This window comes from Rhodococcus sp. 05-339-2, assembly GCF_002258965.1.
Taxonomy (GTDB): domain Bacteria; phylum Actinomycetota; class Actinomycetes; order Mycobacteriales; family Mycobacteriaceae; genus Rhodococcoides.
This window is the reverse complement of sequence record NZ_NOYW01000019.1, coordinates 57,672-115,342: the sequence shown is the minus strand read 5'-3', so window position 1 is coordinate 115,342 and position 57,671 is coordinate 57,672. Positions and strand designations below refer to the sequence as shown.

Sequence of the window (57,671 nt, the reverse complement as noted above, 5' to 3'; positions counted from 1 at the left end):
ACAACGCAGTGCCGGAGCCAGCGGCACCGATCGGCACTGCCCCTGTAGGGACTAGCGGTTCGGTCATCGAAACGTAGACGGTGCACTCGGTCGGGCCATAAGCATTGATCACGGCTCGCTCAGGCGTCACCCATCGCTCGATTAGCTGGGCTGGGCACGTCTCTCCCCCGAGTAGAAGTAGCGCGATCGACGGTAGCCCCTCGGGAGACAGCCGTGCCAACGCCGACGGTGTCTGGGTCAGCACCGTTACTTCTTCGTTTACGAGCAGGTTATGGAAATCGGAAGGAGAGTAGGCAACCTCTTCGGGAACCACGACCAGCCGTCCCCCGTGCAGAAGCGCGCCGCACATCTCCCAGACCGCGAAGTCGAATGCGTATGAATGGAACAGCGTCCATACGTGGTGGTGGGGTTCCAGAGTGCCGGTGGTCGGGTCCTCGACATTGGCGAGGCGCGCGATGTGGGTAGCGATGAGGTCATTGACGCCGCGGTGGGTGACCGAGACGCCTTTGGGTGTGCCTGTCGTTCCTGAGGTGTAGATGATGTACGCGAGGAGGTCAGCATTCGGCACCGGCAACGTCGTCGTCGGCTGTTCAGCGACCTTGGGATCCTCGACATCTATCAGTGGGACCCCGGACTTACTGACGCGACCAGCGAGGCTCACCGTGGTCAAAATCGCGGCCGGCGCAGCGTCTTGTAGAACGAATGCCAGGCGCTCGTCAGGGGTGTTGATGTCGATCGGCAAGTAAGCAGAACCCAGCTTCAGCACCGAAAGTATGGCTATCACAGTGTGTTCCGAACGTGGCAGCAACAGTGCAACAACGTCCTCTACTCCCACCCCACGCCCAGCCAACAAATGAGCCAACTGCGTCGATGTGTCGTCCAACTCCTGATACGTCCACGACCGACCCTCGAACACCACCGCTATGACGTCCGGCCGCACCCTCACCTGCTCGGCGAACAACTCCGGAATCGACACGCCAGCAACGGACTCCGTCACAGCCGACCTGTTACCCAGTACGTCCAGCTGCGTCAGCTCATCCTCACCCAGGATGTCGAACGAAGCCAAAGGACGATCCGGGCCCGCCGCCATCGCAATCAATAGCTGCTGCCACCGAGCCGCCATGCGCTTTACGGTCTCGGCGTTGAAGATGTCGGTGCGGTACTCGACGATTCCGCTGATCCCATCGGGCTGACCGTCCGCAGTGAACCGCTCGCGCAGGCTGAATGCCAGGTCCATTCGAGCGGCTCCGATGTCGACTGACGCCGTCTCCACGTCGAGACCCGGCACCGAGATGTCGGGGACCGGGTCGTTCTGCCAGGCGAACAGGATTTGGATCAACGGATGGTGAGCCTGCGTACGGACCGGATTGAGGCGCTCGACAAGCGCATCGAACGGCACATCTTGGTTCGCGAACGCGTCCAGGCTCCGCTCCCGTACCTCCTCCAACAAATCACCGAAGTTCATCTCGGCTGAAACCCGCGTACGCAACACCAGCGTGTTGACGAAAAACCCGACCATGCCGTCAAACTCGGTTCGCCCCCGCCCCGCCGTCGGCACCCCGAACGCCACATCCGCGCTCCCGCTCAAACGCGCCAACAGCACCGAAAGCGCCGCCGACATCACCATGAACGTCGTCGCATTGCGTTCCCGCGCGATCCGCTGCGCCAATTCATGGAAATCCGCGGGCAGGTCGACGACGACTCGACCCCCATTCGTGTCGGTCTCCGCCGGGTACGACCGGTCCGTGGGAAGCTCCAACCTGCTGGGTAGATCTTTCAGGGCGTGTTCCCAGAATTTCAACTGCCCGGCGAGCACGCTTTGCGAATCCGCTTCGTCACCCAGCAGAGCGTGTTGCCAAAGCGTGTAGTCGGCGTACTGGACGGGAAGTGGCGACCAGGAAGGCGACTCGCCCGCAGCGCGGACTCCGTAGGCGCTCCATAGGTCACGCAGGAGCGGAGGAAGTGACCCCCCGTCGACTGCAATGTGGTGCATGACCACGACCAGACGATGGTCAGTGGCAGACACGACAAACAGCGCCGCGCGGAAAGGAAGGTCTTCGGCTAGGTCGAAAGCATGCTGACCCCGAACACGCGCTGCGTCGGATATTTGAAGTTCCGTCCAGGTGGTGGCGTCAATGATGTCCCAGTCGAAGTCAGTCTCAGCTGCAAGGACACGCTGCTCCGGCACACCAGCCACCGCTGGAAACACTGTCCGCAGACTCTCGTGCCGCTCCACAACATCAGCGATCGCCGCGCGCAGCGCACAGACATCCAAAGAACCGGTAATCTGAATCAGTAGCGGTATGTTGTACGTCGCCGACTGCCCTTCCATCTGGTGGATGAACCACAGCCGACGCTGAGCGAACGACAACGGCAATCGCTTGGGACGAGCTACTGGGACCCATGCCACGCCGCCACCCGGCGATCCACCCACCAACCGTGCGAACCCCGATACCGTTGAGGCTTCCCAGAGCGCCTTCACGCCGATCGATGAATCAAACGACTCCTGCACGGCCGCGATCACTCGCATCGCCGATAGCGAATTTCCGCCGAGGTCGAAGAACGAGTCGTCCACCCCTACCCGCGGTAGGTCCAGCACACGCGCAAAGATTTCAGCCAAAATTCCCTCAACCAAGGTCGACGGATTTCGGTAGGATCCGCCTGCGAACTCTGGATTCGGCAATGCCTGCTTGTCTAACTTGCCGTTGACCGTAAGCGGTAGGTCATCGACGATCATCACCACTGTGGGGACCATGTACTCCGGTAGGTGCGCGGCCACATCACCACGCACCACAGCACCATTTACTTTTGGACCGGTCTCCGCAGGTACGACGTAGCCGATCAGCTGCTTGCCCGAACTCGAAGACCTCACCACGACCGCGGCGCGCTCCACCCCCGCGACACGGGAAAGAGCAGCCTCGACCTCACCCGGTTCAACACGAAAACCACGGATCTTCACCTGGTCGTCCGAGCGGCCCACATACTCCAGCTCGCCCTCGCGGTTCCACCGCACTACGTCACCCGTCCGGTACATCCGCGAGCCCGGCGGGCCGAGCGGAGAAGCAACAAACCGCGACGCCGTCAGCCCCATGCGTTTCAAGTAGCCCAGGCCGACACCATGACCTGCCACATACAACTCTCCGACTACTCCTACCGGCACGCGGCGGAGACCGGTATTCAATACGAAGAAGGCAAGGTCAGCAAGCGGACCGCCCACGGGACTGACATGGCTGTCGAGGTCAGAAGAAACGATCCTCCGGAACGATGCGTGGACGGTGGTCTCTGTGGTGCCGTACATGTTGATCAGGTGCGGCCAGGAATCCAGCTGATCTAGCCAAGGTCGCAACTTCGACGGTTCGAGAGCTTCGCCTGCGAAGACAATCGCTTCTAGACCGCTCAGCCGAGACTCGCCCGGCCGGCGCATGTCGACTGCCTGCAGAGCATAAAATGCTGACGGTGTCTGACTCAGAACGGATACGTTCTGGTCTCGCAGTAGTTGATGAAAGTCGTTGGCGGACTGGGCAATTTCTCCAGGTACGACAACCAGTCGGCCACCGTGTAGCAGCGCGCCCCACATCTCCCATACCGACACATCGAACGCGTAGGAGTGGAAGAGTGACCACACCTGGTTTGAGGACGGCACGAACCCCGGAGCCGTCGAGCTGAACAATCGCGTGACGCTCGCCTGGGTAACGGCAACCCCTTTGGGGACACCGGTGGTACCGGAGGTGTAGATGATGTACGCGACTTGGCCGGCCTCTGGCGCAGGCAGAGCCGTAACCGGCTGCACGGCAATCGCGTCGTCGTCGACATCCACAACTTCGATACCAAAACAGTCTACCCGGCAAGTCAGTTCGGCAGTGGTCACGAGGGCAGCTGGAGCGGCATCGCCCAAGATGAACGCCACCCGCTCATCGGGGTGCTTGATGTCAATGGGTACATAGGTTGCGCCCAGTTTCAACACTGCCAGGATCGCGATTACTGTCTTGTTGGAACGCGGGAGCATGAGAGCAACAACTTCTCCTCCGCGTACCCCACGAACGGCTAGTAGATGTGCCAGTTGCGTGGAGGCCTCGTCAACTTCCCTGTAAGTCCATACCTGATCCTCGAAAACCATGGCGTGCGCTTCCGGCGCTCGATTCGCCTGTGCTGCAAACAGTTCGGCTATGGATATACTGGCGGCAGTCTGAGAGTGCGCAGAACGATTGCCCAGGCGGTCAAGATGAGTGTGTTCGTTTCTGTCTAGTACGTCGATCGAGATGACTGGCTGGTCGATCACGGCGATCATCTCGGCGATGATTCGCCCAAGCCTGACGATCATGGTCTCGACCGATGCAGCGTCGTAGACATCAGAGCGGTACTCGACCACTCCGTCGATTCCCTGCGGCTCGCCGAACTCGGAGTACCGCTCCCGGAGACTGAAGGTCAAGTCCATCCGGGCCTGTCGAGAAATGGTGGGTACCGCCTCTGCCAGCACCCCCGGCAAGTCCAACTCCGTGGAGATCTGGTTCTGCCATCCGAGCATGACCTGGACCAGTGGGTGATGCGATTGTGACCGAGCAGGTTTGACGAGATCCACCAGCGCGTCGAACGGGACATCCTGGTGGGCCAATGCGTCCAAAACCGCGTCCCGTACTTTTTGCAAGAGGCGACGGAACGTCGAACTGGCAGACACATCAACGCGGAGCACTACTGTGTTGGCGAAGAAACCGACCATCTCCGCAAGATCAGCGTCACGTCGGCCCGTAGTTGGAACACCGAAAGCGACATCGGAGGTGCCGCTTAGTTCGGACAACAGCACCGCCAGCGCCGTCGAAATCACCATGAAGCCGGTAGAACGATGCTCCCGGGCCAACTGTCGCACCTGCTCTTGCATCGACACGGGCCATTCGATGGGGATTCGATTGCCTCGATAGTCGGCCACGACCGGATAAGGGCGGTCGGTTGGGAGCTCAAGCCGCCCCTCGTATCCGGCTAGCGTGTTCTTCCAGTAAAGGAGGTGCCGGCTCAGCGCACTGTCGGGGTCGGACTCGTCGCCGAGCGACTCACGCTGACGGAGCGTGTAATCCCGATATCGCAATGGCAACGGCACCCAGGCAGGCACCTCTACGCCCACATGGGCCCTGTACGCCAGCCCGACGTCGCGTACGAGGGGCGTGAGGGACTGGCCGTCTGACGCGATGTGATGCATCAGGAGCACCAATACATGCTGATCGGCCGATAGTCTGAAGAGCTGCGCTCGGAACGGAATCTCAAAGCTGAGGTCGAATTTGTATCCCACTGCCTGTGCGACTGCATCGTTCAACGCGTCTGTCGACCACCCTGACGCTTCGACTACGTCCCAGCCGAAGTCTGCGTCGGCCGAGCCAAGAACACGCTGCTCCGGCACACCCTCATGGGAGGGGAAAACAGTCCGCAAACTTTCGTGTCGACTCACGACATCGCCGATTGCCCTGCCCAGCGAATGAACACTGAGCTCACCAGTCAGGCGTAAGACCAGAGGAATATTGTAAGTTGACGACAATCCCTCCAACTGGTGGATAAACCACAGCCTACGCTGCGCAAAAGACAACGGGATCAATGCTCAACCCTTTCAGCGCCCAGCAAAACACTTCCTTGCGAACCACTCGGGTGACCACCCTCAGCGTTAGATTCAGACCCGAAATATTTCATCAGCAAGCTACAACAAGTCGACGAGCTCGGCCGACATAAATTCGCGCATCCCGATGGCCCCCGAAACCAAACCGAAGTACCGAGATGTAAGTTCGGGCGAATTGGCAATGGCATGCAGCATGCGCAACCGGGACTTCGTCGGTTGAAGCTTCGCCAGGGCGAGAGTACTCATGTACGGCTCCTCTAGAACAGCTCCTGTCGACAGTGCAAAGTGCACCATCGCCTCATCTACTGCGACCGAGTTCCCGACATCCACCCCGGAAATAGAATCGGTGAGCAGGTCGGCTTGAATCAGCGCATTGGTGATGCCGCGGGCGCTGATCGAGTCAAGGTGGTGAGCCGCATCCCCCGTCAATGCCCAGCCCGGACCGTGCGATTTACGGAAATAGTTGCGTTGGTCCCCCGTACCCCACCACCGATCCACTCGGTCGAGTGCCATAATTTGTTCGTATAAATCCGGCGCTGTCGATTCGATCGCGGACAAGTACGCCCTCTGCGGGTCCCGCCGAACGACCGAGAATTCGCTCTGCGGCAGGTAAGCTGCCACAATTGTCAGGTCGTCATGTGTTGGAATACGGGCTATCCAGCGGCCGACTCGCTCATGGAATCCGAATCCTGTTCGCAAGCCTTGCCAGAAGGTGTAGTACACGCAGCTTGCTATGGGTGCCGATCGGAGGATCGGTGCCTGAACAAGTTCCGCGACCTTTGATCGCATACCGTCGGCCCCAATAACCAATCGAGCAGACACCGATGTGGTCGAATTTCCACTCCGGAGGCGAACTCCGGCGACGCGTTCGTCGTGCCAAATCAATTCTAGGACCGACGTCCGATCCGAGAACTCCGCGCCCGCTGACACGGCAGCTCGAATGAGTAGATCGTCGAGTATGTACCGCCGTGGTGCGTAAGCGGCATTAACACCGTCCTTCGCCGGGGTAGCAGCGATCAGACTCAGTCCATCCACATCGTGACTAATAGTGCCCAAAGGCGGACAACCGGAGGCCACAACATCATCGAGCATCCCCCACTGTGCGAGTCTCACGACCCCAGGGTGCTGGATATACAACGTGGACATGGTGTCCGCCGGAAAGGAGGCCCTATCGACCAGCAGAACACTTCGCCCCTGTCTGGCTAACAGCAGTGCCACCGAAGCGCCGGCACATCGCGCCCCAACAACAACAACGTCGTAATCCATTACCAACCTTCTGGCTTTCTCTGGCGATGACACCGACTTGGTCACGTTCGCCGGTCGGCTCTTTTGCCGGATTTTGGTCCGGAAGCAATCCCCCGGAATCCCAACTTCATTCCGAAGGTAGAACGATTGACCTGCTCGACGAGTCGGAATGGCGGCGGACAAGGTGCGTGAGAGCAGTAGCACAATTTATAAACTCCGCTTGCATCCGTAAACCGATGAACAGACCAGGCCGAAATGGCTGAGCCGGTGCGAAATTGAAGGTTTACAAATGGCGGGCACGGAATGCTCTTTTGGCGCAAAAGGCTCCCGGGCCGTGGGTTCCGTCGGTGCGTCCGACATGTCCCCATCAGAAGTTGTTGTAGTCACCATGGCTGTACTCCCGCATGAACGAAGCTAGTTCTTTGCCTCGCCCGGCGTGGTTCGCGCTGAAGTGGTCCGCCACCCGTCGCCTGGTCTCGAGGTTCTGCTCCTGGCTGAGCTTGAACATGCCATCCGCCGATTCCACCTCAAAACTGAATGCACCCACAGCCGGACCGATCCTTCGGTAGTGGTCCAGCGAACTGTCCATCTCCCACCCGCTGCCGAATTTCTGCTCGTACGTACTGACTGTCAATTGAACGACCTTGAGCGTCTCCTCGAAATCGGCAACAGGTTGCAGCTTTCCTCGGAGATGTACCGAGACGTAGTTCCAGGTCGGTGCTACAGAATCGCGTTGGTAGACACTTGGGGTGACATACCCATGAGGCCCGGTGAAAATAAGTTGGGCATCCGCACCGTCGACGAGCGAGTCCCAGTGGGGATTGGCCCGGTTCATGTGCCCAAACAGTGTCGATCCTTCTAAGTCCTCGCTCTCTGAAGGGGCGCAGGGAGCACAGATGACTGGCAAATGGGTGGCGTACGGGGCCTTGGGGCCGTTTGAGATCAGAGCCGCAAAAGGGTACTGCGCAACCACGCGGCGCAGCCATGTCCGATCACTTGCCTTGTAGATCCGGGGGACGTACATGGTCATCTCCTGAGAATGGATTGGGCGATTTCACCGGATCTGACTGCAGTGTTGGACAGGAGACCAGCAGAAAGTCCATGGCTGTGTTCGGTACTGGCACCGTGCACATAGATACCGGCGCGCACCGCATCCGACGTCGTCACTCGGTAGTCGCGTCCCACGCTGAGCCGTCCCTGCTCGTCGTGCTTACATTCGCGCATCAGGCCCTGGAGTAGCGGTGCCGGGTCACTTGGCCGGTAGCCGGTGGCGTAGACGATCACGTCTGCTTCGATGGTATGGGTCAGACCGGTGGCCGAGGATGTGACCTCGACCCGTACGCCGTCTGTGTCCTCGTCGACGGATGTGACGCGCGAGGTGTTGATCATCCGTAACCGCTGTTTGCCCAGGACCTTCTCCTGGTAGCTCTTGAGATACAGCGACTGTGAAATATCGAGATCGACCACTGAGTAATTGGTGTTGGCGTGGTATTCGAGGAGCCTCTGCTTCTCGTCGGTCGGAGCGGAGAAGAACCGGTCAACTCCCTCCGGATCGAAAATTCCATTCGCATACGGGCTGTCATCGGCGACGCTGTAGCCGTAGCGGGACAGGACGGTGTGCACATTGGCGCGAGGGAAAGTCCGATGAAGGTAGTCAGCAACTTCGGCGGCACTTTGGCCAGAGCCCACGACGACAAAATTTTGAGGGACGTATGTAACTGCGGCTGCTCTGCCCAGCAGTTGGGAGCTGTGCCAGATCCGCTCAGATCTGTTGACACCATCGGGAAGTCGAGGCGTCAAACCCATTCCGATCACGATGTTCCGCGCCCGCTGAACAACGTCATCTGGGCCGACTACATCGACGTACTCCACCACGCCATTCTCGACTACTGGTCGGATGTCTTTGATCTCGGACCCGTACGAGACGTTTGACTGAAATTGGCTAGCTGCCCACTCCAGGTAGTCATGAAACTCCACCCGCAGTGGGTAGAGAGTTTTGCTGTTGATGAACTCAGCAATTCTCTCTTTCTCTCGGAGGTAGGACACAAACGTATACCGACTCATCGGATTGCGCATGGTGGCAAGGTCTTTGAGAAAAGAGACCTGCATGGTCGCATCCTCCATGAGCATCCCACGGTGCCAGCCGAAACGAGGCTGGAGCTCGTAGAACTTCATGCTGAACTTTGCCGGCACCGGTCCGGGCTGGATGGACTCTTGAAGAGCTATCGCGAGAGCGAGGTTGGAGGGTCCAAAACCGACCCCAACAACGTCCGCGACGGACGAGCCTGACTGTGCTCCCATCGAGCTACGACCTAATTTCGTTGTGGTAGGCATCGGCTGGGATGCCCTCAACCGAATTGGTCGTTCCCGGCCGCATAGTTGGTCCGACATTAGTTGTCTGGCTGCGGTTTTCGGCCTGAGCAATGGCGAGTGACTTGGGGCGCAAATCGGTCCAGTGGGTGTCGACGTACTCCAGACAAGCAGTCCGCTTGGCCTCGCCGAACACTCTTGACCAACCGGCCGGGACGTCGATAAAGACCGGCCAGAGAGAGTGCTGCCCCTCCTCGTTGGTGAGAACGAAATAGCTGCCGTCTTCATCGTCGAACGGATTGCTCATGGTCCTCGCTTACTCGGAGAGTTGCAGTACGCCTGCTGTGCATTTCGGTACCAGTCGAGTCTGCCTAGCAGCGAATACGTTGGTCCCCTTTGTGGCACGAAGGGAGTAGGTAATACCTCAGAAAACTACAACTTTGGATGTAGTTTTAGCGAAGACAAGTCCGGGCAGAAACCTTCGTGCACTGCGACAGCTAGGCTCCGGCTGTGTCAGATGGGTGGTCGTATCGGTGTGAGTCGGTCAAGCACGGCACACAGGTAGGTCGTCCTGGGGGCGCGTCGAGTCCCGCAAGAAATGCATGGTTGTGCTTCGTGGAGGCCAGACCGCAGGTCCAAGGTGTCTATCTGCTTCGATTCGCGGTTGGAATTGCCGGCGTATCAGCGACTGCAGGGCCTGTCGGTGTCGGACAATTAGCGGCCGGCGCGTTGACCTGGTGGGCCGTCGTGATATCGACGTACTTGTTCAATGGTGTGACTGACGTCCTTGAGGATGTGGCAAACGCGTCGCAGCGACCGATTGCGCGGGGGGAACTGGCAGTCCGTACAGCCCGGTGGGTCAGCGTGGCTACGGCGATCACAGCCCTGCTGATGGCTGCAGTTGCGGGGCGCGAGATGTGGTGCTGGACCTTCGCCTTCCTGACGCTTGGGTGGGTGTACTCGGCACCGCCACTGGCTGCCAAGCGTTGGAGTTTGTCTTCTTCTGTAGTGATATTCGGCCTCGGCTGGGCAAGTTATGCTGCCGGAGCGGCCGCCGGCGGCGGAGGATTTGGGCGTACGGAACAAGTCTTCTGCGCATCGATGGCAACATGGATGGCGTTGGTGGGAGCGGTCGTGAAGGACCTATCCGATGCCCACGGGGACGCCATTGGTGGGAGGCGCACTCTGGCAGCGCAACGTGGACTCAGCTCTGCACGGCGGCTGGCCATATTCGGAACGACTGTCGTTGGAGTATGCGCACCGATCGCCTCACTGCTATGGGCACCGCTCGCACTGTTCGGAACATTGCCGTTGACTGCTGGAGCTCTCTGGGTGATGGCGCTATGCGCGCGGGCGAACGACTATGACCTGAAGGCACGGCGCTGCGGGTACCGCGCTTTCATGGCCACCCAGTACGCAGCAAACCTCGCGATGCTCGGCACCCTCCTGGTGCGCGCGGTATGAAATTGCGGGCCGCTAGATGCGGCTGCCGAATAGCCTGTGCAACGCGTCCATACGGGACGACGCCCCAAGTTTCAGATAGGCGTTGGACAGATGCCGCTTGACTGTGAGCTCTGAAATATTCAGAGTGCGAGCGATCTGCCGGTTGGTCATCGCGAACGCCACAGCCTCCAAGACTTCAAGCTCCCGGTTGGTCAAAGATGCGTCTGACGCGGCCTCAAGCACTCGAAGTTGCCTGTCCCTCAAATGGCCTCGGGTCTCCTCGTAGCTGAGCATGCCCGTGTGAAGGCGGCCACCGGCAGCAAGGCGAAAAGCGGCGTTGATGCGTCTCCAGACCCCAGGTCGGTGTGTCAAGGGTGCCTCTTTGGCGGCCAGCTCTATTGCAGGCTCAAGGGATGACCACAGAATCTCCACAGCTCGCACGGACTCCGAAGCCGGTATTGCCTGTAGGGCTCGATGCGAGCCGAGCAACCGGGTGTACTCGTCTGGAATCGCCGACCGAGTAGTCGAAGACGTGGGAAGGCCTAATGCATCTACGCACTCGTTGAGGATTGCCAGTGCTTGGCGGCGGCACTGTGACCACACCCCCGGATTGATCCCGAGGGGACTATTCTCGCGTAGCAAAGTGGTTCTGTACGCCGTCACTACCTCTGGAATCGCGGCCCGTAGCGACGCCGCAGCCATTGCGTAAGGCATATGTTCCCCGAACTCCTGTTCCCTAGCCCAGGATACAAGACCATATGGTCCGTTGCCGTGCAATAGCGAGCCATGGATGCGTTGAGGGTTCGACCTACTGTTTCGTGTAGATGAATGTCAGGCTTCGTGAAGGTCTTGACGTCACCGGGTGGGTAGGCGGAGCAGAGCGGTCACTGCTTCCGGAGCAGAATCTATCGTGTTGGCCAATCGTTGCTGTACTGCTCAGAGACCGTCTCGTGGTCACGATAGAGCTGTTTACGTTTGCGCTTCGAGAGGCGGTCGCCGAAAACGATACCGTTGATGTGATCGGTTTCGTGTTGGAAACAACGCCCGAGCGTGCCGCCTGCGTTGAGTTCGATCTGGTTACCGTACTGGTCCTGTCCTCGACAGATAGAGAACTCTGGCCGTGCGAGGTCGGTGTATGCGCCGGGGAGGGACAAGCATCCTTCACCGAAATCGATGAGGTGTCGATCGTTTCCTTCGGCGAGTTCGACTACCGGATTGCAGACGACACCAGTTCGCCGTGTCCCGGTCTCGTCACTGCAATCGTAGATGAACACCGCAAGGTCGATGCCTACCTGCTGAGCGGCGAGGCCGGCACCGTCCGCAGCAGTATTGGTCGCGAACATATCGGCAAGCAGACTTTGCAGATCAGGACCGAAGTCGGTCACCGGTCGAGCCGATGTGTGCAGGACAGGGTCGCCCCATCGGACGATTGGTCGAGCATTGCCGAGGCGCAGAAGTTCAGAGACAGGCATGACTCGTATGCTCCACCCTGGCTACGTTAGAAGCAACCGATGAGGTTTGTTTTGGGCGCGTATCACGTTTTGTGGCCGTCATCATGGTGCGGAGTGGCTCGACGAGAGCATCCGATCGCGCAGGGCCCATGACAAGTGACCGTCTCTATTCCGATTCTTCGCCGGTGTCGATGGCTCCGTCGATGGGTCCGGTCTGGGGGTCTTCGGCTTGGACGGCGCGAAAGTCGGCGCGCGGCATGATGTCTGGATGAAATTGCCATGGTGCGCGGCGTTCTCGTCGGTGTGGTGGCGGTGAGGCCTTTTCGGTGGGCATGTCTGTTTGTTCCTTTCGCTGATGGTCAGTCCGTGTCGATGTCTTCGAGTTGCACGACGAGCCTTTCCCTGACCCTCTGACCTGGTCGCTCGTAGGGGACGAAGTGCGAGTTGACGACTCGGTAGCGGGTGCCCCGTGGGAGGAGGTGGCTCGTGTCGTCGCCCTTGTCCGATGCTCCGAGGTACAGCCCTCGTGTTGTTTGGATCTCGAATACGGCGTCCGTCGGATGGCTGTGTGCGTCGAGTTCGTGGATCGAGTGGCGGGCGCCGGTGAAGCGGTCGAAAGCTATGACCGAGCCGGGTGAGAGGGTCTCGGGTAGCTCGGATGGATGGATGACGGCGTGGGGCAAGCTCACAACGGTGTAGACCAGGTGTCCACGTCCGGACTCACGCTCGTATCGCTGGATTGCGCGGTCGACTCTCTGGATGTGGCGGCGCTGGTCGTCGTCGAGCCGAACTGCATCACCGTTGACATCGGACAATGCGTCGTTGGTGCGTTTCCAATTTTCTGGATCTCCGATCAGTGTGCTCATCGCACGGTGCTGGGCTCGGGGAACGCTCTGCTCGACAGTCCTTTTGGTGGCTGATCGCGCATTGCGCTGGCGGGCGCTGAGGCTTCGACGGAGTTCGATCGCGGCCGGCAGCGAACGTCTTTTTCGTTCGTTCGTGATCGGCGCGGCGGTGTTGCGGGGGAAGGCGCGTTCGAGGTCGCGGCGCGCGCGTGTCAGACCGGGCAGTCCTTCGATGTCGGTATCGAGGCCGCGGGCATGCTCGCGATTCGCGGCTCGGTCGGCGAAGGATGCGTGCGGGAGCACCACCCCTTGCTTCTTCTCCAGCTCTCCGCTGGATCCTCGATCGGGGTCGAACGCGCCCCCGTCTGGGGTGACGCGGTTACGACTACGGCGCGCGGAGGACATCGGACCTCACCCGGAGGGGGTCTTGCGGTCCCGGATACAGAGTCGGTACTGCGGCCCCGCGGGGGGCGGCGGTACCGACTCGACCTGCAGCGCCGCCGAAGTATTCGACAGCGCTGCAGCAAGTGCACGCTCGGCGGACGCCTCCACCGAGCAGTGCGACAGCTTGGGTCATCGTCCCGGCCGGCCGGGCAGGTCGGTTCCGGTTCCTATCGTCCATGCGACATCGACGACGTCGGACAGGGTCCGGCTCAGGTGGCCACAACTCGTGCATACGCCGGGCAGCTTCTGTGAAATCAGATCGAAGAAGTGCTCGTCGCACGCGAGGTGGGCCATGAGCTGTCCGCCGGCGCAGCAATCTTTCATGGCCACCGCCCACCATGCGCCCCGCGGTCCCGCTCCCCCGTCCCTGGGTTCCAGCGCGCAGACGTCGCAGGCCAGCTCGATATGGGTGATCGCGTCGGTTCGGTCGGTGCTCATCGCACAGCCCCCTCTGGTTGTCGACGGGATGTCATGTCAGCTCGCCATGGCGTCGTGCTCGCCGTGCTCGTTGTGGTGATCACTCCGGTGTTCCTCCGACGCCGGTGCGGCATGGTTCTGCTGCCCACTGTCGTGCCCGTGGGGTTCGCCGCCGGTGGCGGCGGTTTCTGCCGGCGGGGTCTGCGTGGGTTCTTTCTTGCTGGTGGCCGGTTTTGCGACTCCCTTCAGTGATGGCCGGACGTAGCCGCCCTTCTTCAGTTGGGCGGTGGTGAAGCCTGCAGCTTTGGCGGCGTCGTAGGCCACGATGAATTCGGCGGTCGAGTCGACATGTTCGGCCTGCGCTTTGGCGACTGCTTCGGCCTTCTGCCGGCTGTTCTCGGCTGCTTCGACAAGGTTGCGCATTGCGGTGAACTGCGGGCCGAGGATCTCGCGGGTGGTTGCATCGGCCTGGTCGGCGGTCTTGGGCATGAGATTCCTTCTTTCATGTTGTGTGCGAGGGACTTTCATTTCCTCTTGGGGAGGAGATTTGTGTGGCCGATCGTGTGGTCAGTTCGCCGGTTCGGTCTCGCCCGCAGTTGTCACCGCGGTGTTGCCGAGACCGCAGAGTTGCGTGGCCGCGACAGCATCACCGCGGGTGATGGGCAAGGCGTATGTCTGCGCCACACGAAGATATTTCGCCGCAAATGCACATGCGAGGTCGTCGTTGCTCGGATGCCACTGAGAAAGCCCACGTTGGGCTCGATGTTCAACTGCCTGCGCGCTGGCGACGATGATGTTGGTCTGTACGTCGCTGACAAAGCGTTGCTGCTGTTCGGGTGCCCATGCAGCAGCACCCAACGCCCACGCCGCGTCCAGCGGGTAGACGTAATCGCTTGCTGCAGCATCTTTCTCAGATGCTGCATCGAATTCGACGGTGACACCGGTGTATGGATCATTCAACACGCCCTGTGCCACAACGCAATTGTCCGTTCCGGCAGCGAATGTGACGGCCTCGAGCTCCGCTGCCAATGCGATGTTCCTGGTGTCGCATCCGTGATCGCTGCCTGGCGGCCGCACGAGAAGTTCCGCCAAGCGCTGACCGTCGGGCCACCTGGCCGTGCTGTCGATATCGTCGACGACGGGCAGGGCGTCGAGAAGGCTCGCAACGGTGATGACGTCGTGGAAGACCTGGGGTGGTGGTGGCGCAGTGTCGGCCTCGTGGTGATCCGTCGTGATCACCACGGCAGCCGCGGCCGCCACAGCGACCATCACGGCTGCGGCAATGGCTGTCCATGCGGTCTGATGTGTCTTCGCCATGATGGCAATCACCTCTTCGGGAGCTGTCGAGTTCGGGGAGGGAAGAAAAAGCAGGACGCAACTGCGCGCAGGCGGATCAGGATGCGACGAGAGTGAGCGCGGTGCCGAGTGCGAGGTACGGGCCCAGCGCGATATGCGACCGTGCAGGCTCGGATCTGATCGCTCGAAGGACCCGCACGACTATCACTCCGACGAAAGCCGTCAGGATCGAGAACACCAGCGCCGCACCGAGGGATGTCCAGCCGACGTAGCCTAGGACCATCGCGAGCGAGACCACCAGTCGCGCATCGCCGATACCGATTCCGCCGCGCAGAAGCACTGCAAGCGCGAAGAACAATATGCCGGCGGCCAGGCCGGCCAGAAGGGCGCGACCGACCGCGCCCCAGGTGCCGTGAACGACACCGGTGAGCAAGATCATTGCTGCAGTTCCGCTGGCGGCCAGATACGCAAGAGCAGTCGGAATCCGTTGCACGCGTTGGTCGATCCACGCAATCCAGGGCACTACCAGAGCCAAGAACAGCATTGCCGCCGGCGGCGCACTCGTCGGAGTACTGACGAAAGCGGAGATGACGCCCCACACGACACCGGAGACGATGACGGGAATTTTCGTCCCCAGCGCCGCCTCGTCGACGGAGATCTCGACCCGTGCACACACCGCGATGACGGTGGTCCGCAGCGCGGCCGACAGAGCTACCCCGACGATCACTGCTATCGCGACAATCGAGACGCGGCCGACAGTCGCAGCAGTTGATGCCTGAGTGCTGGCCCAGGATGCCGACGACGCCTCGATCAAGGCCCATAGGACGCCTGCCGCCAGAGCGACCACGACACTTCTGACGTAGTCGCTACGCAACATCGGCTTCTCGTTCACCATCGGAGCGAGCGGCGTGCACGGCCATCCGGGCACGGTAGCGGACCTTCTTTTTCACCGCTGAGTCGAGATCGATTCCGAGTACGTCGGCCAGGTGCTCGGTTGACCACCGCCGACGGAGCGAAATTCCTACGATCTCGGCTTGCTCTGCAAGAGTGAGCGGCAGTCTCCATTCGCCGCACAGGCGACGGTAGACGGCCGCCTCGTCCACGCCGCGGATGCCTCGGGGCGAATGTGGACGTGCTCGGGGGTCGTCGATTTCGTCATCGTCCCAAGCAAGAGGCGTCGCCCATCCCTGCTCACGGGCTGCATTCCGGACCTGCTCGTCGGGGCCGGGTGTCATGGAGATCTGGTCGTAGACGTCGTTGATGACGGACCAGAGTTCACTGGGGACAACTTGATCCGATGGCAACGTCGAAAGCTTGGGCACCGACAGCCCGGTCAGTTCGGACAGCGCTTGCACCGAGTAGCCCATCGCGACGAGGGCCCGGATCCGTCGCTGAGCTCCGACACCTAAGGTCATCGCCCGTCCCCGGGTGGGGTGGAAGGTGACGTCGAGAATAGCTTTCGAGATGCTTGCGGTGGTCTCGAAGCATTTGTGGTTGGCGACTGTCTCCACATCACTGAGGCTGAGCTTCGTGAGATCGAGGATCATTTGGTCGGGCATACCGCCGAGCCGCAACGACAGCAGGTGGCGGCGGGCGGGTCCGGAGGGTACCGACGAGGCACTCCCGCGGCGGGATGTTCTGTTAGATCCCGCCGCGGGAGTGGAGCGACGTCGCGCACGCGCAGCGTCACTGCCGTCGCTCGTCGGGCCGAAGGAACCACCCCTCGACGTCGTCGAGCGACTCCATGAACCGGTATTCCGGTCAGGATTCATTGTATTGCTATCGGGCACTGCATCACACAGTGCGGGGGAAAGATTGTTTTGCGTACGCGAAACCACGTCGACGTCAGTCATGGTGCATCCCTTTTCAGTTGATGCGGTTGGTCAGACCGCACATCAGATGTTGGGGACACTACCTCGCGGGAGTGCATCGCGTCCAGACCGTCGGGTCGTTTTTCTTCGGTGATGAGAGTTCCTCGGTCGTACAGTCCGCCTGCCGCGACGCCGGTATAGCTATCTGCCTCGGCTCTTGTGCGGCATGCGACGAAGGCCGCGAGCGGGCAGGTCTCGCACGATTCGAGGAGATGCGCTGCAGCGACGGTTGCTTTCCGGCGCCGTTCGAGACGTGGGATCCGTGACTGCAGCAGCTCTGCGACCGCCGTTTCGCGGGCGGCCCAGTTGCTGTCTCGGACACACTGACCGAGCGGCATCGTGAACGATTCTCTGCTCGCGATCGCGCGTAGTTCTGCGCGGCGACCACTGGTGGCTTTCGTTCTCATCCCCGGTCTCCTCGGTGCAGTCGAGCCTGTCGGGCTGAGTAGGCCGAGCGGCCGGCGCTGATCGCGACGGCACCGAGGGCGACGACGACGGCGAGAGCGATGATCAGTCGTCGACCGTCGAGCCCGGCACCGTCCGATGCTGGGATCTGCACCATCGGGGATGCCTCGCTGGCGATCAGAATGGAGTGCTCGACCAGCCAGGCGATTGCCGTCGACCACCACAGGCCTGCGGATCCGAGAGCCATGGTGGCTGCGAGTGGGGCGATCCAGATCAGCGCCATCTGATCGTCGTCGGAGAGGGCTTTGCTGTTGTTGCCGTGTTGGGACATGTGGTTGTTCCTCTTCTGATCGTGTGTGTCGCAGAGTGATTCAGGTGGCGAGGGCAAGGGGGCGACGAACTTGAACAGTCGCGTCGAGAGGAATGTCGAGCACCCCCTCGTCGTCGCCGTCGCCACGCCAGGTCAGCCCGACCATGTCGTCACCCGACTCGTCTCCGTAGATGTCGGGTTCGTTGTCGACGACGACCCAGATCCCGGCGTCCTCGTCGAGGAGAACTAGGTCGCCGGCAACGAGGTCGACCGGAGCAGTGTCTTCGGATTCGCCGTAGCCCTCCCAGTCGTCGACGTCGGTACCGGCGTCGGGGACCACCTGCAGGTGCGGGCGGTCCTTGTGCATCGGAGAGCCCGGGACGCCGGACACGGCTTTTTCTTTCGGCGTCTGCGCGTCGGGCTTGGGCTGGCGAACGGTGGGGGTGTCGAGATTGAGCATTGCCATCGGCGACGATGCGCGACGAGCTGAATCACTGTCCGCGCGCGTCTTTCGCCTGGCGACGGGATCGAGATTGGGATGGTCCGACGCGCGCGCCCAGGGCGCGCCGGAGACGTGATGGAAACGGATCTCTTCGTCGCCGTCCACGGTGCCGCCGGGATCCGGGTCGAGGATCACCAACCGCTCGTGCCGCACTTCGAGAGGACGCAGGCGGTCCAGCACCGCTGCGTCGTCGGCCCCGGGCTCAGTCTTGCGGGGGTCGGGAGTGAAGTAGGTCTGAATTTCGACCGCTTGGTTGTGGTCGTTGACACTGGTCGCCCGCCCACGACATCCGCGCGGGATACCGACTCCAGTGGTTGCCGATTCCCACATCATCAACGCGCCCTGCGGACTCAGACGGCCCATCGATACGCGCTGGCGAAAGTTGTCTCGCATGTCGCCGCCGAAGTACTCGGCATCGGGTCGCTGCGTTCCCAGCACCATGTGGCACTTCGCTGTGCGGCCTTTTCGTCCGATCGACGCCACTTCCTGGAGGGTCTTCGGCTTGGTGGGATCACCCTTACCTTTGATGCTCGAGTACCAGTTGAGCAGGTTGCCTCGGAAGTCGGCGTACTCGTCGATGAACAGAACGACGGGCTCAAAGTCGGCCTCGGTAGCTTCTCCGTTGACGATCAGCGAGTACCGGGTTTCCATGAGATTCCAGAACCGATAGATGACCGCGACCTGGTGCTCCATGTGGCTGGCGACGATCTGTACATTCGGCCAGTCCTGGAAGCCCAAGAACTCGACCCCTTTTCCGTCGACGACCCATACCGGCCAACCGTGCGCGGTGAGCTGTGTCAGCAGGGTGTGTGCGGTGACGGTCTTTCCGGTTCCGGATGCACCGACGAGCATGAAGTGTGGGTCGATCGCCGGCCGCCACACCATGGGGTTGCCGTCCTCGTCCTCGCCGTACGAAATCGCGACCGAGTCGTAGTCGGAGTGCGCGAGGTCGCCGAGATCGGTCGTGGATTCCGCGTCGCCGAGGCCGGCCGGGTTGTAGAGCTTCTTCGGAAAGGTCGGGCGCACCTCGAAACGCACCCAGTCCGTTTCGAGGTTCCAGCGAGCACGCCACCGACCGGGCAGATTGACGCTCACTACTCGTTGTACTCGGGCCCGATAGCCCTCGGACTCGAGTCGATGTCCGACCTCATGGGTGGCTTCGACAGCTACAAGATCCCCGGTGCTCGGGTCCGTCTCGTGTCTGGTGATCTTTCCGGTCGGCCCTAGCAGCGCGAGAATCGTGCGCGTGGCTTTGACGAGTTCGGGCGAGACATGCGTCTCGGAGACGGACCGTGTGTCCGGGACGAGAACGAGACGGCGTTTGCGTGTGTTGTGCTTCTGGATCCGGTACCGGCCCCAGCTCTGCTGGGAGAGCAATTCGACGACGCGGGGCTCCCACTGTTCGTCGAGAAGGAGCGCGGCCGACTGGTAGCGGACGGTGATTCTGCCCGGACGGCCGGGCCACTGGCCGCTCCACCGAGTCGCCGTCAGGACATCACGGGTCGGCGGTGACGCGGTCAGCCGGCAGAGCTGCTCGATCGCACGATCGGTCTCTTCGGCTCGGATCGTGGCGCGATAGCCGTTGTAGCTGACGGCCGCGCCCGCGCCGACGCCGAGTGCTGCTCCACCCCATGCGATCGCTGTGTCGAGGTTCAGGATCGGGCCCAGTGCTGCCGACACGACTCCACCGGCAACGTAGAGCACACAGTTGCGGATCCACGGATTGTTCTGGGGGTCGAGCGAGGGTGCATCACGTAGCGACCGGTATCCGTCGAGGGGTGCCTGAGTCGGGTTGGGTAGCGCGCACATCATGCATCCCGGGTGATCGTGATCAGGATCCCGTCACCGGAAGTTGGGCGCATCGTTGCGGTCAAGGCCACGCTGCGTCGGCCGACTTCGTTGTTGAGATGGGTCGGGTTGTAGTCGAGGGTGAAACGGCACGCGGCGTGAGGCTGGCAGTGCGCAGCGCGGAGAGCCGCATCGACAAGTCTGATCAATCGTTCGTCTTCGGTGTCGACGAGCAGGTTGCTCGAATTCCACTCGACGACGAGCGACCAGACCTCGTCGGTGGTTGCGAGGGTCACGATCCGGTTGGTGGGATCGTCGAGCCTGAGGGTCTCGATCCGAGCGAAGTTCGGCAGCGCTCCTCGATCGATGACAGGACTCAGGGGGCCGGCCGTAGATCGACTGCTCCTCGAACGTGCCCTCGCTACGTGTAGTCGTGTCGGTGCGCTCATGGGGACTCCCTGTCTCGTCGTGCCTTCTCGAGAACAGGTAGATCCAGGTGCGTCGACTTCTGTGACAGCCGCGGTGAATCTTTTTCCGACAACCTTTCATCTCGCGCTGCAGCGCATGCGTTCATGGCCCCATCAGTGGCGCACCGATCGGTCACCAGTGCTCTATCGGTGAGGGTGCGATTGGGGACGGGCAAGTCGCGTTCCGTGTTGCGACTGACCGTCGCGGGAACAGCTATGTGCGCTCGACACCCCTTGACATGGGGGGTACGCTGCAAACGGCGATGCGAAGCGAGTAAGGCTTGCAGCGACCTTCCCACATCCGGGGCATATAACCACCAATTCGCGGCAGCATCGGCGCCTCATCAACTGCTCATCGGATGCGGTTCGATTCCTCTCTTACGCACCCTCGGGCAACGTCCATCCGCCAACCCCAGCGTCGGCGTGACTGCCACGAGATTCGGTATACGCAAGCCACCCCGACCGGCCTGGGGTGGGGCTCCTCCTCGCGGATCCGCGAGCTAAGGGCCGACGGAAGCCGGTTGTCACGTAGCGCGACAGGGCTATGAACGGCGGCACCGATCACGGGAAATAGTGCGTTCCATGTTGCCTGTACAGGGCGATCGGTTCAGTGGCCGGCGACCCTCTCCGGGTCATGTGCGGCGAGGGTCAGAAATCGAGAGTGTCCACACTCCACCCGGCTGCGGTCGGCACTGCCGATACCCACACGGTCGTGGTGGAGTCGACGGGGACCGTGGCATCCGAGGTGACGGCCGATTGCGTTATCTCCGCGACTCGATAGATGCGCTCGGCGGTATCTGCCGGGCATCCGGAGCAGCCGATCGAGACGGTTGCGGTGATTTCGGCGTCTTCTTTCTTCCACTGTTCCCACTGGGCACCGGGGCCTCGCTCGGTCGTTGCAGGGGTGGAGAGTTTTGCAGCGAGGTTGTCGGTGAACCATCGGCGGGCGCGTAGAAACGCGTCGGTCGAGCTCGTGTCGGTGCTGGGGTACCAGGTGAAGGCGGTCGTCAGTGCTTGACGGATTGCGGTCTCCGCGTCTGTGGCGGCGCTGCTGATCGGAGCGGGTACAGCGGTTGTCTCGGTTGGCTGTGTGTTGATTTCGGGTAGCGACGGCGCGGTTGGCGCGCTCGTTGTCTCCGGTGCCGATTCCGGCTCATCGGTGGCGGGTGAGCTGCAGGACCAGGCGATGGTCACCACGGCTACAACGACGAGGAGGACGGCTATAAGACGTCGGCCGGCAAGGGACATCAGATCCTCCGGGCTTTCATTCCAGCCATGAGTGGAGCTTGTTTGACGACGTCTCCGGTGGTGGGGGCGTGGATCATCTGACCGCCGCCGATGTAGATACCGACGTGCCCAGGGCCGTTCGCCTCGAATGATCCGAAGACGAGATCACCGGGCATCGCTTGATCGATCGGGATCTCCGAACCCACTCCCCATTGGGCCTCGGATGTGCGGGGCAGGGTGATGTGCTTGCCCGCGAAGTAGGCGAAACTGGTCAGTCCTGAGCAGTCGAATCCTCCTCGGGAGGGGCCGTTGATATCTCCGCCGCCCCAGACGTAGGGGGTTCCGAGGTACTGGCGTGCAGCCTCGACGACATTGTCTCCGTCAGCTCCGGTCGGCACGAACCGGCCTGTGGAACCTTCGGATGTGTACTGCGCTTGGCCGGCCAGAATCTTCGCCACATAGGGCTGTGTTTGTGTGGTGTAGTCACCGCCGGATGGCATTCCACCGGCTGCGAGCACCGCGGCGGGGCCCGCGTTGTAGGCGGCAATCGTCAGTGCAGTTGGGTCGCCCTTCACTTTTCTCGCGGCGATGGCTGCGGTGATATCTCCGTTGATGGCGCACATGAAGTGGGCTTGTGAGATCACTGCATCTCCGATGGAGTTCGGGTCGGCTCGCCCGTCTCCGTCGTAATCCTTGCCCCACGTTGCCCAGGTTCCCGGCATGAATTGTGCGGGCCCCAACGCTCCGGTGCTCGATACCGGAGCGGACGGGCCGTAGCGGAAACCGTTCTCGGCGGAGAGTTGGGATGCGATCAGGGGAGCACCCACGCCTGGGCACACGGCTCCTGCTTTGCGGATCCACGGCTCGAACTCCGGCGGCACGGATCCGGTTCGGAGATCTCCGCCGGCCGTGCCGAAGCCACAATCGACAGCGGTACCGGCGCCGGTCGGTGAATCAGCGCCGGACGATTGGGGGCTTCCCGCCTGACCGAGTTTGCTCATCGGGTCGATAGCGGTTCCGCCCTGTAAACGGCCGCCTTCCCAGTACTCGAAGTGCAGATGTGGTCCGGTGGAGCCGCCGGCGTTGCCGATGTCGGCGATGTGGTCGCCGACCTTGACCTGTTGTCCCTCCTTGACGAGGACGCCGTTGGGATACATGTGCCCGTACACGGTGGAGACCGGTTTTCCGTCGACGATCGAGTCGAGGACGATCCACATTCCGAAGCCTTGAGCGGGTCCGGCTTTGACCACAGTGCCGTCGAGGGCTGCGTAGATCGGGGTGCCGATCGGGCCCGCGAAGTCGACGCCTTGGTGCATCGTGCCCCACCGCTGCCCGAAGGGGGACGTCATCGTGGTCGTGCCATCGCGGGTCGGCTTGCCGATGGGACCGGACGGGGTCAACGGCGATGCATCATCACCACCGGTACCGGACGAGACCGTGGGGGCACAACCGCTGGAACCTGACGATGTGACGAGTACGACGACCATCAATGGAATGACGACGAGTACACCGAGAGCGGCGATACCGACCGCCAGGGCGAGTTTCCACCATCGACGTGGCGCTTTCGAGTTCGGCGACACCGCTGTCTCAGGCGGGGCCACCAAGGTCATCGCCGTGCGCCTGACGCAGCTCGATGGAGGATTTCCGTCGGATTCGTGGTGGCACCTGGTTGGACGGTCGGTCGGGCACGACGCGGAGCACTCGACGGCCGCGTGGACCGGTCGGGAAGCAGAAGCGGCGAGCCCTCATCGGTGGAGTACTCACGGAATCGTCCGCCTCCAGGGCCGGTCACCGTGGCGCGGCTGGCCCGAACTTCTCGGTTTCCTGGAGTCGACAGTGCGGGAGCGGTGGCCACCGGCCGCTTGATACCGGGTGCGTTCGTTGTCTTGTCGCCGTGAGAGCGGACCGCCGATCGGTCTCCGACGGGGCTGGAGACCGGAGTGTGGGAGTGACCGGAGCCGACGACCGACTGCGTCGGGGGAAGGTCGATGTTGATCGGTTTGCGAAGGCTGGGGTGGGTTTCGGAAGCATTGGTGGTGTCGGTGGCCGCCTGGGTAGCTTTGGCGTCGCTCCGTCGACCGACGACCTTCTTGACGCCCGCGGTTGCAATCTTCCCGGCCGAGTAGACCACGGCAGCAGTTCCAAGTGTGGCTGCGCTGCTGGCGGCTGCCGTCCCGTCGACGAGAGCTTTACTCGCCTTGGCGGTTCGGGCCGTTGCATGGCTGGCTGTCTTGGCCAGTCCCTTTCCACCTTGATAGGCCTGGCGGGCCACTTGTCCGGCGTAGGCAGCTTGGGCGAGGGGGCTGGTCGGTGTCTTGGTCGATATCGCGGTGGGCGCGGCTCCTGGTCTGCTTCCGAGCTTGCGTGCGAGGGCGTCGGAAGCTTTGCGTAGTCCTTTCACTGCGCGGCGGTAGAGAATGATGCCCGCGATCAGAACGATGTCGGTCAGGATGAATTTCATCATCAGCGGAGAGTCGCCGTCTCCTCTGAACAACTGTCCGATCACGATCATGTATCCGACGAGGAACACCACCGCGAAGATAACGATGACCATCGACATCAGCACCGCGGCGAGGGTTTTCCACAATGCTCCGCGGCCGGATCCGGGCAGAATTCCAACGACGGTCACCACAATTCCCTTGACGGCCGATGCGAGGGCGGTGAGTACCGCGAGGATGAGGGTGAACGCCAGAATTGTGGCGAATCCGAGCAGGATGACACCGGCCAGTAGCATCGCGACCCCGGACCCGACCTGTCCCGGTCCGGGGTGATCGGCGAAGTCCTTCATCTGTTTTGCGCCTTCGCCGCCGCAGCCTTTGATGTTGTCTTTGAGGGTGTCTCGTGTGTTGCCGTCTGCTTTTTCGTGGCCGGCGTCCCAGGCTTGAGTGCAACGTTCTCCGTCGGGCGAGCCGTCGATGACTCGGCCGAAGTTCAGCAGTTGGGTGGGTTGCCTGATGAACGTGTCGGCCATCTGTTCCGAGATCTGGTCGATGAGTTCGTCGGAACTCGACGTCGTGTCTCCCTTGTTGGCCAGGCCTGCCGCAAGCTGCACGCCGGCGTCGCGCGCCTGCATGATCAGGCCGTCTTGTCCTGCGACCCGTTCGACTGGATTGGACAGGATCCCCACTGCCGCAGCGGCGATCGCTGCTGCCATCAGGAGTTCGTACACTCCCGTCGTCCACCGTCCGCGAATGACCCACCACGCTCCGATGCCTGCAGCAGCGGTGAGAAGAAGGCCCGTGAGCTGGAACTGATCGGTGACCGTTTGCATGGCATCGCCGATCGAACGGAACGGCGCAGTCAACAATTCGAGCCACTCGAACCGCAAGGCGTAGGTGACGAACCAAATCGCGAAGCCGGTCACCCCGCGGTACACCTCGTACTCGAGCATGATGAAGGTGGAGAACACGGTGTACATCGGGTGCCCGACCGAGCCTTCGTCGATGGACATGAAGTAGTCCCAGACCAGAATTCCGTGAGAGTCACGGACTTCCATCCAGCTGAATGTGCTGTTGGTGGGCAGGGTTTCACCCGGGTCGGCATGAGCCGGTGACGCCAGGGCGATCGCCAGCAGACCGATCATGTGCCAGACAGCGACACCTGTGACGATCGCGCGGCGGATTCGAGATGCCACTACCCACTTGAAGACAGGGCCGAGGAAGCGAGCGAGAACACTGCACCACGACCGCGGGATCCACGACCACAGCACGAGCTCGAGAACCATCTTGACGCCGCCGCCAATCGAACCTGGCCGGCGCACAACTCGTTTCGACATCACCATGTCGCCAACTCCGCAGCGCGCTCGGTAGTCGATTCTTTCGGAGTCGTACTCGCCGCTTGGTATCTCGCTTCCGATGCCGGAAGTAAGACCTTGATGCGGCCGACGTTGCCGGCGGGATCGCGCATGTAGCCCTCTCCGCGGCGATGCGGTGCGACGTATCCGTCTTTGCCTTCGACGGGCGATGTGTTCTCCATCAGCTCTTTGAGCAGTCCGAGATCGTCTTCCCCGACGCCGAGCCACTTCAACGATTTTTGCGCTAGTCGTCGATCCGTCTGCCGGAACACGAGCCGGGTGGGGATGAGCCCTCGCAGCGTCTCGGAGCCGAAGTCTGCTTCGGGGTCGTGCGATCCGAGCATCACCGCGGCGTCGTGTTTGCGGCCGTCTCGAATGAAGTCGATGATGATCTCGACACCTTCGCTCGAGCGCGTCAGGTGATGGCATTCGTCGAGCAGGAAGACCGCGAGGGTGTTGGGGTCCGCGAAGCAAATGCCGCGGGCGATCTGCGCGATGAGGGTGTACATCATTCGCCCTACCCGCTTCTGGAGCGACATCTGCTTGAACAGATGCTCGTTCTCCACTTCTCGCTCCGAGGGCAATTCCAGTGTGTGAGTGCGGAAGACGATGGCTCCTGCGCGTGGATTGAACGGCTCTAGGTCCGGCCGAAACAGCGCTGCTGCATAGGATTTGGTCGCGTAGACCTTCAACTTTCCGGCAAGCTCGGCAGCTCCGTCGAGGGTGCAGTCCTTCTCGAGGTGCGAAACCAGGCCTGGGGTAGTGAAATTGCCGAAGCGAGCGCGGTATTCCGGCTCGAGCACTTGAGACAGCAGTACCCCCAAACGGTCGTCGGGCTGAAGTTGCAACAGCGGCAACAGAATAGACACCGCAACTTCCCCTCCTCGTGCGGGCGAGAACAGCCGAAGAGGGTCCATCGTGACGTCCGGTGCTGCGGTATCGACGACCACCGCGTCGGTGATCGCTTCGGCCCACAGTGCGTATTCGCCCAGAGGGGTCCGGTCGACCACGATGACTTGGCCGCCGCGGTCGACGACCTGGTTACCGGTTGTTTTCAAGTAGCCGGACTTGCCTGATCCCAAGTTGCCACACACTCCCACCGAACCCGAAACGTCACGTGACGCTTTCTTGGCGATGTCGTGGTGCACGACGCCAGTGCGGGCCGAGGAAATGTTGAGTGCGATCAGCGGGCCGTCTCCGTCGCCGAGATCGTTGCGGGTGACCGGTACGTACGCGGCGAAATGTTCGGATGTGGTGATCTGCGCGAACTCGTTGCAGATCGCCGGCGTCGGCACGCCGGGTGTCATTGCCCAGAACAGCTCCTCCTGGAATCCGATCGGTGACTGCAACCTGTAGGTCGAACCCTCGAACTCCTTCGCCAGCTCGCGCTGATATGCGATGGCCGTCTCTTCGTCCGCGGCGGCGACACAGAAGACGGTGGTGGATTGCACTTCCATCTCCATTGCGTCCGCCTCCAGAAGCGCGTTGTATTCCGCGAGGGCGACGGCAGCGTCGTCGAGGACGCTGCCGGTGCTCAATTCGTCTTCTCGCTGGGTGTATTGATCGTTCATCTGCACCAAGGCGCGGCGGTTCTTCTTCAGAACCTCCGATGCAGCGGAGTTCTTGAACCGAATTGCCCAGTCGACATCGACGCCGCCCAGGTTGTCCGCGAGGGTCAGGTACTCCGAGCCTGGAAACAGCGTGCCGCCCGAAGGAGTGGCGGCGAGCACCAGGAAGCACTGATAGCTGGCCGGCGGTGGCGTTACCTCCCACGGCTGGTCGACTTTGAGCACACGCGACAAGGTCGGCGCCTTGGCCCGCCAGCCCGATTCGGGGCGATCGCTTTGAGCCCCTTCGTCGAGCCGCGCGGCAGTGAAGGATCCTCGAGCAGTGCCTGCCGGATGATCTAGAGCGGTGGGCATGTCGGTATCGAGGCCGAGGCCGCGCTGCAGAGCATGTTGGTGCAGCCACACCATCTGGGAGGGGGTTGCGGGGGTCGCATCGTAGAAGGCAGGGATGGCCGCGGCGATCTGCGCGGCCTGAGCTGCGCGGCGTTCTCTCTCCTCGACGGGAATCGACGAGGGCGGCATCCCCAGCAGATCGGCCACCGAGGACCATGCGGCGGACGTTGCGGCCTTGACGGTGTCACCGAAGCCGTGGTTGGCCAGGGGGATGGACAGCCAGTAGATTCGCTGGCCGGGTCGGATCTCCTCCAGGCGGTCGATCGTGGCGTCGCATTCGTCTGCCCACGCGGGATGGAGATCGAGATCGACACCCCGTTCCATGCGCTCGACGATGGTCATTGGGTCCAGACTGACCGCGACACTGAGCAGGAGAGATTCGCCAGGAAGAGCGCGCAGCAACATCTTGTGCATCGCCCGCGCGGTCTGTCGGTCTTCGATCGGCCGGTACCCGTACGGGATTCCGGTCAGGACGTAGTCCGCCCAGACGACTCCGGAGCGGGTCCAGCGCAAGTTCGAGGTGACGAGCCGGTTCGGTTGTTGCATTACGCCTTCTCTCGGGTCGGGGTGGGGGCCGCTGCAGCCATGGCAAGCAGCTGCTGAACGCTGCTCGCCGGTGCCAGGTTGGCGACGCCGAACGCTTCGGCCAGGGCTGGACTCTGCGAGCGCTGGCGTTCGCCGTCCGATCGCGGCCGGGCTGGCGCTGGTGCGATCTTTCGCTCCGGCCGCGGTTGGGTCAGAGGTCTGAATGCTGGTGCGGCCGGCGCTGCGTTGTCGTCGAGCTCCACCGGTGCCGCGGCGTTCTCTACTCGATCGCTGGATGCTCTGATGACTGCTGGTTCACTGATAGCAGCGTCGTGGCTTGGCGGGGTGTCGAGGATGATCACCGACCCCAGTACCGCGTGAGGGCGTTTGATCCGGATCGGCTCGCCATTGATCCTCGACGGTGACATCGCCCCGGTAGCCGCGCGCCCGACACCCCGGACTACTGAGATCGGATTCCGTGCTCCCTGCGGCAGCCTCCCCAACGCCCACAGGGTGCCGCCGGTGACACCGAGGAAGATGACACCGTTGGTGATGACACTGCCCTGCGCCCACAGCGACTGGGTCAGCCACAGCAGTCCGCCTGCAATACCCGCGCCGACGAACTGGGTCAGGGTGTAGGGGCCACCGGGGATCTTTCGGCCGTCTGGCGCTTTGCCGATCAGCTGCGGAAAATTGCGCGCTTTGGTGAACATCTTGACCACGCTCCGCGAGGAGGCCTGCTGTTCGGTCATGGTCGGTCACACTCCTGCGGGGGTCGTTGAATCGAGGTGTTCGTGAGTTGGCCGAGCAGTGTCAGATGAACGCCGCGATCGGATCGGGCACCACGACGACCTCGCTGCTTTGTGGCGAGGCGGAGCCGGGAAGCTCGTCGCCGACACTGTCTTTGACGGCGGTGATGTTCCACATCACCCAGATCAGTGCCCCGCCGACCACGATCGCCACCAGTGTTTTGGCAATGGCGAAGTGACTTTTGAAAGCAATCGCGGCGATGAACCCGGCGACGCCGACGCCCACGAGAGTGCGGATGAGGCCCTGCACCTCCGCACCTTTGTTGTTGGCCCATTCGATGATTCCTTCGGCGACGACGGTCGACGACGGATCGGCCAGGATCGAGGTAATGGTCATTGTTCGTACCTTTCGGATAGGGGGAGCAGAGCGTCAGTTCGGTTGAACGGGCGCTGCGGGAACGGAGGAGGTAGTGCTGGCACCAGTCGAGGTCGGCACCGCAATGGTTGGGGTTGCTGCGCTGAGTCCGGTCGAGTTCGCGAGCAACGGCATCGGGTCGAGCGCGGATACTTCCCACCGGCCACCCCGGGCGATCGCTGTCAGCGGGTATTGCACGGTCGAGGTCTGCGCTCGGTCCGTGGCTGTGACGGTCGCGGTGGCGAGCACCCGTACCGTCGCACCATCTGCCGGGGATCCGGACGCACCCGCCGAGAAGTCGGTGTCCGAGACGAGGTCGGTGATCTGGACACTGGTGTACGGCGCGGGGGTGACGGCACGGATCGGTGTGCCGGGTGAGGTGTAGCGAGAAATTTCTCCGGCACCGGCAACCATTGCCGAGAGGAACTGGCTGATCGACTGGGTGAGCGAGTGATCGAGGCCGACTCGGAATCGGTAGCCGAGTGTGAGGTCACCGCCGGTTGCCGGGGCCGCCACAGCAGCAGGGACTGCTGCAGCCCGCGCGTCGTCTCCCACGAACACGACAGGGACCGAGAAGTATCGACGTTCCGGCTTCGTCGCCGGGTCTGCCCCGATCGGAACCACCGAGACCGACACAACGATCGCGTAGTTCTGGCCGGCCGCCTGTAGCGGTCCTCCTTGCGATGTCGATCCTGTGGGACCCTGATTTCGCGCCGGCGGGTCGATTGCTTTCACGCTCGCGATTCGAGGTTCGGACGCGGTATAGCTCGCCTGAGCCGGAAGCGACATGCCGTCGGTGCGGACGAAGCGCGCGAGGGCTTTCTCGTCTCCTCGCTTGGATTGCAACCACGTCAACACGAAGTCCTGCGCGAGGTCGGTCGCTGCTGCTTCGCGGGCTGTGTCGATGACCGTCTGAGGGTTTGCCTTGCTCTGGATCGGCGTCGTGGACCCGACGCCGGCCAAGACGAGAACCAGTGCCACCACTCCGGAGCCGATCGCCGCGAACAGACCCCACTTCATCGCCTTGGTCGCGACCGCTTGCTTGCCGGCCCACTGATGAAGCTCGGTGGCCGGCGCAGCTTCTGTCGGCTTGTTCGAGCCCTTCTTACGGAGATGGATCTTCATGAGATCTCCTCGTGCCGAGACGGCTCGACCGTGGCGGGTACGAAGCCCTCGTCGACCAATCGCAGAGCGCCTCGACCCCGGGTCGCCATCATCCGTTCGAGCGCTGCCCGCGCCTGCTCGGCCGGCTCACCGAGCACGACCTCGCGGACGCGGCTGGCGATCTCTGCGCTGAGCGGATTGTCGCCGAGTTGCGCCGCGAGGCCGCGGATCTCTTCGGACACCGAGTGCACGCGAGCGGTGTCCGAGAGCAATGCGGCCGACGGATCGTGGTCGTCCATCCGGGGTCCTCCTGTCGGTAGCCCGCCGTGTACGGGCTTCTGAGAACAGGTAGATCCCTTCGCGGGCGGGTCTGTGACAGAGGCGACCGGAAATTTCTCGAACTTTTTTTCACCGCCCCGCTGCGATTCGTCGGGCTGTTATCACCGTCGCCGTGTAACCGCAGGTCACAGCGGTCTATGTCGAACGCGGGGCGCTGCCGTTTTCTGGTTCCGCCGGACCCGGCGGGTATAACAGCTCCGCCTTTTCGAGTAAGAATCCGCAGCTCAGCGGATATAAGGCGCTGTTTGTGTCAGAGGCGATCGAACTTCAGTTGCCTCTATCAGGAGCGCCCCAGTGACCTCGCCGCAGCCTTCCTCGCATTCCTCCACCCCACTCGGATACAGCACATCGCTGTTTACGACGATCAACGCCGAGTGGACCAATCTCTGTGTCGACGCTCTCGCAGGCCGCGAAGTCCGCACGTGGGCCGATCGACACCCCGCATGGTCGTCCGCTCGCTCCGTGGCCGACATCGCTGAGCTTGCCGCTCAGGACAGTGACGCCACCCTGTCCCTTCTGCTCACCGAGCACAGTGCAGGCAGCGCCCTCGCCGGCACAGTTTTGGTCCGGTTGATGCTCCCCAAGCTGGTCCGAATCCATCGCTACGCGCGGCTGGACGGAACCGATCACAGCCGCGAAGAACGTGCCTCGCGTACCATCGCCGCGTTCTACGAGGTGATCGCTTCGCACCGTCCCGGCGGCACTGGGATTGCCGGGGCACTCTCGCTTCGGACGCTGGGTCTGATCACCAAGACCTGCGAATCTGCGGTGGAAACGCCGGCCGAACCCGACCAGCTCCACCGGGTTGCCGACGGATCCGATGACCGCACGACCAGCAATCCGGGGGAGGTATCGGCACGGGAATTGCATTCGGTTCTTGCATGGGCAGTGCAGTCCAAGACCATCACTGCCGACGAGCACTCACTTCTGATCCGTGCATATCTCGTCACCGAAGGTGCCGATCTCGCATCGCTCGCCGTCGAGGAGAACTGCTCACCGGCAGCCCTTCGACAGCGCTTGAGCCGCGCTGTCGCGCGAGTCCGCGACGGAGTAGCAGCACGCACCGGCAACACTCCCTCGCCGGGAAAGCGGACGTTCTTCTACACCCGATCACACCATGAGTCCGCCTTGGCGAGCTGAAGTCCACCTGCACCAACCCCGCTCTCACCTACAAAGGACGCACATCATGACCGCATCTCGTACACGCAAGAGGATCGTTGTCAGCGCAGTCGGGCTCGCCGTCGCTGCCAGCATCGTCGTCATTCCCTCCGCCATTGCCGATCCGCAAGCCGGTGCTCCGGCATGCCCGGACAACATCTTGGTGGCCATACCCGGCACCACGGAAACCAACGAGCAGGCCGATCCGAATGTGCCGGTCGGAATGCTCCGCAACGTCGTGGACCCACTCGACTCCGAGTTCTCATCCCAGGAACTGCAGACATACACAGTTCCCTACGTCGCGACGATCGTGAACGACAAGGCCCAGACCTACGGAACCAGTAAGAAGGAAGCGATCGATCGCGCATCGCAACACATCTCCGAGAAGGCAGCCGAATGCCCGAGCACCAAGTTCGGGCTGACCGGCTTCTCCCAAGGGGCCGACGCCGCGGGAGATCTAGCCAGCAAGATCGGAAACGGCGAGGGCCCGGTGAGCGCCGATCGCATCTTTGCCGTGGGCCTGATGGCCGACCCCGGCCAGAGCCCGACCGCCGGCGTTCAACTCGGAACCAAGACCACCGGCAACGGCTTCGTCGGTGCGCGACCCAAGGGATTCGGAGCTCTCAACAACGTCACCGCCAGCGTGTGCGATCCCGACGACACGTACTGCAACACCCCCGACGACGCCATCGCCACACAGTTCATCGGGCAACTCGGATCGAAGATCGACGCCACCGATCCCGCGTCTTCGGTCGCCGGAGTCGTCACCACGCTTCTCGGTCTCGACGGCCAACCCCTGACCGACACGCTCGGCAAACTGAACACCGCAGTGACCACAGGCAACATGCTCACCGTGCCGCAGCTCGCACTCGACCTCGCCGGCAACGTCTCAACACTGAGCGCAAAGGTCGCAGAAATGACCATCCCCGGGGCAGACATCGCCCCGATGGCCACCACCGTCTCGCAGCTCACCGATGCAATCCACCGCGGTGACATGTTCGCCGTTCCGGCACTGCTGGCGACCCTCACACCCCAAGTCATCAGCTTCGCGAGCCAATTCAGTTCGATGATCGGGACCGTGGTGTCCAAGCTGCCTATCAACGAGTACATCGCGATCGGCACCACCGCAGCGCGGATCTCCACCAACGCCGCGGCCCAGAACTATGTGGCTCTACCGGCCGATCTCGGCAAACTCGTGGGCCAGGTCAACAACGCGGTCCGCAAGACCCTCCGCGCACTCCCCCTCGACGAGTTCCCCCTTTTGAACCGGCTGGCCGATAATCTCACCCCAGGCCGCGTGCTCGACGAGGTGCTCAACTACGCCACCTCGCTCGCCACCGATTCGCACAACTCCTACGCGAACGAACCGATGGCCGACAACGGTCGAACCGGAGCGGACGAGCTCACCAACCTCTTCCGCACCCGCATCACCAACCCCACGGCACAGATTGCTTCGTAGCCGACCCACCTCCCTACTCGAACACAAGGAACCGTCACGATGCTGACAGAGCTGGACGACCCCGACACCGACATCGCTGTCCGCATCGACGTGCACGACGCTGGGGGTACCAAAACGTGGCACCCCCAGCGCGACGGTCATCTCCTCCTGAACGCCGATCCCGCGGCGTCGACGCACCTCGCACACACCCTCGCCGACACCCTCAGCGGCCACTCTCCGCACGTATGGATGATCACTGGCCCGTCCAGAACCCCCACGTTCTCGACCACCGCGGACACCGACCCGGACCCTGTCGACATCATGGATTCCGTTTGGCGATTCACAACCCAACGCAAAACTCTGATCGACAACGGTCAAGCCACAACCCACGACTTCACCCCCGCATACCTCGTCATCGACTCCCTCGAAGGCGTCGTAGACACCCTCCGCCTCACCTGCAACCGCAGTCTCCAACTCCTGTCCGTCCTCGCTCACCGCGGACACCGCGCCAACGTCTACCTCGCCACGATCACCGATCTCAACGCCCCACGCATCTCCGAAGCGTTGCGGAATTTCGCTGAGCCTCGTCTGCGAGACCGGGACTGTCTGAATAACGGTTGATCCGCTGACCTTGCGTGGCGCGGCCTCACGGAACCGGTGCCTGGTCAATCACGCCACGGAACGAAGGTGGGATTCGAGCGTTCTGATCCGTTCCCGGCCTCGGCCGATGTCGTAGCGGGAAGCTCCGTGCGGCAAAGCAAACTCGATGTTCAGTCGACCGCCATACCCATGGACGATGTAAACAGGAAAGGAAAACCCAGCTGGCGCGGGCCGGCAGTCCTCGAGTTTGAGTCCTGCGGGCGATCGCAATGGTGGAACCGTGCCTCCATTGGTGCAACGAACCTCGTTGGGTTCAGGCAACAGCACTGCCATCTTCGCGGCTGTCAGGGCTTCACTTTGGAGGTGGCCGGCGGCGAGATCGATGTGCAATTCCTCATTTAAACTGCGAGCCAGATCCACGATTTCTACGGACTCGGCCGTAGCCCGATAGACGGGGAAGCCGACAATATTTGTTCCCGCGGTGGAATCCACTGCAGGTGTGACGTGAGGCCTGAGGTCCACAATAAAATGGTAGGCGATGTCGGCGAGCCGAACACTTCTCAGATCTGACTCGGTCCGCATGATAGCGGCAGATACTAGGCCGTTTACCGTAACTCCATGGTGACGTCCGAAGTCGATGAGCCCGGTCGTGACTCGCCTGCTCAAACGACAACGCAGTTGGGTCATCGCACGATGTGGCTCGGTATAGCCAGCCGTCGGCGGCCTGTTTAATGCCGACTCTAATGGTTCGTCATTGCCGACATCGGGTGTGTCGATTCCTCTCTCGGAGAACAGCTTTTCCAGCGACTCGGGATAGCCATGAACAACCGCGTCAGGGGTCTTTCCTTCCACAATGTCGGTGTAGAAAGACCACAGATCGCTGAGCAAATCTACAGAATGGCGACCGTCGGCTATGCAGTGGTGGGTTAGTAAAGTCACACTCGCGCAGGCGGAATCGCCGACGACGTGTAGCCCGGAAAGGGCGCGGCCCGCACTGAGGTTCACCCCGCTCAGCGGCTGACCGGGATCCCCTGTGTGCACGCTGAGGCCGGGCAGCGGACCGGATGGTTTGACGATCATATGGTCTCCATCGATCGTCTCCACGTGCGCAGCCAACACAGGATACGAGCGTCGCAATGTCGCAAATGCCGCCGAGAGCCCCGATATGTTCAAATCGCCGCGAGCCCGCACCGAATACCCGATGAAAACTCCCAAGTCGACGTAGAGCGCCTCACTGGGAGCGAGCCCCCGAATAGAGTAATCCACAGTCACCACAAATTCCTGTCACTTAAATTGCTGTTCGATAGGGGACGTGCAGCTCGATGATCACGAGCCCGGCACCACCAGGAGCGTTTCTGATCATGGGATGGCCTCGGGAGATGGCGCGAACGAGCACCAAAACTAGAACTCACGAAGGTTGTCACGTAGATACACCGACGAATATCCCACCCGCGTTCGCCCAATTCGTTGTAAAGCTGGCACGAGGCCGTCGGTAATCTCAGCGATGAATCGGCGGGTGAGCGAGTTCGACCCGGTATAAATCAAGAATCCGTCACCGCCTACCTCGTCGACGATCTCCCCCATGCGCTCCGCTACGTGATCAGGCGTCCCCACCAGTTCGATAGACGGAGCGAGGTAATCAATGGTCAGCTCGCGCAGAGTTTTACCGCTACCGTGCTGCAGGAAGCTCTCCAGTGATGACTGCTCGCCATTGGTTGTCAAGTCTTGCGGAGGTACTTCGTCGAGCGGAAACTGAGAGAAGTCGATGTCGGTGACGAAAGACAGTTGCAAAAGAATGTTTTCGATGGCCCGGTCGCTGGTCATTCTCCGTTTATTCGCGGCCTGAGCCTCATCCATAGTGGCACCGAGTACTGGCATCGCGATGAAGAGAACCTTGATGTCGTCAGGGTCTCGACCGTGTGCCTGCGCCCGGTTACGGACATCGTCACGAAACTCCCGCATCGTCTCCACGGTGTTGACGTTGGCAACAATCGAGTCGGCGTACTTCGCGGCGAAGTCGCGGCCCTTGGGGGATCCGCCAGCTTGGACGAAAACTGGTTGCCCATTGGGTGGGTGCACCGTGTTGAGCGGACCCGCCGAACGGAAATGCTCCCCAGTGTGGTTCACTGCCCGAACAGTGCCGGGCGCAACATAAGTCCCTGACTCGCGGTCACGGACGATGTTGTCTCGATCCCAGGAATTCCATAGATCTCGGACAAGGTCGACGTACTCATGTGCTACCTCGTAGCGCTTGTCGTGCGGCAGCAGACGATCCATGCCGAAGTTGCGCGCGGCCTGATCTTGACCGGTGGTGACGATGTTCCATCCAAAGCGCCCACCAGCGATGTGGTCGACCGTAGAGACAGTGCGTGCCAGCATGTATGGGGGATAGAAGGCCGTCGACATCGTAGCGATTACGCCTATGCGGTCGGTCGCGGCCGCGATCACCGACGCCAACGGCACTGGGTCGTGTTTCGGCACCCACAGGGCGTGTTTCAGGTACGCATCGAAGGATCGCCCGTATGCATCGGGTACCGACACCGTGTCCTCGAACATCATGTAGTCGAATCCTGCGCGCTCTAGCGACTTCGCCATCTCGACATAGAATCGGCCATCCCATGGCTCTTCAGGCGGCGAGAAGTCGCCGGTGAAATCGTTAGCAAAGAAACCGACAAACCAGCCTAGGTGAAATTTTCGTACAGACATCGACGTGCCTCCAAATTTCGTATACGGACGAACTGGGTGGAACGTGAGCGATATAGAATGCACCGAGGACGGAGCAGATCTACCGGCCAGGCAGAAGTCCCACTAATTAGGGTGAGCGAATGGCCGCGATAGCCCCCTCGATGTCTTTGCAGACGATTACGCGAGACCGGGTTGCGGGGGTGATAAATCCTTCGACGGCAGCGTGCTCGATGTAGGAGAGCAAGGGGCGGTAATACTCGTTGTCGTTCAGCAGTACACAGGGTTTATTGTGAAGCCCCAGGTGTGACCACGTAAGGACCTCGAAGAACTCTTCTGCGGTTCCGACACCGCCGGGGAGGGCAATGAATGCGTCACCGAGTTCGGCCATGAGAGCTTTGCGTTGGTGCATGTCATGGACGACGTGTAGTTCTGTCAGTCCATGATGCGCAGCCTCGGGTATCGCAGTGAAGCTCTCAGGGATCACGCCAACGACGGTTCCGCCGGAGTCCAAGGCCGCGTTCGCGAGGGTGCCCATGAGGCCGACTCGGGCGCCACCATAAACGAGGCGCAGCTTCGATCTAGCAATCGCACGCCCCATCCCCTCTGCGAGCTGTCCATATTTGGTCCCGCGCCCTGGCATAGCTCCGCAGAAGACCGTGACGCTCTTGGGGGTCGGGCGGGCCTGTGCCGAGACCGTAGTCGCGGGCATTGGTCGAAGGTTCATCAGTCGAATGACATTCTGTATCCAGGGGCGAGGATCCTGTATGGGTCGAAGCGACGCTTAGCCCGTGCGATGGCCTGCCATCGCGAACCGAAGTGCGTACACCAATCTCCCGGTGACATGGGGACAGCATTGACTGCGTAGGCCACCCCGCCTACATCCCGAGCCTGTTCATAGAGCAGGCGGTTGCTGGCAATCATTCGGGCTTCGGCCCCTGGGGATGCTGTTCGAAGTACGGCCAACATGAAGAATGTGTCGCAGTGAGGAATCGGAATGAACGGTGCGGTGATCGGTGTTGTTGGAATCGGGTAAACCATGATCAGCCCGGAGTTTCCTAGGTCATCCGTCAATGAGGAGCTGGTAGTTTCGATGAACTGCTCGATCTTGTCTGCCGGGATCAGCAGGCTGGCCCATGGATGTGGATAGAACCACTCACCTGTGTGCCGAAGATCAAGCTCCTGATCCGCCATACGGTTGATAAAGTCACCATAATCTACGTCCGAGTTGTATTCGGCGCACGAATCGTATTGGAGCGATGACAACAGCGCATCGTCGTCTGGCCTTCGTGGTGGGGTGAAGTACTTGGCTAGGTCCAGTCGATAACGTAAGTGGCCGTCGGCATCGACACGAATTCGTCCTTGTACATGGTCGAATAGTCTGTTGGACATGGCGCGGAGTTGGTCGCCAAGGAATACGCCGAGGTTGGAATACTGCAATTTGTACTGTCGAACCGACTCGTGAGCAGCGGTCAGACGGATTGTCGCGTTGACGATTACGCCGAATTGACCGAGGCCGCCGCGCACGGCGTCGAAAAGTTCACTGTTCGATACGGCGGAGCATTCCCGAAAATCTCCCGATCCGGTAACTACAGCAAGAGAGTCCACGTTGTCGGTTTGCAAGCCAAAGCCGTGACTCGATCCCCCGAAGCCGCCGACCGAAAGCGTTCCGCCGACGGTGGTCCCGAGATAGTCGGTGAGTACCGGAGGGGTTTGCTGGCGGCTGAGCGTGGCAGCGACCACGTCGCTCCATCGCACACCCGCATCGATCGTGGCCTGCCCCGATCGAACGTCGTGGACGGTGTTGAACCTTTTCATGTCCAGCACGACTCCGCCATCTGCCTGGCATTGCCCGTAAGTCGAGTGTCCGGATCCGCGCACCGCGAGCGATAGGTTCCGCGCCGCGGTGTAGCGCAGGGCTTCCTGCACGTCGGCCACGGTCCGTGGCACGACAACGACGGACGGTTTCGCATGGATGCAGTTTCCGAAATCAGCCCCGGCGGATGTCAGGTGCACGTCGTCGGTGTGCCAGATCCCGCTCATCTGGCGGTCACACCTGGGGCACCGAAGGTTCTTAAAAATATTTCCTGCTGAAGGACGCCGTGCTCGACATACCGGCCACCCATTGATGCCGCCAGTTCGTCGAGCACCTCCGTGGTGAGGTCTCGGTTGGCCAACTCCTCTGGTGTTACGGAATGCGTGGCGCACCAGTCGAGTACACAGTCCAGACCCGCAACCGAGGCTATGAAGTTGTGCTGATCGCCTAGAACCCACGCTTCCGCCAGTTCGGTGAGTAAATTCCTGCCCGTTGAATCTCCCCGTAACATTTGTCGTGCCCTTGCGCACTGCTGGGCAAAGTAGTGTTGCCTATCAGGAATAGGCATAACATTCACGACAGCTGGGAACGGTAGGTTGGATATCGTTTGCGCGAATCGAAGAATGAGCGATATCGAACCGCCCTCCATTACCACCGCTTCGCCGCGATCAACGTACGAGGTCAGTACTTTTATCAGCCGGTCAAAGGCCTCGTCCGGATCGAAGTTGCCCTGATGTATGGTCCGGTTGTCGAGCCAAACGCGGTTGAGCCCTTCCACTTTCGCGTCGAACGCTCGACCACTGGTGACCAGGAGATCGGAGTAACACTGGATACGGTCGGCAACAACAATCGGAGCCGAGTGACTCAATGCCAACTTGCTCGCTTCGGCGCTCTTTCCAATTCCGGTGGCACCGACGATTGCGTATACGCCGGGTTCCCATCGCACCCGATCAAACCTTGCTTGCGTCTGTGCCATGGTTGATTCCTTCATCCCGATTCCTTTCTCTCGCGGGTCGTGCTCAGCCGAGGAAGGAATTGATCGAATTACTCAGGGAACGGGCGTCAAGTCCGTGAATGTGGTCGTGGTCGTCGGGGGTTCCGTAGTGGCGATCTTCCATCTCACGTCGAACGCCCAGGGAGAGCAGCCGATGGGGATGGCTGACGAGACTGGACGAGACTTGGTGCGCCGAGGTGCCTGCCAGATAGGGCTCGACCAACACGACGTTCGGACGGTTCACGGCTTGCACCGCGGCACACAGGCCCGTGGCGTCGAAGGGGCGAATCGTCGCCGCGTAGAGGATGGTTACGTCGAGCATGGAGGTTGCCGACAGCACCGCATCTAAACAGGGCCCGACTGCGAGGACGACTCCGCGGGTGCCGTACTTGATAGGTGTGAACGATGTCCCTCGGACCGCATGGGGGTAACGGTTGACCTGACTCGACAGCCGTAGGTAGACCCGTCCATCGCCTGGTAGCGATTCGAGGAGAAGATCGGCGGCCTCCTGTGGATGGCCTGGCACGTGAACTGTCCAGTTGGGCATCGAATCGATGACGGTGATATCGCCCGGGGTGAAATGGGAGAAGGCGAACTCCGACAAGTCGTAGGAGGCTCCCCAACTGACCAGGACTGCGCCGACATCTTGCTGGGCGAAGTTCAGCTTTATTTGTTCAAGAGGCCGCTCGACGAGAAAGGCGGCGACTGTGTGTACCACGGGTCGCATGCCACACATGGCGAGCCCGCCGGCTACCCCCATCATCAGCTGTTCCCTGATCCCTACGTTGATCACGCGGTTGGGATCTGCGATCGCGGCCGCTTTGAAGAGGTGGGCTCCGATGTCGGCCAGCACAACTACGGCGCGGGGGTCTGTTTCCAATGCACCAGACATGGTCGTTCCGAATGCGGTCCACATGTCAGTGTGGTTGAAGGACTTTGGTTCTTGCGTGTCTGCGGAATTCATGGCGATTCATCTCTGCTGAATGGACGAACGGGCCGATTGCCGAGTCACGGTGGCGACCACCGCGAGCGGTCTGTCGTTGTGATCTCGATTCAGTGCCGCAGCGATCTCCTCATGGTCAGCACCGTTGATGTTGATTGTGTCCCAACCCTCACCGTCGAACCGTTTATCGATTCCATGCGGCCAACCCATACTTGCCGTGCCGTTGTCCAGGACGATGACCGTCAGTTGGTTCAAGCGCGCGCGTCCTGCAAAAGCCATCGCCTCGTGGTTGCTGCCCTCATCGAACTCTCCATCGCCGATGAGCACGAAGACTCTCGGTGCGTGACGATTTTGTATACGGAGTCCCATCGCGACGCCCACTGCGAGCGGCAAGCCATGGCCGAGCGAGCCACCCGACATTTCTACACCCGAGATTTTGGTTCGATCCGGCGCGAAGCCGAGTGGTGAGTTCTTTGTCGCCCAGGTATCGAGGAGCTCTGGTCGGAGGAACCCTTTGGCCGCAAGTACCGCGTAGTAGGCCATCGGGCCGTGACCTTTGGACAGCAAGAAGCGGTCCCTGTCGTCGTCGTCGGGGCTCTCGGGGGATACGTTGAGGATTTCGTCGTAGAGTACCCACAGCACGTCCATCGTCGATGAGGATGAGAACGAGTGCCTTTCGTCTCCCCGCATACGGGAGATCAGAGCAGGCAGATCGTCATAGCTGAATTCGGTTGGCTCTTGTCGCATCGCATTCTCTTCGAAGCGGATAGCAGTAGCTGGGCAGGAACGTGCAGCCGCGCGTACCAGCGAATGGTTGTCTGGGGAAGGTTTGTCCACGAGCAATGTGACTGTGCCGTCGTTACTCTGCTCGAAGACCTCGGGCGCGACGAGCACGCACTGACCGGAGCCGAAACACCTCCGCTCGTTCACGACGACTTTCATGACCGCTCGCTTCTCACCACGTCAGCTGTAGTTCTTCGAGGCCGAGAACAATGCTGGCGGAGCGGAGCCGAACGTCGTGCGAGGGTGAGAGGGCTAGGTCGGGAAAGCGCCTCAGTACCGCCGGCACGGCCGTGCGCAGGGTCATCCGAGCGAGTGAATGCCCAAGACAGAAATGGACGCCATGCCCGAAGGCGAGGTGACCGGCTACTCCCCTGGTGATATCGAGGTCGTCGGGTCTGTCCGTCAGATTGCTGTCGCGATTAGCGGCCAATAGGGACGGGATGACGAAAGATCCTGCCGGAATGGTCACCCCGGCGATTTGCACCTCGGTTACTGCCATGCGCGGTGGCTGCGAATGGGCGACCGACAACCACCGCAATAATTCCTCAATTCCGGAATTGACGCAGTTCGGGTCCTCGATCATCATGGCGGCTTGTTCCGGGTGATGCAAAAGGGCCAGTACACTGAGGCCGATCATGCTTGCTGTGGTCTCGTGTCCACCGAGCATGATCAGACTGATGATGCTGATAAGTTCGTCGGTGCTGAGGTTGTCGCCAATCTTGCGCGCCAGAATTCCCAACAAGTCGTCACCGGGTTGTTCCTGCGCACGGGTAACCAGGGTGGCCATGTATCGACGGTCTTCTCGCTGGGCAACCGCTCGTTGTTCTGCAGATGCCGACAGATCCAGGAGGCGTGCTGTTCGATCTCGCAATTCGTCGCGATCGGCATAGGGCACTCCCAACAGCTCACACAGTACGAGCAAAGAGACTGGTAGCGCGTAACGGTCCATAAGGTCGGCGGGTTGCCCGGCTTGCTCGAGACCATCCAATGCACTGTCCACTATCTCTGCGATGCGCGGCTGCAGGCGACTGAGCCGGTGCACTGAGAACTCCGCAGCAAGGATATGACGCAAGCGGGTGTGGTCGGGGGGATCGAGTCCGATGAGGTTACCGGCGCGCATGGCGGCTAGTTCATCTTCAATCACATCGCCGCCGCTGGGTATTGCGAACATTGGCGTGTGGGCGTTGCTGAACCGGTTTGAGTCTGCGAAGATTCGCCGGACGTCTTCGTAACGGCAGACGAGAAAAGCCGGGGCCCCGTAGAGTTCTCCTACTGGGATAACACCGTCGCGGTCACGGACCTGGGCGAGCTCTTCGGTCGGGTTCAGGCCGTTGCGTCGCATTTCTAAAGGTAAATCAGCCGTTCCGGCCATACCGGAATCCCTTCGATTGTTTGTAGAAGGACGAAGTGGCGCGCCGATGCCGAGGATCGCTGGCGCGTGGATAACTCGGATATCTCAGGCCACCGCTACAGACGCTCGCACGCGATAACCAAGTAGTCGATGCTGCGTTCGCGGAAGCCCTGGAGGAATGGTTCCTCGACACCTGTGCGCAACGCTGCCTGGTTGCGCAGGTCCCAGTACGGGATGGCTTCGTCGGTGTATCGCTGAACGTGATACGGCACCAGACCATTTGCTGCCAGAGTTTGGAAATAAGTACTGCGGGTGTGCATAGCGCACTGATATTCTTCGTCGATCAACCGTGATGCCTCGGAACGCTCAGCAACTACGTCGTTGCGGCACCAGGTGACTGCGACATAGCGGCCGCCGGGGCGCAGCAACCGGGCGAACTCGGTGAACGCCTCCCCTAGGTCGACACACATCGTGGTTTCGTTGGAGACGATGTAATCGAAGGTGTTGTCCTCGAAGGGGGCCTGAACCATGTTTGCGAAGTGGAATTGCACACGGTCCGAGCTCCCGCGTTCACGGGCCAACTTCTCTGCGAACTCGACATGGTGAGCGCAGTAGTTCACCCCGTCTACCCGGCAGCCGAATCGATCAGCGATTGTGAAGGTCGTTCCGCCTCGCCCCGATCCCGCGTCCATGACACGAGAGCTCGGTGAGACCTCCCCTAATGCATCGACGATAAGGTTGATTTCCAGCGACTCCATCCGGTGAAGTTCGCGCAGGATCAGTGACTCCCGCAGCTCCGCAGGTGCAGCGAGTACAGAGTGATCGTAGTCACCGATTCCGTAGTGGTGGTGGTACAAGCCGTCTTCAGTGCCCAGCAGCAGGTTGATATCGTCGGATTTTTTGGCATCCCAGTAGCGGCGCTGCTGTACGTCATGCTGGCCGAGGACTGCCACGTCGAGGTTCGGCATTTCAGGCTCCTTCAAGTTTGTGGTTTCCGGGTGGATGTCTCAGATGCGTTCGGCCGCAATCACTAGGTAGTTCAGTGAACCGTCGCTGTAGCCGCTGAGGAACGCATCCTCAACGCCGGTGCGGAGTTTGCTGTTGTTGCGTAGCTCCCAGTACGGCATAGCTTCGTGTGTGTACTGAGCCACGCGGTACGGAATCAGGCCGTTTGCCGCGAAGGCCTTGAAGTAAGTGCTTCGGCGGTGCATTCGGCATACGTAATGTTCATCGATCTGCCTTGTCGCGTCCGAGCGTGGGTCGACTGCGTCGTTGCGGCACCAGGTGGTCATTACGTAGCGACCGCCCCGTCGCAGTAGGCGGGAGAACTCGGCCATTGCTTCGTACGCGTCGGCGTACATCGTCGTCTCGTTTGAGACCACGAAATCGAAAGTGTGATCAGGAAATGGTGCCTGCAGCATGTTCCCGAGGTGGAATTGAACGCGGCTATCCCAACCGCGTTTGCGTGCGATCTGCTCGGCGAACGCGACGTGATGTTCGCAAAAATTGACGCCGTCGATTCGGCTCTCCGTCGCTCCAGCGAGACGAAAAGATGTTCCCCCGCGACCTGACCCGGCATCCATGCCGCGAGAGTTGGGCGGCAAAGGACCGAGGGCGTCGAGGATCAGTCCGACTTGATCATTCTCCATTCGATGCAACTCTCGCAAAATCGCGTTCTCTCGCTCCTCACCTACGGAATCCAGAATAGAGCGGTCGAAATCGCCAATCGCGTAGTGATGGTGGTAAAGATCATCATCAGCGCCCAGTAGGAGATTGATGTCATCGGTTGTTTTAGCGTCCCAGTGAGCTTTCAACTCACGTTCATAGCTATCGCGCGCATATTGATCTGCCGAGATCATCACAGTCTCCTTCTTCGGTTCTCCCCATCATTTCTGTATCTCAAGTCGACATGTCGAATGAACCATTGCGACCTGCAAGGTCGGCGACTTGATGATGTCTTCGACGCTACTTATCGAAATTAATTGCGGAAATACCTCCACAGCTCTTCGTCGCGAAGCGACAAAACTTTGGCACCGTGCGACAAGTGGGGTCGAAGTCCCCTACGGGGTCCAGTGCAGGTAGGCACCCATCTGCGCCGGCCGTGAGGAGACCATGGAAGCCGCAACCGGCCAACGATCAAGTCCTCGGAGTCGGGCCCTCCAAAGTCGACAACGACTACAGCCACGTCTACCGCGAGAACCCGCAGATCAATCGTCTTATGCCGTGAAGGCGATGCCCCGATCGGCGCGAGTGCGCGCGGACGTGACGGAGTTGCGTGGTAGCTACCGTGGACGGATAGCCGGACCGTCACTACCTCGAGCAAGGTCAAGAATTTTGTCTTGATGAATCCGTCACCCGGTCGTGTACTTGTTGCCCAGCGAGTTCGATCACGTCGACGCGGCGCGCCGGTACGAGAACCTTCGTTCCGGTCTTGACCACTCGGAATTGATCGGTGGATGTGTTCTCGAATTAGCTGGGTTCCGCGTAAAACCTTCTGAATTCCGAAGGCGAGCAACCCTTCAACTCGCGAAATAGCCGAGAAAGTCTCGACTGGTCACTAAGCCCCCACCGCGCACTGATGTCGCCTATCGGTATCTGTTGTAAGCTTGGGTCGATCAAATCGGCAGCGCACCTTTCAATGCGCTCATATGCTATATAAGCGGACAGAGTTCGCTCCTCTCGCTCGAAAGCGCGATGCAGCTGACGAACCGATACATGTAGTTTGCGCGCGAGTAGGTCGGGATTGAGCGTGGGATCAGAAAGATTCTTCTCGATCATCAAGCGCGCCGTCGCTACGAGGCCGGATTGCTGGTCAGGCGGTGCGTGGCCATGGGGCGGGTGCATTCCTTCCCACGCCAGTAATCGAACGGCTGAGATGACATTATGAGCCGTGAACGTGTTCAGCATTCCAATTTCTCTCGAAGTAGAATGTAAAGTATCTGAGAGTATTTTCCCCGTACCTTCAGCGTTTGGCACAACGCGAAGACCTCGACCCGAGGCGGCGTCGAAGTCTTCTCTTGAGCCCACCCTCTGCCGTAACGTGACTACCGCTAAACAGCTGGCACGGGTTACAGTCATTGTATAACTGTAATCGCTATAGTATAGGCCAATGCCTCCACTCTTCAGCGATATTTGGACGCCGTTCTGCGACAGAATTACTTCGCCCGATAAGACGTATTGAATCCTCACGGAGAATCGTGGATCGGCTTCGAGATCAACCTGTCGACGAGTAATTTCTCCTGGTCCGCACCGAATCGACGCTAAGCTGTCCCCATCGACTATTCGCGCAGTGAGTCGTGTCATACACTGTCGTTCAGGCGCGTGACACGCGGTTCCGTACACGGTGTACAGCTCGTGACTACGCTCTTCGCTAGATGCGTGGTCGGAAGTTTTGATCAGAGTTGTGGCATTGCGGTCGTTATGGGCATTGTCTCGGAACCTTTTTGAAGGTTCTCTATCGGTTGCAGCCATTTTCGCCCCCCGGCGCGAATCGTGTTCGGTCTTTAATTTGCTCATGTCCAGAGTCCGGCAGAACCGGCAACATCAACGGCCACAGGCGACGTGCTGTAACGGCTTCGACAGGTCGAGGCGTCGAGGCCGGATGCCCACTCCACGTTACTGCGGCCTGTTGGTGAAGTGATTGGAGTGATCTCTATGTGGTGTAGTCCGCGTTTATTCGAATGTATTCATCGGTGAGGTCGCAACCGAACACTCTCCAGGTGTCGGTGCCGATTCCGAGGTCTACGTTGATCTCGACGGTGGCAGTTGCAAGGTGTTCACGAACCACCTCGACGGTGTCGTGCTGGTCGAGTGACGAGCTCGGATACACATCGATGTCCGCGAATGCGACTCGGATTCTGTCGGGTTCTATGTCCACCTCGTTGCTACATTTTCCGATAGCCATGAGAACTCGACCCCAGTTGGGGTCTTCACCGTGGATCATCGTCTTGACCAAGGGAGAGTTGATGATCGACTTCCCGACCACGCGCGCTTGGCGCTCGCTCGATGCACCCGAGACCGTAGTGACGATCAGCTTGGTCGCACCTTCGCCGTCGCTGGCAATCATTTTCACCAGATCCGTGCACACTTCCTCGAGAGCCTGCTCGAACTCGGTATCGGGTACCGGGCCGGCGGCACCATTGGCGAAGACCGCCGCTGTGTCGCTGGTGGAGGTGTCGGTGTCGATCGAGACCGAGTTGTAGGTGCGGTCGACAACGTCACGAAAGATTCGGTTGAGCGTGTCCTGGGGGACGTCGGCGTCGGTGAAGACAAACGACAGCATGGTCGCCATGTCCGGTTCTATCATCCCGACGCCCTTCGCGATTCCAACGATGGTGCTGGTGCCGACGGCTCGTTCGGAGACCTTGGCGCGGGTGTCGGTGGTCATGATCGCTCGGGCCACCGCGTGCGCGTCGAGTGGTGTTCCCTGGCCGAGCCCGTCGAGTCCGGCGCGGATGGTGTCCATCGGATATTGCACTCCGATGACTCCGGTGGAGGCCATTATCAGGGCATCGGGTTCGATTCCTACGGTTCGTGCGACGGATGCGCGTATCTCGCTGGCGTTGCGGAGCCCTTCCGCGCCGGTCGCGACGTTGGCGTTCTTCGCCAACACGAGGACCCCGCGCGGACTGGTCTGCTCGATCGAGGTCTTGCTCAAGGTGACGCAGGGGCCCGCGAACAGTGACTTCGTGAAAACGACCGACGAGGTGCACGGCCTGTCGGAGATGACCATGGAGAAGTCGTCTTTACCTTCGTCTGCCAGTCCTAAATGGGTTGTCCAGCAGTGAAACCCTTGTGGGGACGCGGCGCTCATGTCTGCCCTTTCTGATCCGTGTGATGTCGAACTCAGGACGCTCTGCACCATGCCAGCAATGCGCGCCGGTCGGGCTTGCCGACAGACGTTTTCGGCCAGTCGGACATCAGAGTGATCTTTCCGATGAGACCGCAGCTGTTCATCACTTCGGTGACGCGAAGGTGGATTCGTCCGAGGTCTGCCCCGGTGGGTGCCAGGCGGCACAGTACTGTCGTCGGTGTGTCTGCTCCTGTGGCCGTTGGGGCGAAGACGACGACCTCGTCGACCTCGTCGAGTGCGGTGATCTCGTCGACCAGGACGCCTGCCGAACAGAGTTGACCGTGGTTGTTTGTCCATACGTCATCGATGCGGCCCAGGACGTTGATGGCACCGTTGTCGTGGACCATCACCGCGTCCCCGCTTCGATACCAGCCGTCCGTGAATGCGCTCTGTGTACGGTCCGGGTGTCCCCAGTAGCCTTCGGCTCGGTGCGCTCGGCGGAATTCGGGCTCGCCCACTCGATAGGTATCTGCGTCGATTCCGTGGATGGGGCGCACTCGCATCTCCACCCCGGGTAGGGGCCGCAGTTCGGCCGCGCTCTGCAACTGTGGCCGCAGATCTGCGCACATGATGCCGCACTCGGTGGCCCCGTAGAGCCTGCGTAGGTGGACCCCGCACCGCTGGTGGATCAGTCGCGCAGTGGTCGGCGTCAGGAGAGCCCCGCCCGTCAGTGCGGTGGTCAGGTGTTCACCCATTCGCTCCGATGCCGCCGGTGACGCTGCGATCGCGTCGTAGTGCGAGGGAAGGGCGCTCATATAGGTACCGTTCCAGTCGCAAATCGCTCTCGCGTGGGCAGAGGCCGGGAGACCGGCGTCGAGGTGCACCGTGGGTGCTCCCGAGAGCAAGCCCGCGAGAACGTGAACGTCCATCCCGTGCGCGAAATCGAGGGGGTGGATGTTGATGATCACATCGTCGGCTGTCAGACCGAGCTGCTGGCACCAGTCGGTGCGGTCGGCGAACAGCGATTCCTCGGTCCAGTACACCCATTTCGGCTCACCACTCGATCCGGATGTTTCGAGGATTCTTCCTCGCACGGTGTCGTGCTCGGTCACGTCGCATTGACGCGTTGGGTTGCAGTATCGGAGCTTTCGGGTTGCTGCATCGAACACGGAGGCCAGTTCGGGCAGGTCGGGGTCGATGTCGTGGTCGGTAATGGCGTGCCAGCGGCGGCCCAGTGCGCTCAGTCGGTCCCATGCTGGATGCCGCGTCCGGCTCGCCAGGTGCACGCCGCCGGCGGCCATCGTTCCCAGTAGTGCTGCAACGAAGTCTGCGGCCCCGGGGTGATGATCGACGACGACCACGTCGCCTTCGTCGATCACCGGTGCCAGTGCATCACGCCATGCCATCGCCGCGGCCGACAGCTCCCCGAACGTCGTATGGCGTCGTCCCTGGTGAAGTGCGTCCTGATCCTGTTGGGGCATGCTGTTCAGTGCGGCGAGGAACCCTCGCGCGTCAGACATTGATCTGTCCTCGGAACAAGTGTCTGACGCTGCCCGGTTCGATCGTTGTCCGCCCGTGCAGAACCTGTTCGTTGTCGAGGACGAGAAGATCACCCGGGGCCCAGTCGTGCGAGTAGAAGCTGGTACTGCCCCGCAGGTAGGAGTCGAGCCGTGCGAAGACGGCCCGGCTGTCTTCTTCGGTCGAGCCCGCCAGACGGACCGACCATCCTGCGGGGGTGGTCCGTTCCTCGGTGAACGGGAGTGCCACGTTCAACCGCGTTGTCCCCGTTGCTGATCGCACTGCAGGTGGAATCGACAGCCAGCGGTGCGCGACGTCGGGAAAGTGGGATTGGTCGGTGACGTAGTACTCCCAATCCACGTCGGTCACCGTGCTCAGGTCCGGTGGGAGTGTTGCATCGAGTAGATCCGATTGCAGACAGAGTTCTGTGCGTCCGGATCCTGTGGGCTGATCGACTGCATTGCAATACAGCGCAATGTATTTGGGACAGGTCCCGACAAGTGTGCCGTCGGTGTGCAGAGGCAGGGCACTGCGCCCGGTGACGACGCGGTCCGGTAGCGGGCTTGCGTCGAGATCGAGCAGACCTGCGCTTCCGGTGCCGAACCGATGTGTGGCGAGAGTCCCGAGCCCCTGCACGAAGACCTCGAAGTCGCTTCTGCCGAAGTCGACGTCGCCGACCAGAGCGAATCCATCCCGGGTGGCCACTGCCGCGAGATCTCCGGGATCGGTGGCCGTCACCGCTGCTCACCGCCGACCGCAACATCGTGGTTTCCCAGAGGGACCTCATCGAGGGTCTGTGCCCGGATTTGGGCACAGACGGCAGCCAGTTGTTCTCCGAGCGCGCCGTCCAACCCTGCTGACAAACCCGCCCCTTGGTGGATTGCGACTTTTCTCCCGAACGCAGTCTCACGGGGCAGTTGGTAGGCCGCGAGCTCGCGGAGGTAGTACTTTTCGATGCCGTCGACGGTCTTCAGCTGAGCGGGGACACTCTGTTGAAGGTGCAGTAGAGCAGGACTCCAGTACGGGTGGTACATGCGCGGCCCTGGGGTGAATTGGCCGGTCACCATCATTCCTGATGCGCTGGCGTCGTCGATACGTTCGTTCAGATCGCCGGCGACTGCGCCCATACCGAAATCGCTTCCGGCGTTGAGCAGATCGCTGCCGAGTCCGGTCACGAGGTCGGCACCACATGCTCGCGCCAACTCGAAGGCCACTGTCACCAGCAGATGCACGGTGATGACTTCTGCATCATCGGATTGAGTGTGCTGCATGCACGGGTAGATCGCCGCTGTCGATTCCTGTGCGGTGACGTCGATGACGTCGAGCGGCAGACCGACGTGGCGCGCTGTTCGAGAGGCACCGTCGATTTCGTCACCCCAGGGTGTGCGGAGGGTCAGTGCACGGACGTCGGCACCGGCCCTCCACAAGTAGGAGGCGAGGAGTCCGGAGTCGACACCACCGGAGAGCAGTAAGCGAATGGGACGACCCGACGATGCGATTTCCGTTGCTGCAGTGCGTAATCCATGGTCGAGCCACCCCATGGCCTGTTCGAGCGAACACCCTGGGACACCGCCCGACGGCGACGATCGGGGGACAGCGCGGTGCACCGACAACTCTCCGTCGGCGGAGCAGACCAGAGTCGTCCCGGGGCGAAGTGCCGTGGTGGTTCCTGCGCGGTGACCGACACTCGCGGCGGTCGCCGCGAATTGCGCTCCCACCGCCCATGTCCGTGCATCATCGGTGCGGGAGAGAAAGACTCGGCATTCGCCGTGCAGCGGCGTCGTGATCATGACTGTTCCGTCGTTGCGGTTCAGAACGGGGCCGGTATGTCCGCCAACACGGCGGATGCGGCCGCTGTGCGAAAAGACGACCCACCCATGATCGGTTGGGGTCATGGGTTGTCTCCGACAATTGTGCGCATCTTCTGTTGGGCCGCATCGCCTGCAGCGAACCCCGCTCGGTGGCCGGCTATTGCTGCAATACGGGCTCGTTCCATGTCGAGCAGCAGATCGTGGTTGACGAACGCCTTGGTGCGGGCAAACGGCACCGATTGGTACTCGGCCAGTGCCTGTGCTCGGGTGCATCCTGCAGCGAGCGGGTCACTATGGGCTGCAACGAGTTCATCGAGGAGGCCGTCGGAGAGTGCGGTGGTACCGAGCCATCGATCGCACCCGATGATCATTCGATTCGCCACGGCAGGCCCTACTCGGCGTTGCAGGAGCGGAGCTCCGAGTATGCAGGAGATACCCAACTTGAGCTCGGGCATACGGAGGTCCGACGTCGACGTTCCGATGCGCCAGTCGGCGCACAGTGCCAACTGAAGACCGATGCCGATGCAGTATTTGTCGATGACTGCCACGGTCGGTTTCGAGATCGACAGAACTGCTCGATACATGTCCACGCAGGCGTCGATCCATCGGTTGACCTCGGAGCCTCCCGTGAAGTCCTTGACTTCGTTGAAGTCACCGCCGACACCGAAGGATCGACCGTCTCCCCCGTACAGAACCAGCCCCTCGACATCCGGGGTGTCCCCTAGCTGCCAGACCAACTCGGTGATGCCGCGCATCTTGTCTGTGGAGAACGTGTTGTGTCCTTCACCGTCGAATTCGATGATCGCCAAGGGGCCGTTGCGAACTGCAGTACCGCCATGGGCTTCGGGCGACCTGGGCCGATCGTGGGGCTCGTGGGTGGCGGAGGGTGAGTGCAGTGTTCTCACGCTTCGACCAGCTCCCCACGCTTTCGGCGGTCTGCGTCGAGGGCGCGGCGTGTGTAGAGACGTTGTCCCCATTGTTCGCTGTGATCGGCGCTGATAGCGGTGCCGTTGCATATTGTGGTGACGATTCGATGGAATTGAGCCAGTGCGGCGGCGGCGGTGCGTTCGCTCAAGCTCGTCTCGGATTCGCCTGGGACGATGTCGAATCGGTCGACTGCGATGATCGGACCGCCATCTACCTTCGGGGTGATGATGTGGCAGGTGGCCCCGAATTGCGTCTGGTTGTCGTCGATCGCGTAGCGATATCCGCCGATCCCTCGGTAGTTCGGGGTCGCCGGGTGGAAGTTCACGGCCAGTTCCCGCACTCGATCGAGTGTGGCCTCGGACAGGATGAAGTCCGATTTGAAGGACAGAAGCAGGTCGCACCCGTGCCACTGATCGAACGATCGAGTTACTGGATCGCCGTAGTCCCAGGCAAACCAGTCGACGTCGGCGAATCTGCGGCGGAGAAAGTCGTGGGCGAGTTCGCCCCACCGTGATCCGTCGGAGATGAGCAGAACAGAGCGGGTGTCTTTCATCGAGTGACAACTCCTTCGGTGAGTGGGAGAGCCCAGCAGTACGCGAATCCGGCACCTGCTTCGTGTAGAAAGGTGTCTGCCTCTTCGTAATCGGCCAGAGCCGAGCTGTATCGGCCGTATTTCGGGGACGTCCGGCCGATGCATCGAGCGGAGCCCTTGTACAGCTCGACGGTCACTGTGCCCGTCACGCGGTGAGCCAGACGGGCGCAGTAAGCATCGAGTGCTGCACGCAGATCGGTGAACCAGTAGCCGTAGTAGACCAACTCTGCGTACTGGTCGGCGATGGACCGCTTGTGGTGGAGCGTCTCTCGGTCCAGTACGAGTGCTTCGAGATCGGTTCGTGCAGCGAGAAGAACTGTTGCAGCGGGTGCTTCGTAGATTCCGCGGCTCTTGAATCCGACGATGCGGCTCTCGAGAATTTCGGTACGCCCGATACCGTTCGCGGCCGCTGTGTCCCCGAGTTCGCTGACCAGGTCGATCAGGTCGAGCTTGCGGCCGTCGAGAGCGACGGGGATGCCTGCTTCGAACTCGATCGTGATCGTTGTTGGACGATCCGGTGCCTGCACCGGCGCGGTCGTGATCTGCCATGCATCGGGCGGTGGAGCGTGGTCGATGAGGTCGAGATCCCCGCACTCGATGCTGGTGCCCCAGATATTGGTGTCGATGCTGTACGGCGTCGTCTTGCTGACACCCACATCGATACCGTGACGATCGGCGTAGGCAATTTCGCTACCGCGGGAGGTCATTTCCCAATCGATGACAGGTGCGAGGATGTCGAGCTCGGGAGCCAACGCCCGCACGGAGGTGTAGAACCGGACCTGATCGTTTCCCTTGCCCGTGGCACCGTGAGCGACTGCGGATGCACCGCGTTCGCGAGCGATGCTGACCAGCCGCTCGGCGATCAACGGTCGAGACAACGGTGCAGCCAGAAGATATTTTCCCTCGTATGCAGCGCCGGCGGCGAGAGCCGGGATTGCATAGTCGTGGAGGAACAGGTCTCGGACGTCTTCGACGATAACTTCCGACGCGCCGGCCGCGGTTGCGCGCTTCGAGACGGCCTCGAGGTCCTCGATTTGGCCGAGGTTCGCGCAGTACGCGATGACCTCGGTCTGATAGCGCTCTTTGAGCCAGTGCACGGCAACGGATGTGTCCAATCCGCCGGAATATGCCAGGACGATGCTCATACCCCGACCTCCATCGCGAGTTCGGGCACGCTCACGCCGCCGACGACGGATCGCGCTGCTCGTAGGCATTCCGCCTTCGCCTCCCAGAGGCGGGTTCTGGCTTGCCGGATTTCGGCGAGTCTGTCGGTCACGTCGGCCAGGCCTTGCTCCTGCTGTTCGGAGACCCGCGTCGGTCCGGTGGATCCGGCAGAGATGTAGCTGCGCAGTGTGTGGAGCGGATCGCATATCTGCTTCATGTCGACCTCACTGATGTCGATGTCGTGTTCCTCGCGGAGGAAAGTGGTGGTGAACGCGACGTTGCGCAGGGTGTGACCGGCTGCGAGGGCGGCGTTGACGAGGTCACCGGTGATGCGGTGGGCTGTGCGGAAAGGAACGTCGAACCGAGAGACCAAGATGTTGGCGATCTCTGTCGCGGTCGAGAAGTTGTCCCAGCACAGGGCTCTGCCGCGAGCACCGTCGAACGCGGTGTGCAGGTTCTGGCGTCGGCACAGGCGAATGGTGTCGAGGTACGTATCGAGGGCGCCCCAGTAAACCGGTTTGTCCTCCTGCAGGTCGCAGCTGTACCCGAGACCGACCGACTTCTCCATCACCAGCAGTTGCACCAGCGCACCCACCGCGCGACCGGACTTCCCTCGCGCCAGTTCTGCAACCACCGGATTCTTCTTCTGCGGCATGATCGAGCTACCGGTCGCGAACGAATCGTGCACTTCGGCGAGAGCGTATTCGTTCGAGCTCCAGGTGACGATCTCTTCCTGCATGCGAGATAGATTCACAGCACCGCTGGCAGCTGCGCCCGCTACTTCGACTGTCCAGTCCCTCGTCGACGTCGCATCGAGCGCATTGACCATCGGTGCATCGAACCCGAGAAGCCGGGAGGTGTAATCGCGGTCCAGGGCGAATGTAGTTCCGGCGAGCGCACACGCGCCGAGCGGATTGATGTTGATGCGCTTCCAGGCATCCATCAGTCGGGAGGCATCACGCAGCAAGGCCTGTGCGTGCGCAGCCTTCCAAAATGCTACCGAAATCGGTTGCGCTGCCTGCGAATGCGTGTAGCCGGGTAGAACTGCTTCTCGTTCCGACTCGGGGCACCCGAGCAGATCCTGCACGAACATGAGCAGTTCTTCGCTGGCATCGAGCAGCCACTCGCGGGTGACCATGCGTGCGTCGGTCTGCACCTGATCGTTTCGGGACCGTGCGGTGTGCATGCGGCCGCCGACGGGTCCGATCCGTTCGATGAGCATGAATTCGGTGTTGAGGTGCACATCTTCTTGTCGGACGTCGAGCTGCAATCCACCGTCGGCTCGGCTGCTCTCCATGTCGAGCAGCCCAGCGAGAAGCGCTTTGGTGTCGGGTTCGGTGTTGATTCCCGCGCGACCGAGCATCAGAACATGAGCGATGTTCTGCCACAGGTCGTGTTCGAGCATTCTGCTGTCTACCGATGCTGTCTCTGTGTAGCGAAGTACATCGTCGGTGATATCGGTGGAGAATCTTCCACCCCAGAGCTTTTCGCTCATTGATCGGTACCCCTCTGTGTGCGTGATGGTTCGGTTTCGGTACAGGAAAGTTCGGGTTAGGGCACGGCAAAGCCAAGACCTGGCGGGATTGGACGGCCCGGGGCGCGGACCCGGGCCAAGGCGTCGTTACACAATCAAGTCAGGTCGGGCTCGGGTCGAGTAGTTGAAAGAGCGAAGGGAGAAGGGCTCGGACGGCGGGGGTGTTTACTCGAAGGCCAGCCGGACGCCGAATCCCACCAGAACAACACCCAGTCCACGCTCGAGCCACGCCCCCAAGCGGCCCTTCTCCAAGAACCGGCGAGCGGACGAGGCAAGAAGTGCGTACGAGGACAGACATATCAGCGCCACCACGAACTCGATCGACATGAGCAGCATGGACCAAACGAAAACGTTCCCGTCGCGCGGAATGAACTGCGGCAGCACCGCCAGGTAGAACGCACCCATTTTCGGATTCAACAGGTCCGCGACGAAACCGGTCATGAACGCTCGCGACCACTTCGGCTGGTGCGCGTTGTAAGTCGCGGCATCGACGTCGGTGAAGCTGCCCTTGCGCTGCCAGATACTCTGAATTCCTAGAAACACCAGGTAGGCGGCACCTGCGATACGTACCGCGTCGAATGCCCCGGGGACGCTGGTGAGCAAGGACGCCAACCCCACGGCCGCAGCGATGCCCCAGGCCATCGACCCCGTCGCCGCACCCAAAGCTACGGCGATGCCGTGACGCACACCGCCGGTAAGCGAGTGCTTGACCGCCAACATGACGTCAGGACCTGGGATTATTCCGAAGACGATAGCGACGGGGAGATAGGCCAGAACGGGGTTGTTCACGGCAAGAACGGTACGACCGCTCCAGCATCGATGCACGTTTCCTAAGTATCGCTGATCTAGGTTTAGTATTTGTGGATGTACAACCACGATCAGCTCGCCACACTTGCCGCGATCTGCGATTCAGGGTCGTTCGAGGGAGCTGCAACGGCGTTGCACATCTCGTCTTCTGCAGTCAGCCAACGCATTACCGCGCTCGAACGAGCGTCGGGGGCCGCGCTGCTACAGCGAACCAGGCCGGTACTACCCACCAGAAACGGGCAAGCCCTGCTCCGACTCGCGCGGCAGATCGAAGTCCTCACCGTCGACGCCGACGCTGAGCTACGCGGCGGCTCAACGACAACGAATACTGCTGCACCGCTGCGCTTTTCACTTGCTATCAATGCCGATTCGGTCTCGACGTGGTTCCAACCGGTGATGAAAGCGATAGCCGTCGACCGACGGATACTGCTGGACCTCCACATCGAAGATCAGGACCATACAGACGCTCTACTGCGTCAAGGCGCGGTCATGGCCGCCGTGACGACCTCACGCACCGCAGCACCTGGCTGTACGGTCGAACCGCTCGGAGCCATGGTCTATTGGCCCGCGTGCGCACCCTCACTCATTCGCGACGCCGACTCCGACGGTTGCGATCCCAGCCGCCTCCCGATGCTGCGATTCGACAAAAAGGACGACCTGCAACACGCCTATCTACGCAAGATCAAGGCGCACCGTGAGCCCCCGATCCACTACCTCCCATCGAACCGCGAATTCCTGACTGCAGCTCGACTCGGACTCGGGTGGGGCGTGCTACCGGAAGGACAAATCGCACGCGACCTCGCCGACGGGACACTCGTTCACCTCGACCCCGACCACAACGTCACCATTCCCCTGTATTGGCAACGATGGCACCTGCCATCCGAAACCCTCGACAGAATCACAGGCTGGGTACGCGATGCTGCACATAACGCATTGATCGACACACCCAAAGAACGAAAAACAGCGAACCGTCCCCCAGGTCATGCGGTGACCGGCGCGGCAACACCGGAACCTGCGTGAGTCCGGCGGTCATCGGTCCAGCTGTGACGGCTAATTGCACACCCTGATTGGACCAAAGTTGCGGCGATGCACGCCGGTCGCATGGTCCGCCGCCGGGTGCGCGCCTAAGGTCGCCGATCGCTGACCGAGCATACGACGCGGGGCGTTGAGCCTCGACCGAATGCTCCACCACGCATCGAAGTATCGATCGGCGCGGATCCCATAGTGTACGAAAAGCAGTGATTGCTGGCAGCACAACTGAAAAACGTCAAAACAGCTACTGCTGCAGCTTTTTTCAGACTGGGAGTACGCACGGCCTGCGGCGGCGCGGGTCTCTGTTCCGTCAGGGTGAGGCGAGTGCCTCGGACAGGTAACGAATCAGTGCCGCCTTGAGCTCGGTCACGAGCTGGTCCTTCTTGTTAGTTTTTTCTGCGGCGATGACGGGCATCATTCCGCGGGTGATCTGCAAGGCCACCAGCGCGTGGAGGTCGATGCGTTCGCTGGACAGGGTCGGTGCGAGTGCGGCCAAGGTCTGGGCGACCCTCTGGGAGAGTTCGCTCTGCAATGGTACGACTGCGGTATACAGGGCAGGCTGGGTATCTGCTCGCGAGAACAGTTGCAGGAAAGCCGGATTGGCCGCATTGAAGGCGACCATATTGTCGACGGCCCGGTCGATGAACTGCGGTAGAGATTCCACGAAGCCGTCCGGTCGCGGATCGACCGCGGCCGATTGGGCGTCGGTCAACTCCACGACGTAGCGTTCCGCCAATGCTGCGGCGATGTCTTCCTTGTTTCTGAAGAACTGGTACAGCGAACCCGGTGACATGCCCGATTTGCTGGCGATAGCGTTCGTGGTCGCTGCGTCGAACCCGACTTCTCCGAACAACTCCTCCGCACCGTCGAGGATCGCAGCGATGCGCTTGAGTCCGCGATCCTGACGCTTGGGTGCAGGAGAGGTAGTTGGCGTCGAGGTATTCGGCATGTGAACTCCAGGCTTTCCGGTAGACAAGACGAGCTTTCGCTCGTATTCTCGCAAATCACGAGCAATCGCTCGTATCCACGGTAGCAGGGGGACCCGCGATGCCCACCCGATTCGCCACAACTCGACCCGGCCTCACCCTCGTAGTGGCCGGCGTCCTCTTCCTCGTGCTCGCAGCAGTCGCTGCCGGTGCGATGAATGCACTGTCCCTGAACAGGTTCGAGGCGACCAACGCCCCGTCTGCGGCAGCCGAGGCGCTGCTCAACGACACCTTTCA

Annotated in this window: 51 protein-coding genes and 1 pseudogene (2 of these 52 cut by a window edge); 6 read left to right on the top strand and 46 right to left on the bottom strand. The window is 61.2% G+C overall.

What is annotated here, in order from left to right; translation table 11 throughout:
* The 5 genes and pseudogenes from CH273_RS22500 to CH273_RS22480 all read right to left on the bottom strand — a co-directional run.
* Window positions 1–5,572: pseudogene (locus CH273_RS22500) on the bottom strand (amino acid adenylation domain-containing protein); its annotated part reaches 3,485 nt to the left of the window's first position; the annotation flags it as partial.
* Window positions 5,573–5,680: 108 nt separating this feature from the next.
* Window positions 5,681–6,865: an NAD(P)/FAD-dependent oxidoreductase gene (locus CH273_RS22495; protein ID WP_015586168.1), complete on the bottom strand. Its 1,185-nt coding sequence runs from the start codon at window positions 6,863–6,865 to the stop codon at window positions 5,681–5,683.
* Window positions 6,866–7,211: 346 nt separating this feature from the next.
* On the bottom strand, window positions 7,212–7,874 hold the full coding sequence (locus tag CH273_RS22490) for an FMN-binding negative transcriptional regulator (RefSeq protein ID WP_202902192.1): 663 nt from the start codon (window positions 7,872–7,874) through the stop codon (window positions 7,212–7,214).
* Window positions 7,871–9,145, bottom strand: coding sequence for a lysine N(6)-hydroxylase/L-ornithine N(5)-oxygenase family protein (locus CH273_RS22485; protein ID WP_015586166.1), 1,275 nt, complete (start codon window positions 9,143–9,145; stop codon window positions 7,871–7,873). The genes CH273_RS22490 and CH273_RS22485 overlap by 4 nt, the downstream gene beginning before the upstream one ends.
* Window positions 9,146–9,149: 4 nt before the next feature.
* Window positions 9,150–9,461 carry an MbtH family protein gene (locus tag CH273_RS22480; RefSeq protein WP_015586165.1) on the bottom strand — a complete coding sequence of 104 codons (312 nt, stop codon included), beginning with the start codon at window positions 9,459–9,461 and terminating at the stop codon, window positions 9,150–9,152.
* A gap of 203 nt (window positions 9,462–9,664) precedes the next feature.
* Between CH273_RS22480 and CH273_RS22475 the strand changes: the two genes are divergently transcribed.
* On the top strand, window positions 9,665–10,618 hold the full coding sequence (locus CH273_RS22475) for a UbiA family prenyltransferase (RefSeq protein ID WP_080730065.1): 954 nt from the start codon (window positions 9,665–9,667) through the stop codon (window positions 10,616–10,618).
* Window positions 10,619–10,630: 12 nt separating this feature from the next.
* Here CH273_RS22475 and CH273_RS28290 read toward each other — a convergent pair whose 3' ends face one another.
* The 20 genes from CH273_RS28290 to CH273_RS22375 all read right to left on the bottom strand — a co-directional run bounded on the left by CH273_RS28290 (window position 10,631) and on the right by CH273_RS22375 (window position 30,466).
* Window positions 10,631–10,891, bottom strand: coding sequence for a helix-turn-helix domain-containing protein (locus CH273_RS28290; RefSeq protein ID WP_080730074.1), 261 nt, complete (start codon window positions 10,889–10,891; stop codon window positions 10,631–10,633).
* A 611-nt stretch (window positions 10,892–11,502) separates the two neighbouring features.
* Entirely contained in the window at window positions 11,503–12,069 is a 567-nt protein-coding gene (def, locus tag CH273_RS22465; protein ID WP_015586162.1) for a peptide deformylase, read from the bottom strand.
* Window positions 12,070–12,214: 145 nt separating this feature from the next.
* The gene (locus CH273_RS27825; RefSeq protein ID WP_155289036.1) at window positions 12,215–12,382 is read right to left on the bottom strand and encodes a hypothetical protein; all 168 of its coding nucleotides are present in this window, start codon (window positions 12,380–12,382) and stop codon (window positions 12,215–12,217) included.
* Window positions 12,383–12,407: 25 nt separating this feature from the next.
* The gene (locus CH273_RS22460; RefSeq protein WP_015586160.1) at window positions 12,408–13,298 is read right to left on the bottom strand and encodes a hypothetical protein; all 891 of its coding nucleotides are present in this window, start codon (window positions 13,296–13,298) and stop codon (window positions 12,408–12,410) included.
* A 168-nt stretch (window positions 13,299–13,466) separates the two neighbouring features.
* Window positions 13,467–13,775, bottom strand: a complete 309-nt coding sequence (locus CH273_RS22455) for a hypothetical protein (RefSeq protein ID WP_015586159.1) — start codon at window positions 13,773–13,775, stop codon at window positions 13,467–13,469.
* Window positions 13,776–13,811: 36 nt separating this feature from the next.
* Entirely contained in the window at window positions 13,812–14,243 is a 432-nt protein-coding gene (locus tag CH273_RS22450; RefSeq protein WP_015586158.1) for a hypothetical protein, read from the bottom strand.
* A 78-nt stretch (window positions 14,244–14,321) separates the two neighbouring features.
* The gene (locus CH273_RS22445; RefSeq protein WP_015586157.1) at window positions 14,322–15,071 is read right to left on the bottom strand and encodes a hypothetical protein; all 750 of its coding nucleotides are present in this window, start codon (window positions 15,069–15,071) and stop codon (window positions 14,322–14,324) included.
* Between the two features lie 76 nt (window positions 15,072–15,147).
* Window positions 15,148–15,927 (bottom strand): A24 family peptidase, encoded by a 780-nt coding sequence (locus CH273_RS22440; RefSeq protein ID WP_015586156.1) that lies wholly within the window; start codon window positions 15,925–15,927, stop codon window positions 15,148–15,150.
* Window positions 15,917–16,609 carry a hypothetical protein gene (locus tag CH273_RS22435; protein ID WP_052047787.1) on the bottom strand — a complete coding sequence of 231 codons (693 nt, stop codon included), beginning with the start codon at window positions 16,607–16,609 and terminating at the stop codon, window positions 15,917–15,919. Before CH273_RS22435 ends, CH273_RS22440 begins: the two co-directional genes overlap by 11 nt.
* Window positions 16,610–17,324: 715 nt before the next feature.
* Window positions 17,325–17,657 carry a hypothetical protein gene (locus tag CH273_RS22425; RefSeq protein ID WP_015586153.1) on the bottom strand — a complete coding sequence of 111 codons (333 nt, stop codon included), beginning with the start codon at window positions 17,655–17,657 and terminating at the stop codon, window positions 17,325–17,327.
* A 40-nt stretch (window positions 17,658–17,697) separates the two neighbouring features.
* Window positions 17,698–19,947 carry an FtsK/SpoIIIE domain-containing protein gene (locus CH273_RS22420; protein ID WP_052049378.1) on the bottom strand — a complete coding sequence of 750 codons (2,250 nt, stop codon included), beginning with the start codon at window positions 19,945–19,947 and terminating at the stop codon, window positions 17,698–17,700.
* The gene (locus tag CH273_RS27960) at window positions 19,947–20,222 is read right to left on the bottom strand and encodes a hypothetical protein (RefSeq protein ID WP_141214633.1); all 276 of its coding nucleotides are present in this window, start codon (window positions 20,220–20,222) and stop codon (window positions 19,947–19,949) included. Before CH273_RS27960 ends, CH273_RS22420 begins: the two co-directional genes overlap by 1 nt.
* Before the next feature lie 819 nt (window positions 20,223–21,041).
* On the bottom strand, window positions 21,042–21,641 hold the full coding sequence (locus tag CH273_RS28285; RefSeq protein WP_015586149.1) for a hypothetical protein: 600 nt from the start codon (window positions 21,639–21,641) through the stop codon (window positions 21,042–21,044).
* Window positions 21,641–23,107, bottom strand: a complete 1,467-nt coding sequence (locus CH273_RS22405; protein ID WP_072692242.1) for a peptidoglycan DD-metalloendopeptidase family protein — start codon at window positions 23,105–23,107, stop codon at window positions 21,641–21,643. The genes CH273_RS28285 and CH273_RS22405 overlap by 1 nt, the downstream gene beginning before the upstream one ends.
* A 119-nt stretch (window positions 23,108–23,226) precedes the next feature.
* Complete coding sequence (locus tag CH273_RS22400) at window positions 23,227–25,344, bottom strand: hypothetical protein (protein WP_141214634.1); 2,118 nt, start codon at window positions 25,342–25,344, stop codon at window positions 23,227–23,229.
* 50 nt (window positions 25,345–25,394) lie between these two features.
* Window positions 25,395–27,920: an ATP-binding protein gene (locus CH273_RS22395; protein WP_015586146.1), complete on the bottom strand. Its 2,526-nt coding sequence runs from the start codon at window positions 27,918–27,920 to the stop codon at window positions 25,395–25,397.
* Window positions 27,920–28,651, bottom strand: coding sequence for a hypothetical protein (locus CH273_RS22390; protein ID WP_015586145.1), 732 nt, complete (start codon window positions 28,649–28,651; stop codon window positions 27,920–27,922). Before CH273_RS22390 ends, CH273_RS22395 begins: the two co-directional genes overlap by 1 nt.
* Window positions 28,652–28,712: 61 nt before the next feature.
* The gene (locus CH273_RS22385) at window positions 28,713–29,045 is read right to left on the bottom strand and encodes a hypothetical protein (protein WP_015586144.1); all 333 of its coding nucleotides are present in this window, start codon (window positions 29,043–29,045) and stop codon (window positions 28,713–28,715) included.
* 33 nt (window positions 29,046–29,078) lie between these two features.
* Window positions 29,079–30,188: a conjugal transfer protein gene (locus CH273_RS22380; RefSeq protein ID WP_015586143.1), complete on the bottom strand. Its 1,110-nt coding sequence runs from the start codon at window positions 30,186–30,188 to the stop codon at window positions 29,079–29,081.
* Window positions 30,185–30,466, bottom strand: a complete 282-nt coding sequence (locus CH273_RS22375) for a hypothetical protein (RefSeq protein WP_015586142.1) — start codon at window positions 30,464–30,466, stop codon at window positions 30,185–30,187. The genes CH273_RS22380 and CH273_RS22375 overlap by 4 nt, the downstream gene beginning before the upstream one ends.
* Window positions 30,467–30,800: 334 nt before the next feature.
* On the opposite strand from CH273_RS22375, the gene CH273_RS22370 reads away from it, so the two are divergent.
* The 3 genes from CH273_RS22370 to CH273_RS22360 are packed head-to-tail and all read left to right on the top strand — an operon-like array spanning window position 30,801 to window position 33,723.
* A complete protein-coding gene (locus tag CH273_RS22370) occupies window positions 30,801–31,646 on the top strand; it encodes a hypothetical protein (RefSeq protein ID WP_015586141.1) in 846 nt (281 codons plus the stop codon).
* A gap of 46 nt (window positions 31,647–31,692) precedes the next feature.
* Window positions 31,693–33,123: a cutinase family protein gene (locus CH273_RS22365; protein ID WP_015586140.1), complete on the top strand. Its 1,431-nt coding sequence runs from the start codon at window positions 31,693–31,695 to the stop codon at window positions 33,121–33,123.
* Between the two features lie 39 nt (window positions 33,124–33,162).
* Complete coding sequence (locus CH273_RS22360; protein WP_015586139.1) at window positions 33,163–33,723, top strand: hypothetical protein; 561 nt, start codon at window positions 33,163–33,165, stop codon at window positions 33,721–33,723.
* Between the two features lie 48 nt (window positions 33,724–33,771).
* On the opposite strand, the gene CH273_RS22355 is transcribed toward CH273_RS22360, so the two are convergent.
* The 20 genes from CH273_RS22355 to CH273_RS22260 all read right to left on the bottom strand — a co-directional run bounded on the left by CH273_RS22355 (window position 33,772) and on the right by CH273_RS22260 (window position 55,398).
* Complete coding sequence (locus tag CH273_RS22355) at window positions 33,772–34,974, bottom strand: phthiocerol/phthiodiolone dimycocerosyl transferase family protein (RefSeq protein WP_032365006.1); 1,203 nt, start codon at window positions 34,972–34,974, stop codon at window positions 33,772–33,774.
* 129 nt (window positions 34,975–35,103) lie between these two features.
* Window positions 35,104–36,408, bottom strand: coding sequence for an NtaA/DmoA family FMN-dependent monooxygenase (locus CH273_RS22350; protein WP_015586137.1), 1,305 nt, complete (start codon window positions 36,406–36,408; stop codon window positions 35,104–35,106).
* A 106-nt stretch (window positions 36,409–36,514) separates the two neighbouring features.
* Window positions 36,515–37,096: an LOG family protein gene (locus CH273_RS22345; protein WP_202902193.1), complete on the bottom strand. Its 582-nt coding sequence runs from the start codon at window positions 37,094–37,096 to the stop codon at window positions 36,515–36,517.
* Window positions 37,097–37,110: 14 nt separating this feature from the next.
* A complete protein-coding gene (locus tag CH273_RS22340; RefSeq protein WP_032365005.1) occupies window positions 37,111–38,427 on the bottom strand; it encodes an FAD-binding protein in 1,317 nt (438 codons plus the stop codon).
* Entirely contained in the window at window positions 38,424–39,191 is a 768-nt protein-coding gene (gene fas4 / locus CH273_RS22335) for an adenylate dimethylallyltransferase Fas4 (RefSeq protein WP_015586134.1), read from the bottom strand. Before fas4 ends, CH273_RS22340 begins: the two co-directional genes overlap by 4 nt.
* 28 nt (window positions 39,192–39,219) lie before the next feature.
* The gene (locus CH273_RS22330; RefSeq protein ID WP_015586133.1) at window positions 39,220–40,158 is read right to left on the bottom strand and encodes a transketolase family protein; all 939 of its coding nucleotides are present in this window, start codon (window positions 40,156–40,158) and stop codon (window positions 39,220–39,222) included.
* 6 nt (window positions 40,159–40,164) lie between these two features.
* Window positions 40,165–41,079, bottom strand: a complete 915-nt coding sequence (locus CH273_RS22325) for a 4Fe-4S domain-containing protein (RefSeq protein WP_080730063.1) — start codon at window positions 41,077–41,079, stop codon at window positions 40,165–40,167.
* Window positions 41,080–41,092: 13 nt separating this feature from the next.
* On the bottom strand, window positions 41,093–42,292 hold the full coding sequence (locus CH273_RS22320; protein ID WP_015586131.1) for a cytochrome P450: 1,200 nt from the start codon (window positions 42,290–42,292) through the stop codon (window positions 41,093–41,095).
* Window positions 42,293–42,387: 95 nt separating this feature from the next.
* Window positions 42,388–43,239 (bottom strand): SAM-dependent methyltransferase, encoded by an 852-nt coding sequence (locus CH273_RS22315; protein ID WP_032365004.1) that lies wholly within the window; start codon window positions 43,237–43,239, stop codon window positions 42,388–42,390.
* A gap of 39 nt (window positions 43,240–43,278) precedes the next feature.
* Window positions 43,279–44,130 carry an SAM-dependent methyltransferase gene (locus CH273_RS22310; RefSeq protein ID WP_015586129.1) on the bottom strand — a complete coding sequence of 284 codons (852 nt, stop codon included), beginning with the start codon at window positions 44,128–44,130 and terminating at the stop codon, window positions 43,279–43,281.
* A gap of 610 nt (window positions 44,131–44,740) precedes the next feature.
* A complete protein-coding gene (locus CH273_RS28510) occupies window positions 44,741–45,049 on the bottom strand; it encodes a helix-turn-helix transcriptional regulator (RefSeq protein ID WP_368665489.1) in 309 nt (102 codons plus the stop codon).
* Between the two features lie 874 nt (window positions 45,050–45,923).
* Complete coding sequence (gene argJ / locus CH273_RS22300; protein ID WP_032365003.1) at window positions 45,924–47,084, bottom strand: bifunctional glutamate N-acetyltransferase/amino-acid acetyltransferase ArgJ; 1,161 nt, start codon at window positions 47,082–47,084, stop codon at window positions 45,924–45,926.
* Between the two features lie 32 nt (window positions 47,085–47,116).
* Complete coding sequence (locus CH273_RS22295; RefSeq protein WP_032365002.1) at window positions 47,117–48,583, bottom strand: class I adenylate-forming enzyme family protein; 1,467 nt, start codon at window positions 48,581–48,583, stop codon at window positions 47,117–47,119.
* On the bottom strand, window positions 48,576–49,319 hold the full coding sequence (locus tag CH273_RS22290; RefSeq protein ID WP_015586125.1) for a TauD/TfdA family dioxygenase: 744 nt from the start codon (window positions 49,317–49,319) through the stop codon (window positions 48,576–48,578). Before CH273_RS22290 ends, CH273_RS22295 begins: the two co-directional genes overlap by 8 nt.
* Window positions 49,316–50,371 (bottom strand): asparagine synthase C-terminal domain-containing protein, encoded by a 1,056-nt coding sequence (locus CH273_RS22285; protein ID WP_033188359.1) that lies wholly within the window; start codon window positions 50,369–50,371, stop codon window positions 49,316–49,318. The genes CH273_RS22290 and CH273_RS22285 overlap by 4 nt, the downstream gene beginning before the upstream one ends.
* Before the next feature lie 101 nt (window positions 50,372–50,472).
* Window positions 50,473–51,297: an enoyl-CoA hydratase/isomerase family protein gene (locus tag CH273_RS22280; protein WP_052047791.1), complete on the bottom strand. Its 825-nt coding sequence runs from the start codon at window positions 51,295–51,297 to the stop codon at window positions 50,473–50,475.
* The gene (locus tag CH273_RS22275) at window positions 51,294–51,872 is read right to left on the bottom strand and encodes a formyltransferase family protein (protein ID WP_032364999.1); all 579 of its coding nucleotides are present in this window, start codon (window positions 51,870–51,872) and stop codon (window positions 51,294–51,296) included. Before CH273_RS22275 ends, CH273_RS22280 begins: the two co-directional genes overlap by 4 nt.
* A complete protein-coding gene (locus tag CH273_RS22270) occupies window positions 51,869–53,056 on the bottom strand; it encodes an argininosuccinate synthase (RefSeq protein ID WP_015586121.1) in 1,188 nt (395 codons plus the stop codon). Before CH273_RS22270 ends, CH273_RS22275 begins: the two co-directional genes overlap by 4 nt.
* Window positions 53,053–54,570 carry an argininosuccinate lyase gene (gene argH, locus CH273_RS22265; RefSeq protein WP_052047792.1) on the bottom strand — a complete coding sequence of 506 codons (1,518 nt, stop codon included), beginning with the start codon at window positions 54,568–54,570 and terminating at the stop codon, window positions 53,053–53,055. Before argH ends, CH273_RS22270 begins: the two co-directional genes overlap by 4 nt.
* 204 nt (window positions 54,571–54,774) lie before the next feature.
* Window positions 54,775–55,398, bottom strand: coding sequence for a LysE family translocator (locus tag CH273_RS22260; protein ID WP_032364998.1), 624 nt, complete (start codon window positions 55,396–55,398; stop codon window positions 54,775–54,777).
* 75 nt (window positions 55,399–55,473) lie between these two features.
* On the opposite strand from CH273_RS22260, the gene CH273_RS22255 reads away from it, so the two are divergent.
* Window positions 55,474–56,436 carry a LysR family transcriptional regulator ArgP gene (locus tag CH273_RS22255; RefSeq protein ID WP_015586118.1) on the top strand — a complete coding sequence of 321 codons (963 nt, stop codon included), beginning with the start codon at window positions 55,474–55,476 and terminating at the stop codon, window positions 56,434–56,436.
* Between the two features lie 322 nt (window positions 56,437–56,758).
* On the opposite strand, the gene CH273_RS22250 is transcribed toward CH273_RS22255, so the two are convergent.
* A complete protein-coding gene (locus CH273_RS22250) occupies window positions 56,759–57,397 on the bottom strand; it encodes a TetR/AcrR family transcriptional regulator (protein ID WP_015586117.1) in 639 nt (212 codons plus the stop codon).
* A 98-nt stretch (window positions 57,398–57,495) separates the two neighbouring features.
* Here CH273_RS22250 and CH273_RS22245 point away from each other — a divergent pair, with 98 nt between their 5' ends.
* Window positions 57,496–57,671 carry the 5' portion of an MMPL family transporter gene (locus tag CH273_RS22245; protein WP_052069823.1) on the top strand. 2,026 nt of this gene lie beyond the right edge of the window, so the window shows 176 of its 2,202 coding nt (coding positions 1–176); its start codon is at window positions 57,496–57,498; the stop codon falls past the right edge of the window.

Excerpts from the sequence above, each read along its gene's own strand:
- CH273_RS22495 (WP_015586168.1), bottom strand. The coding sequence starts at position 6,865 with ATGGATTACGACGTTGTTGTTGTTGGGGCGCGATGTGCCGGCGCTTCG.
- CH273_RS22490 (WP_202902192.1), bottom strand. The coding sequence starts at position 7,874 with ATGACCATGTACGTCCCCCGGATCTACAAGGCAAGTGATCGGACATGG.
- CH273_RS22485 (WP_015586166.1), bottom strand. The coding sequence starts at position 9,145 with ATGGGAGCACAGTCAGGCTCGTCCGTCGCGGACGTTGTTGGGGTCGGT.
- CH273_RS22480 (WP_015586165.1), bottom strand. The coding sequence starts at position 9,461 with ATGAGCAATCCGTTCGACGATGAAGACGGCAGCTATTTCGTTCTCACC.
- CH273_RS28290 (WP_080730074.1), bottom strand. The coding sequence starts at position 10,891 with ATGCTCAGCTACGAGGAGACCCGAGGCCATTTGAGGGACAGGCAACTT.
- def (WP_015586162.1), bottom strand. The coding sequence starts at position 12,069 with ATGCCTGTCTCTGAACTTCTGCGCCTCGGCAATGCTCGACCAATCGTC.
- CH273_RS27825 (WP_155289036.1), bottom strand. The coding sequence starts at position 12,382 with ATGCCCACCGAAAAGGCCTCACCGCCACCACACCGACGAGAACGCCGC.
- CH273_RS22460 (WP_015586160.1), bottom strand. The coding sequence starts at position 13,298 with ATGTCCTCCGCGCGCCGTAGTCGTAACCGCGTCACCCCAGACGGGGGC.
- CH273_RS22455 (WP_015586159.1), bottom strand. The coding sequence starts at position 13,775 with ATGAGCACCGACCGAACCGACGCGATCACCCATATCGAGCTGGCCTGC.
- CH273_RS22450 (WP_015586158.1), bottom strand. The coding sequence starts at position 14,243 with ATGCCCAAGACCGCCGACCAGGCCGATGCAACCACCCGCGAGATCCTC.
- CH273_RS22445 (WP_015586157.1), bottom strand. The coding sequence starts at position 15,071 with ATGGCGAAGACACATCAGACCGCATGGACAGCCATTGCCGCAGCCGTG.
- CH273_RS22440 (WP_015586156.1), bottom strand. The coding sequence starts at position 15,927 with ATGTTGCGTAGCGACTACGTCAGAAGTGTCGTGGTCGCTCTGGCGGCA.
- CH273_RS22435 (WP_052047787.1), bottom strand. The coding sequence starts at position 16,609 with ATGCCCGACCAAATGATCCTCGATCTCACGAAGCTCAGCCTCAGTGAT.
- CH273_RS22425 (WP_015586153.1), bottom strand. The coding sequence starts at position 17,657 with ATGTCCCAACACGGCAACAACAGCAAAGCCCTCTCCGACGACGATCAG.
- CH273_RS22420 (WP_052049378.1), bottom strand. The coding sequence starts at position 19,947 with ATGTGCGCGCTACCCAACCCGACTCAGGCACCCCTCGACGGATACCGG.
- CH273_RS28285 (WP_015586149.1), bottom strand. The coding sequence starts at position 21,641 with ATGTCCCTTGCCGGCCGACGTCTTATAGCCGTCCTCCTCGTCGTTGTA.
- CH273_RS22405 (WP_072692242.1), bottom strand. The coding sequence starts at position 23,107 with ATGGTCGTCGTACTCGTCACATCGTCAGGTTCCAGCGGTTGTGCCCCC.
- CH273_RS22400 (WP_141214634.1), bottom strand. The coding sequence starts at position 25,344 with ATGGTTCTCGAGCTCGTGCTGTGGTCGTGGATCCCGCGGTCGTGGTGC.
- CH273_RS22395 (WP_015586146.1), bottom strand. The coding sequence starts at position 27,920 with ATGCAACAACCGAACCGGCTCGTCACCTCGAACTTGCGCTGGACCCGC.
- CH273_RS22390 (WP_015586145.1), bottom strand. The coding sequence starts at position 28,651 with ATGACCGAACAGCAGGCCTCCTCGCGGAGCGTGGTCAAGATGTTCACC.
- CH273_RS22385 (WP_015586144.1), bottom strand. The coding sequence starts at position 29,045 with ATGACCATTACCTCGATCCTGGCCGATCCGTCGTCGACCGTCGTCGCC.
- CH273_RS22380 (WP_015586143.1), bottom strand. The coding sequence starts at position 30,188 with ATGAAGATCCATCTCCGTAAGAAGGGCTCGAACAAGCCGACAGAAGCT.
- CH273_RS22375 (WP_015586142.1), bottom strand. The coding sequence starts at position 30,466 with ATGGACGACCACGATCCGTCGGCCGCATTGCTCTCGGACACCGCTCGC.
- CH273_RS22365 (WP_015586140.1), top strand. The coding sequence starts at position 31,693 with ATGACCGCATCTCGTACACGCAAGAGGATCGTTGTCAGCGCAGTCGGG.
- CH273_RS22360 (WP_015586139.1), top strand. The coding sequence starts at position 33,163 with ATGCTGACAGAGCTGGACGACCCCGACACCGACATCGCTGTCCGCATC.
- CH273_RS22350 (WP_015586137.1), bottom strand. The coding sequence starts at position 36,408 with ATGTCTGTACGAAAATTTCACCTAGGCTGGTTTGTCGGTTTCTTTGCT.
- CH273_RS22345 (WP_202902193.1), bottom strand. The coding sequence starts at position 37,096 with ATGCCCGCGACTACGGTCTCGGCACAGGCCCGCCCGACCCCCAAGAGC.
- CH273_RS22340 (WP_032365005.1), bottom strand. The coding sequence starts at position 38,427 with ATGAGCGGGATCTGGCACACCGACGACGTGCACCTGACATCCGCCGGG.
- fas4 (WP_015586134.1), bottom strand. The coding sequence starts at position 39,191 with ATGAAGGAATCAACCATGGCACAGACGCAAGCAAGGTTTGATCGGGTG.
- CH273_RS22330 (WP_015586133.1), bottom strand. The coding sequence starts at position 40,158 with ATGAATTCCGCAGACACGCAAGAACCAAAGTCCTTCAACCACACTGAC.
- CH273_RS22325 (WP_080730063.1), bottom strand. The coding sequence starts at position 41,079 with ATGAAAGTCGTCGTGAACGAGCGGAGGTGTTTCGGCTCCGGTCAGTGC.
- CH273_RS22320 (WP_015586131.1), bottom strand. The coding sequence starts at position 42,292 with ATGGCCGGAACGGCTGATTTACCTTTAGAAATGCGACGCAACGGCCTG.
- CH273_RS22315 (WP_032365004.1), bottom strand. The coding sequence starts at position 43,239 with ATGCCGAACCTCGACGTGGCAGTCCTCGGCCAGCATGACGTACAGCAG.
- CH273_RS22310 (WP_015586129.1), bottom strand. The coding sequence starts at position 44,130 with ATGATCTCGGCAGATCAATATGCGCGCGATAGCTATGAACGTGAGTTG.
- CH273_RS28510 (WP_368665489.1), bottom strand. The coding sequence starts at position 45,049 with ATGATCGAGAAGAATCTTTCTGATCCCACGCTCAATCCCGACCTACTC.
- argJ (WP_032365003.1), bottom strand. The coding sequence starts at position 47,084 with ATGAGCGCCGCGTCCCCACAAGGGTTTCACTGCTGGACAACCCATTTA.
- CH273_RS22295 (WP_032365002.1), bottom strand. The coding sequence starts at position 48,583 with ATGTCTGACGCGCGAGGGTTCCTCGCCGCACTGAACAGCATGCCCCAA.
- CH273_RS22285 (WP_033188359.1), bottom strand. The coding sequence starts at position 50,371 with ATGATCACGACGCCGCTGCACGGCGAATGCCGAGTCTTTCTCTCCCGC.
- CH273_RS22275 (WP_032364999.1), bottom strand. The coding sequence starts at position 51,872 with ATGAAAGACACCCGCTCTGTTCTGCTCATCTCCGACGGATCACGGTGG.
- CH273_RS22270 (WP_015586121.1), bottom strand. The coding sequence starts at position 53,056 with ATGAGCATCGTCCTGGCATATTCCGGCGGATTGGACACATCCGTTGCC.
- argH (WP_052047792.1), bottom strand. The coding sequence starts at position 54,570 with ATGAGCGAAAAGCTCTGGGGTGGAAGATTCTCCACCGATATCACCGAC.
- CH273_RS22255 (WP_015586118.1), top strand. The coding sequence starts at position 55,474 with ATGTACAACCACGATCAGCTCGCCACACTTGCCGCGATCTGCGATTCA.
- CH273_RS22250 (WP_015586117.1), bottom strand. The coding sequence starts at position 57,397 with ATGCCGAATACCTCGACGCCAACTACCTCTCCTGCACCCAAGCGTCAG.